The sequence below is a fragment of the Bartonella henselae str. Houston-1 genome, assembly GCF_000046705.1.
GTDB classification, from domain to species: Bacteria; Pseudomonadota; Alphaproteobacteria; order Rhizobiales; family Rhizobiaceae; genus Bartonella; species Bartonella henselae.
Genome location: NC_005956.1, coordinates 346,029 through 402,688, shown reverse-complemented (window position 1 = coordinate 402,688; position 56,660 = coordinate 346,029). Strand labels below are relative to the sequence as shown.

65 protein-coding genes, 1 tRNA gene and 2 pseudogenes (1 of these 68 only partly in view) are annotated in these 56,660 nt (G+C 39.0%); 37 read left to right on the top strand and 31 right to left on the bottom strand.

Translation table 11 applies throughout. The features are described from left to right. The 6 genes in view from AYT27_RS01750 to AYT27_RS01725 are tightly spaced (at most 12 nt apart) and all read left to right on the top strand, a layout consistent with a single transcriptional unit that may run on beyond the window. Positions 1-290 carry the 3' end of a phage portal protein gene (locus AYT27_RS01750; protein WP_011180273.1) on the top strand. 1,267 nt of this gene lie to the left of the window's left edge, so only the last 290 of its 1,557 coding nucleotides appear in the window; its start codon lies off the left edge, out of view; the stop codon is at positions 288-290. Next, on the top strand, positions 280-1,323 hold the full coding sequence (locus AYT27_RS01745) for a S49 family peptidase (protein WP_034454126.1): 1,044 nt from the start codon (positions 280-282) through the stop codon (positions 1,321-1,323). The genes AYT27_RS01750 and AYT27_RS01745 overlap by 11 nt, the downstream gene beginning before the upstream one ends. Beyond that, positions 1,230-1,586, top strand: coding sequence for a hypothetical protein (locus AYT27_RS01740; RefSeq protein ID WP_034447665.1), 357 nt, complete (start codon positions 1,230-1,232; stop codon positions 1,584-1,586). Before AYT27_RS01745 ends, AYT27_RS01740 begins: the two co-directional genes overlap by 94 nt. Further along, positions 1,583-1,951 (top strand): head decoration protein, encoded by a 369-nt coding sequence (locus tag AYT27_RS01735; protein ID WP_011180270.1) that lies wholly within the window; start codon positions 1,583-1,585, stop codon positions 1,949-1,951. Before AYT27_RS01740 ends, AYT27_RS01735 begins: the two co-directional genes overlap by 4 nt. A gap of 12 nt (positions 1,952-1,963) precedes the next feature. After that, complete coding sequence (locus AYT27_RS01730; RefSeq protein WP_011180269.1) at positions 1,964-3,040, top strand: major capsid protein; 1,077 nt, start codon at positions 1,964-1,966, stop codon at positions 3,038-3,040. Position 3,041: 1 nt separating this feature from the next. Then, positions 3,042-3,395 (top strand): head-tail joining protein, encoded by a 354-nt coding sequence (locus tag AYT27_RS01725; RefSeq protein ID WP_011180268.1) that lies wholly within the window; start codon positions 3,042-3,044, stop codon positions 3,393-3,395. Between the two features lie 35 nt (positions 3,396-3,430). Here AYT27_RS01725 and AYT27_RS01720 read toward each other — a convergent pair whose 3' ends face one another. Continuing rightward, positions 3,431-4,504 carry a hypothetical protein gene (locus AYT27_RS01720; protein ID WP_011180267.1) on the bottom strand — a complete coding sequence of 358 codons (1,074 nt, stop codon included), beginning with the start codon at positions 4,502-4,504 and terminating at the stop codon, positions 3,431-3,433. Between the two features lie 384 nt (positions 4,505-4,888). On the opposite strand from AYT27_RS01720, the gene AYT27_RS01710 reads away from it, so the two are divergent. From AYT27_RS01710 to AYT27_RS01700, 3 genes are read left to right on the top strand one after another with little or no spacing between them, the layout of a single operon-like run. Further along, entirely contained in the window at positions 4,889-5,443 is a 555-nt protein-coding gene (locus AYT27_RS01710) for a phage antirepressor Ant (protein WP_011180266.1), read from the top strand. An 18-nt stretch (positions 5,444-5,461) separates the two neighbouring features. Beyond that, on the top strand, positions 5,462-6,220 hold the full coding sequence (locus AYT27_RS01705) for a phage antirepressor Ant (RefSeq protein ID WP_011180265.1): 759 nt from the start codon (positions 5,462-5,464) through the stop codon (positions 6,218-6,220). Then, positions 6,217-6,495 carry a hypothetical protein gene (locus tag AYT27_RS01700; protein ID WP_011180264.1) on the top strand — a complete coding sequence of 93 codons (279 nt, stop codon included), beginning with the start codon at positions 6,217-6,219 and terminating at the stop codon, positions 6,493-6,495. The genes AYT27_RS01705 and AYT27_RS01700 overlap by 4 nt, the downstream gene beginning before the upstream one ends. A 48-nt stretch (positions 6,496-6,543) precedes the next feature. On the opposite strand, the gene AYT27_RS01695 is transcribed toward AYT27_RS01700, so the two are convergent. The 3 genes from AYT27_RS01695 to AYT27_RS01685 are packed head-to-tail and all read right to left on the bottom strand — an operon-like array spanning position 6,544 to position 7,315. After that, complete coding sequence (locus tag AYT27_RS01695) at positions 6,544-6,690, bottom strand: CopG family antitoxin (protein ID WP_075320633.1); 147 nt, start codon at positions 6,688-6,690, stop codon at positions 6,544-6,546. 45 nt (positions 6,691-6,735) lie between these two features. Further along, a complete protein-coding gene (locus AYT27_RS01690) occupies positions 6,736-7,053 on the bottom strand; it encodes a type II toxin-antitoxin system HicB family antitoxin (protein ID WP_004856761.1) in 318 nt (105 codons plus the stop codon). After that, positions 7,043-7,315 carry a toxin HicA gene (locus AYT27_RS01685; protein WP_011180263.1) on the bottom strand — a complete coding sequence of 91 codons (273 nt, stop codon included), beginning with the start codon at positions 7,313-7,315 and terminating at the stop codon, positions 7,043-7,045. The genes AYT27_RS01690 and AYT27_RS01685 overlap by 11 nt, the downstream gene beginning before the upstream one ends. Before the next feature lie 51 nt (positions 7,316-7,366). Here AYT27_RS01685 and AYT27_RS01680 point away from each other — a divergent pair, with 51 nt between their 5' ends. Genes AYT27_RS01680 through AYT27_RS01650 form a run of 7 tightly spaced genes read left to right on the top strand, consistent with a single transcriptional unit; the run spans position 7,367 to position 15,332 of the window. Beyond that, positions 7,367-7,909: a hypothetical protein gene (locus AYT27_RS01680; protein WP_011180262.1), complete on the top strand. Its 543-nt coding sequence runs from the start codon at positions 7,367-7,369 to the stop codon at positions 7,907-7,909. Then, the gene (locus tag AYT27_RS01675; RefSeq protein WP_011180261.1) at positions 7,890-8,579 is read left to right on the top strand and encodes a phage baseplate assembly protein V; all 690 of its coding nucleotides are present in this window, start codon (positions 7,890-7,892) and stop codon (positions 8,577-8,579) included. The genes AYT27_RS01680 and AYT27_RS01675 overlap by 20 nt, the downstream gene beginning before the upstream one ends. Continuing rightward, complete coding sequence (locus AYT27_RS01670; RefSeq protein WP_034447457.1) at positions 8,576-8,917, top strand: GPW/gp25 family protein; 342 nt, start codon at positions 8,576-8,578, stop codon at positions 8,915-8,917. Before AYT27_RS01675 ends, AYT27_RS01670 begins: the two co-directional genes overlap by 4 nt. Continuing rightward, positions 8,914-9,741, top strand: a complete 828-nt coding sequence (locus AYT27_RS01665; RefSeq protein ID WP_011180259.1) for a baseplate J/gp47 family protein — start codon at positions 8,914-8,916, stop codon at positions 9,739-9,741. The genes AYT27_RS01670 and AYT27_RS01665 overlap by 4 nt, the downstream gene beginning before the upstream one ends. Continuing rightward, positions 9,741-10,847: a phage tail protein gene (locus AYT27_RS01660; RefSeq protein ID WP_011180258.1), complete on the top strand. Its 1,107-nt coding sequence runs from the start codon at positions 9,741-9,743 to the stop codon at positions 10,845-10,847. The genes AYT27_RS01665 and AYT27_RS01660 overlap by 1 nt, the downstream gene beginning before the upstream one ends. A gap of 1 nt (position 10,848) precedes the next feature. Next, positions 10,849-13,992, top strand: a complete 3,144-nt coding sequence (locus tag AYT27_RS01655; protein ID WP_011180257.1) for a DUF4815 domain-containing protein — start codon at positions 10,849-10,851, stop codon at positions 13,990-13,992. A gap of 14 nt (positions 13,993-14,006) precedes the next feature. After that, entirely contained in the window at positions 14,007-15,332 is a 1,326-nt protein-coding gene (locus AYT27_RS01650) for a Bgr_08870 family protein (RefSeq protein ID WP_011180256.1), read from the top strand. A 295-nt stretch (positions 15,333-15,627) separates the two neighbouring features. Here the strand turns inward: AYT27_RS01650 and AYT27_RS01640 are convergent, their stop codons facing one another. Further along, entirely contained in the window at positions 15,628-15,807 is a 180-nt protein-coding gene (locus AYT27_RS01640; RefSeq protein ID WP_011180255.1) for a hypothetical protein, read from the bottom strand. Between the two features lie 87 nt (positions 15,808-15,894). Here AYT27_RS01640 and AYT27_RS01635 point away from each other — a divergent pair, with 87 nt between their 5' ends. Then, the gene (locus AYT27_RS01635) at positions 15,895-16,224 is read left to right on the top strand and encodes a HigA family addiction module antitoxin (RefSeq protein WP_011180254.1); all 330 of its coding nucleotides are present in this window, start codon (positions 15,895-15,897) and stop codon (positions 16,222-16,224) included. A 45-nt stretch (positions 16,225-16,269) separates the two neighbouring features. Here the strand turns inward: AYT27_RS01635 and AYT27_RS01630 are convergent, their stop codons facing one another. Then, positions 16,270-16,791 carry a Rha family transcriptional regulator gene (locus AYT27_RS01630; RefSeq protein ID WP_011180253.1) on the bottom strand — a complete coding sequence of 174 codons (522 nt, stop codon included), beginning with the start codon at positions 16,789-16,791 and terminating at the stop codon, positions 16,270-16,272. Between the two features lie 469 nt (positions 16,792-17,260). On the opposite strand from AYT27_RS01630, the gene AYT27_RS01625 reads away from it, so the two are divergent. The 12 genes from AYT27_RS01625 (at position 17,261) to AYT27_RS01560 (ending at position 26,324) form a co-directional block, all read left to right on the top strand. Next, positions 17,261-18,493, top strand: coding sequence for a phage tail sheath subtilisin-like domain-containing protein (locus tag AYT27_RS01625; protein ID WP_011180252.1), 1,233 nt, complete (start codon positions 17,261-17,263; stop codon positions 18,491-18,493). Further along, positions 18,493-18,999: a phage major tail tube protein gene (locus tag AYT27_RS01620; RefSeq protein WP_011180251.1), complete on the top strand. Its 507-nt coding sequence runs from the start codon at positions 18,493-18,495 to the stop codon at positions 18,997-18,999. The genes AYT27_RS01625 and AYT27_RS01620 overlap by 1 nt, the downstream gene beginning before the upstream one ends. 1 nt (position 19,000) lies before the next feature. Beyond that, positions 19,001-19,285, top strand: a complete 285-nt coding sequence (locus AYT27_RS01615) for a phage tail assembly protein (protein WP_011180250.1) — start codon at positions 19,001-19,003, stop codon at positions 19,283-19,285. After that, positions 19,282-19,398 carry a GpE family phage tail protein gene (locus tag AYT27_RS09545; protein WP_075320635.1) on the top strand — a complete coding sequence of 39 codons (117 nt, stop codon included), beginning with the start codon at positions 19,282-19,284 and terminating at the stop codon, positions 19,396-19,398. The genes AYT27_RS01615 and AYT27_RS09545 overlap by 4 nt, the downstream gene beginning before the upstream one ends. Continuing rightward, positions 19,395-21,695: a phage tail tape measure protein gene (locus AYT27_RS01605; protein WP_011180249.1), complete on the top strand. Its 2,301-nt coding sequence runs from the start codon at positions 19,395-19,397 to the stop codon at positions 21,693-21,695. The genes AYT27_RS09545 and AYT27_RS01605 overlap by 4 nt, the downstream gene beginning before the upstream one ends. A gap of 5 nt (positions 21,696-21,700) precedes the next feature. Then, positions 21,701-22,081 carry a phage tail protein gene (locus AYT27_RS01600; protein ID WP_011180248.1) on the top strand — a complete coding sequence of 127 codons (381 nt, stop codon included), beginning with the start codon at positions 21,701-21,703 and terminating at the stop codon, positions 22,079-22,081. Further along, the gene (locus AYT27_RS01595) at positions 22,078-22,302 is read left to right on the top strand and encodes a tail protein X (RefSeq protein WP_011180247.1); all 225 of its coding nucleotides are present in this window, start codon (positions 22,078-22,080) and stop codon (positions 22,300-22,302) included. The genes AYT27_RS01600 and AYT27_RS01595 overlap by 4 nt, the downstream gene beginning before the upstream one ends. Further along, a complete protein-coding gene (locus AYT27_RS01590) occupies positions 22,299-23,606 on the top strand; it encodes a contractile injection system protein, VgrG/Pvc8 family (RefSeq protein ID WP_011180246.1) in 1,308 nt (435 codons plus the stop codon). The genes AYT27_RS01595 and AYT27_RS01590 overlap by 4 nt, the downstream gene beginning before the upstream one ends. Before the next feature lie 311 nt (positions 23,607-23,917). Continuing rightward, entirely contained in the window at positions 23,918-24,466 is a 549-nt protein-coding gene (locus tag AYT27_RS01580; protein WP_011180245.1) for a phage antirepressor Ant, read from the top strand. Between the two features lie 27 nt (positions 24,467-24,493). Further along, positions 24,494-25,066: an antA/AntB antirepressor family protein gene (locus AYT27_RS01575; protein WP_011180244.1), complete on the top strand. Its 573-nt coding sequence runs from the start codon at positions 24,494-24,496 to the stop codon at positions 25,064-25,066. A 251-nt stretch (positions 25,067-25,317) separates the two neighbouring features. Continuing rightward, positions 25,318-26,049: a phage antirepressor Ant gene (locus AYT27_RS01565; protein ID WP_011180243.1), complete on the top strand. Its 732-nt coding sequence runs from the start codon at positions 25,318-25,320 to the stop codon at positions 26,047-26,049. Next, positions 26,046-26,324, top strand: coding sequence for a hypothetical protein (locus tag AYT27_RS01560; RefSeq protein WP_011180242.1), 279 nt, complete (start codon positions 26,046-26,048; stop codon positions 26,322-26,324). Before AYT27_RS01565 ends, AYT27_RS01560 begins: the two co-directional genes overlap by 4 nt. Before the next feature lie 43 nt (positions 26,325-26,367). On the opposite strand, the gene AYT27_RS01555 is transcribed toward AYT27_RS01560, so the two are convergent. Together AYT27_RS01555 and AYT27_RS01550 are read right to left on the bottom strand one after the other, a co-directional pair. Further along, entirely contained in the window at positions 26,368-26,688 is a 321-nt protein-coding gene (locus AYT27_RS01555; RefSeq protein ID WP_011180241.1) for an addiction module antidote protein, read from the bottom strand. Continuing rightward, entirely contained in the window at positions 26,675-26,977 is a 303-nt protein-coding gene (locus AYT27_RS01550; RefSeq protein WP_011180240.1) for a type II toxin-antitoxin system RelE/ParE family toxin, read from the bottom strand. Before AYT27_RS01550 ends, AYT27_RS01555 begins: the two co-directional genes overlap by 14 nt. Positions 26,978-27,136: 159 nt before the next feature. Between AYT27_RS01550 and AYT27_RS01545 the strand changes: the two genes are divergently transcribed. From AYT27_RS01545 to AYT27_RS01530, 4 genes are read left to right on the top strand one after another with little or no spacing between them, the layout of a single operon-like run. Beyond that, a complete protein-coding gene (locus AYT27_RS01545) occupies positions 27,137-27,799 on the top strand; it encodes a lysozyme (RefSeq protein ID WP_011180239.1) in 663 nt (220 codons plus the stop codon). After that, complete coding sequence (locus tag AYT27_RS01540) at positions 27,796-28,023, top strand: hypothetical protein (RefSeq protein ID WP_011180238.1); 228 nt, start codon at positions 27,796-27,798, stop codon at positions 28,021-28,023. Before AYT27_RS01545 ends, AYT27_RS01540 begins: the two co-directional genes overlap by 4 nt. Next, complete coding sequence (locus tag AYT27_RS09115; RefSeq protein WP_034447462.1) at positions 27,956-28,159, top strand: hypothetical protein; 204 nt, start codon at positions 27,956-27,958, stop codon at positions 28,157-28,159. The genes AYT27_RS01540 and AYT27_RS09115 overlap by 68 nt, the downstream gene beginning before the upstream one ends. After that, positions 28,152-28,364, top strand: coding sequence for a hypothetical protein (locus AYT27_RS01530; protein WP_034447463.1), 213 nt, complete (start codon positions 28,152-28,154; stop codon positions 28,362-28,364). Before AYT27_RS09115 ends, AYT27_RS01530 begins: the two co-directional genes overlap by 8 nt. 122 nt (positions 28,365-28,486) lie before the next feature. Here the strand turns inward: AYT27_RS01530 and AYT27_RS01525 are convergent, their stop codons facing one another. The 16 genes and pseudogenes from AYT27_RS01525 to AYT27_RS01430 form a co-directional block, all read right to left on the bottom strand. Further along, on the bottom strand, positions 28,487-28,777 hold the full coding sequence (locus tag AYT27_RS01525) for a type II toxin-antitoxin system YafQ family toxin (RefSeq protein WP_011180236.1): 291 nt from the start codon (positions 28,775-28,777) through the stop codon (positions 28,487-28,489). Between the two features lie 12 nt (positions 28,778-28,789). Next, positions 28,790-29,065 carry a type II toxin-antitoxin system RelB/DinJ family antitoxin gene (locus AYT27_RS01520; RefSeq protein WP_011180235.1) on the bottom strand — a complete coding sequence of 92 codons (276 nt, stop codon included), beginning with the start codon at positions 29,063-29,065 and terminating at the stop codon, positions 28,790-28,792. 119 nt (positions 29,066-29,184) lie between these two features. Then, positions 29,185-29,775 (bottom strand): antA/AntB antirepressor family protein, encoded by a 591-nt coding sequence (locus AYT27_RS01515; protein WP_011180234.1) that lies wholly within the window; start codon positions 29,773-29,775, stop codon positions 29,185-29,187. 27 nt (positions 29,776-29,802) lie between these two features. Beyond that, on the bottom strand, positions 29,803-30,033 hold the full coding sequence (locus AYT27_RS01510; RefSeq protein ID WP_011180233.1) for a hypothetical protein: 231 nt from the start codon (positions 30,031-30,033) through the stop codon (positions 29,803-29,805). 13 nt (positions 30,034-30,046) lie between these two features. Then, a complete protein-coding gene (locus AYT27_RS01505) occupies positions 30,047-31,204 on the bottom strand; it encodes a tyrosine-type recombinase/integrase (protein ID WP_011180232.1) in 1,158 nt (385 codons plus the stop codon). 306 nt (positions 31,205-31,510) lie between these two features. After that, positions 31,511-31,881, bottom strand: a pseudogene (locus tag AYT27_RS01500) (XRE family transcriptional regulator). A gap of 133 nt (positions 31,882-32,014) precedes the next feature. After that, positions 32,015-32,233: a hypothetical protein gene (locus tag AYT27_RS01495; RefSeq protein WP_034447468.1), complete on the bottom strand. Its 219-nt coding sequence runs from the start codon at positions 32,231-32,233 to the stop codon at positions 32,015-32,017. Further along, entirely contained in the window at positions 32,214-32,432 is a 219-nt protein-coding gene (locus AYT27_RS09665) for a hypothetical protein (protein WP_034447470.1), read from the bottom strand. Before AYT27_RS09665 ends, AYT27_RS01495 begins: the two co-directional genes overlap by 20 nt. Continuing rightward, positions 32,365-32,592, bottom strand: a complete 228-nt coding sequence (locus AYT27_RS01485; protein ID WP_034447472.1) for a hypothetical protein — start codon at positions 32,590-32,592, stop codon at positions 32,365-32,367. The genes AYT27_RS09665 and AYT27_RS01485 overlap by 68 nt, the downstream gene beginning before the upstream one ends. After that, positions 32,589-33,253: pseudogene (locus AYT27_RS01480) on the bottom strand (lysozyme). Before AYT27_RS01480 ends, AYT27_RS01485 begins: the two are co-directional and overlap by 4 nt. Before the next feature lie 28 nt (positions 33,254-33,281). Beyond that, entirely contained in the window at positions 33,282-33,725 is a 444-nt protein-coding gene (locus AYT27_RS01470) for a hypothetical protein (RefSeq protein ID WP_038525120.1), read from the bottom strand. Between the two features lie 3,223 nt (positions 33,726-36,948). Then, positions 36,949-37,191, bottom strand: coding sequence for a hypothetical protein (locus AYT27_RS01450; RefSeq protein WP_049784541.1), 243 nt, complete (start codon positions 37,189-37,191; stop codon positions 36,949-36,951). A 569-nt stretch (positions 37,192-37,760) separates the two neighbouring features. Next, a complete protein-coding gene (locus AYT27_RS01445; protein ID WP_011180227.1) occupies positions 37,761-38,315 on the bottom strand; it encodes a biotin transporter BioY in 555 nt (184 codons plus the stop codon). Positions 38,316-38,328: 13 nt separating this feature from the next. Then, entirely contained in the window at positions 38,329-38,967 is a 639-nt protein-coding gene (locus AYT27_RS01440) for an energy-coupling factor transporter transmembrane component T family protein (RefSeq protein ID WP_011180226.1), read from the bottom strand. Continuing rightward, positions 38,964-39,644 carry an energy-coupling factor ABC transporter ATP-binding protein gene (locus AYT27_RS01435; RefSeq protein WP_011180225.1) on the bottom strand — a complete coding sequence of 227 codons (681 nt, stop codon included), beginning with the start codon at positions 39,642-39,644 and terminating at the stop codon, positions 38,964-38,966. Before AYT27_RS01435 ends, AYT27_RS01440 begins: the two co-directional genes overlap by 4 nt. Before the next feature lie 41 nt (positions 39,645-39,685). After that, on the bottom strand, positions 39,686-41,113 hold the full coding sequence (locus AYT27_RS01430; protein ID WP_011180224.1) for an amino acid permease: 1,428 nt from the start codon (positions 41,111-41,113) through the stop codon (positions 39,686-39,688). A gap of 180 nt (positions 41,114-41,293) precedes the next feature. Here AYT27_RS01430 and AYT27_RS01425 point away from each other — a divergent pair, with 180 nt between their 5' ends. Beyond that, the gene (locus AYT27_RS01425) at positions 41,294-41,614 is read left to right on the top strand and encodes a hypothetical protein (protein WP_011180223.1); all 321 of its coding nucleotides are present in this window, start codon (positions 41,294-41,296) and stop codon (positions 41,612-41,614) included. 1,269 nt (positions 41,615-42,883) lie between these two features. Beyond that, positions 42,884-42,959, top strand: a tRNA-Thr gene (locus tag AYT27_RS01420). A gap of 1,142 nt (positions 42,960-44,101) precedes the next feature. On the opposite strand, the gene lldD is transcribed toward AYT27_RS01420, so the two are convergent. Continuing rightward, complete coding sequence (lldD, locus tag AYT27_RS01410) at positions 44,102-45,253, bottom strand: FMN-dependent L-lactate dehydrogenase LldD (RefSeq protein WP_011180221.1); 1,152 nt, start codon at positions 45,251-45,253, stop codon at positions 44,102-44,104. A gap of 835 nt (positions 45,254-46,088) precedes the next feature. Next, the gene (locus AYT27_RS01405; protein ID WP_011180220.1) at positions 46,089-47,177 is read right to left on the bottom strand and encodes a 2'-deoxycytidine 5'-triphosphate deaminase; all 1,089 of its coding nucleotides are present in this window, start codon (positions 47,175-47,177) and stop codon (positions 46,089-46,091) included. A gap of 297 nt (positions 47,178-47,474) precedes the next feature. On the opposite strand from AYT27_RS01405, the gene mutL reads away from it, so the two are divergent. Together mutL and AYT27_RS01395 are read left to right on the top strand one after the other, a co-directional pair. After that, the gene (gene mutL / locus AYT27_RS01400; RefSeq protein ID WP_011180219.1) at positions 47,475-49,313 is read left to right on the top strand and encodes a DNA mismatch repair endonuclease MutL; all 1,839 of its coding nucleotides are present in this window, start codon (positions 47,475-47,477) and stop codon (positions 49,311-49,313) included. 120 nt (positions 49,314-49,433) lie between these two features. Beyond that, positions 49,434-49,670, top strand: a complete 237-nt coding sequence (locus tag AYT27_RS01395) for a DUF2093 domain-containing protein (protein WP_011180218.1) — start codon at positions 49,434-49,436, stop codon at positions 49,668-49,670. A gap of 44 nt (positions 49,671-49,714) precedes the next feature. Here the strand turns inward: AYT27_RS01395 and lpxK are convergent, their stop codons facing one another. The 5 genes from lpxK to AYT27_RS01365 form a co-directional block, all read right to left on the bottom strand. After that, positions 49,715-50,734: a tetraacyldisaccharide 4'-kinase gene (gene lpxK, locus AYT27_RS01390; protein WP_011180217.1), complete on the bottom strand. Its 1,020-nt coding sequence runs from the start codon at positions 50,732-50,734 to the stop codon at positions 49,715-49,717. After that, entirely contained in the window at positions 50,724-52,046 is a 1,323-nt protein-coding gene (waaA, locus tag AYT27_RS01385) for a lipid IV(A) 3-deoxy-D-manno-octulosonic acid transferase (RefSeq protein ID WP_011180216.1), read from the bottom strand. The genes lpxK and waaA overlap by 11 nt, the downstream gene beginning before the upstream one ends. 823 nt (positions 52,047-52,869) lie before the next feature. Further along, a complete protein-coding gene (locus AYT27_RS01375) occupies positions 52,870-53,115 on the bottom strand; it encodes a DUF4170 domain-containing protein (protein WP_011180215.1) in 246 nt (81 codons plus the stop codon). A gap of 45 nt (positions 53,116-53,160) precedes the next feature. Next, on the bottom strand, positions 53,161-53,964 hold the full coding sequence (locus AYT27_RS01370) for a 3'(2'),5'-bisphosphate nucleotidase CysQ (protein ID WP_034447481.1): 804 nt from the start codon (positions 53,962-53,964) through the stop codon (positions 53,161-53,163). Further along, on the bottom strand, positions 53,951-55,282 hold the full coding sequence (locus tag AYT27_RS01365; protein WP_011180213.1) for a TldD/PmbA family protein: 1,332 nt from the start codon (positions 55,280-55,282) through the stop codon (positions 53,951-53,953). Before AYT27_RS01365 ends, AYT27_RS01370 begins: the two co-directional genes overlap by 14 nt. Between the last annotated feature and the right edge of the window lie 1,378 nt (positions 55,283-56,660).

Here is a 56,660-nt window from a genome sequence, read left to right as displayed (position 1 = left end):
CACCCCTTGAAATGATTGATCCAAACAAGGATATTTCGGCAGAAAAAGAAGAAATCCGTGCAGGCTTGAAAACACGACGCATGGCACTGGCCGAGCGCGGCTTTGATATCGACAGCATTCATGCCGAACTTGAGGAAGAACACACAGATGCTCGTGCACGCGGTTTATCTTTTGATACGGATATGGCGGCATCCTCTGGTGACAATCAAATAATTGATACCACAGATTCAGACCCTTCAGAGACTTATGAAAGCAACCAAGGCAGCGAGGCACACAAAAATGGTGAATAATCTCGACATGCCGTTTTTGGCATCACGGCTTTTTGTGGTTCCACACATGCTTGCCTCCACAAAGCTTGATATCATCCTTAATGCTCTTGCACCACGCCTTTTTGCAGGTGAAAAGTTTCCCATTGAAGCTTATTCGCAAGGTAATACAGAAGCTTTCAGACCACCAGAAACTTACGTGGTCCAAAACAATATTGCCATCATACCGGTTCATGGCACACTTGTACGCCGTAGCGCATGGCTTGGAGCTTTATCGGGCTTGACTTCTTATGAAGGTTTAAGGGCTTCTTTTCGTGAAGCCATTGCACAGCCTGATGTGAATGCTGTCTTACTTGATATTGATAGTGGTGGTGGAGAAGCCGGTGGCATCTTTGATTTGGTTGAAGAGTTTCAAACCCTTTCAAAACAATATGCCAAGCCCATTTGGGCGCATGCCAATGAATTTGCTTGTTCGGCAGCTTATGCCATTGCTTGTGCAGCTTCTCAAATATGGATTGCACGCACAGGTGTTGTGGGTTCCATTGGGGTTGTTTGCGCCCATCTTGACCAATCTCTTGCAGATGAGAAACAGGGACTTAAATGGACCTTTGTTTTTGAAGGTGATCACAAAACGCATGGCAATTCTCACGAACCCTTGAGCGATACAGCACAGATAAAAATGCAAGCCGATTGTGCCCTGCTCTACGAGATGTTTGTCGATTGGGTTGCAAAAAACAGACCTCTGAGTGCGGACGCAATTCGTGACACAAAAGCAGAAACTTTTATAGGCATCCAAGCTTTAGAGCTTGGATTAGCAGATGCGCAGGGCACCCTTGCGCAAGCTTTGGAAGCCTTAACGGATTCCATATCACAAACCCCAACAGCAACAAAAGAAGGACAAAACACATGGCACGCACACAATACCGCGCCGAAGAAGATGATGATGAAAAAGTTGTCGACGTCATCAACGAAGACGAAGAGGACGAAAACAAGAGCGACATTGATGAAGACTTCGACGAAGACGAAGATGAGGACGAAGATAAACAGGAAAGCGTAAAAGCTGCTCTTGAAAAGGAAAGAAAACGTGGCGAGGCACTGACAAACCTTGAAAGGCAAGCAAAGCGCTTAGGCGTTTCTTTTGATGCAGCAAAAGCCATTAAAAGCGGCATGAGTGTTGAGAAAGCAAAAAATGTTGTTTTAACCGCCGCTGTCTCGAAAAGCGCATCTTTAAAACTATCAACCACAGCTCCTCATAGGGATGGGACGAGCAAGGAAAAAATTCATGCAAAATGGGAAACAGCTTGGAGGGCAATAAAATGAGTCAAGTTTTTTATGAAGACGTACGCAATGGTGCTTATCTTGGACCCTACGATCCGGATATGTCCAATGAAGAAGTGATATTTGCATCAGGAGCATTCATTGAAGCCGGCACTGTTATGGGAAAAATAATGGCAACAGGAAAATATGTTCCTCTTAATCCATCAGCATCAGATGGCAGTACAAGACCTGTTGGGATTTCTTTTGCCACTGTTGATGCAACAGAGGCAGATCAACGCGCGGTGATTACAGCACGCTTATGCACCGTAAAAGCTTCTGAACTGCTATGGCCAGATGCCATCACAGACGATCAGAAGAAAGATGCCATTCAGTTTTTAGAAGACCATAACAACATTCTATTTCGATAGGAGAATGCGCACATGGATATGAATTTTTTTAAACATGATGCTTTCTCTGCCACCACAATGATGAAAGCGATTGAAAACTATGAGTTTCAACCGGGTCTCATTAGTTCTCTTAATCTTTTTGAGGAAGTGGAAACAAGCACCACAGTGGTTGGTATTGAAAGACGTGACAATACATTGTCCTTGATTCAAACCAGTGAACGTGGCGCCCCCTTGGTTGAAGGTGATAGAGATGGGCGGAATCTCCGCTTTTTCAAAACAACACGTATTGCCAAAAGTGATACGGTGAAATCAGAGGAAATCCAGAACCGACGGGAATTTGGTACAGAAGACCAGTTAGAGACGGCAATGAAATATATTGCCAGAAAACAAAAGAAACTGATTTCTGAAATCGAATTGACATGGGAAAACATGCAACTTGGCGCTGTCCAGGGTGTTGTGCTTGATGCCGATGGCTCTGTTATTGTCGATTGGTACAAGGAATGGGAAATCGCACCACCAAAGCCGATTGATTTTAAACTCAATAATGAAACAACAAATGTTGCGGATCATGTTGATCAAGTCATTATGAAAATGATTGAAGCTTCAAAGGGAGCATTTTCTGATCGTTCACGCATTATTGGGCTTTGTGGAAATGAATTTTTCTCCAAATTGAAAAACCATAAAACAATTCGTGAGACTTATCTCAACACAGCTCTTGCACAAACTTTAAATAGTGCTGGAGGTGTTGCAACACCAAGTGCGATTGGCTCTGGGAGCTTTGGCAGTTTTGACTTTGCGGGCGTCACTTTCATTAATTACCGGAGCATTCACAACTATAATGTGAGTGCGAAGGCTGGAACAAAGCGCGCCATAGGCATTAAGCCTGATGAATGTCAATTCTTGCCTGCCAATGCACCGGGAGTGTTTCAAAAAACCTTTGCACCAGGAGAAAGTTTGGATTTTGCCAACACGGTTGGAAAACCTCTCTACACCATGTTGATCGTTGATAACGACCGTAATGCATGGGTAAAACCGGAGGTCTATAGCTATCCGCTTTATATTTGCACGCGTCCTGAAATGCTCTTTAAAGCGGTCAGTGGAGGAAAATAACATGCGATGGCATGGGTTGCTTCATAAAATGATTCAAGACGTGCGCAACACCTTTGGGCAACCCGTCATCTACACGCGAAAGGATAATCAACAATCGTTTCAAATTACAGCGATTTACACCATTAAACATTCGGAATCGGAGGCTGGTGGCAGAATCCCCACCACAATCGCAAAAAAGGAACTTGATCTTTGTATCAATGATATCGGGGGAATACCACCAAAACCTCAAGATAGCGTTGTTGTGATGGCGCCTGAAAACACTGAAGACGCCTCTCAAGAATACTTCATTGTCTCAGATGTCCAAGCTTCAGAATCCGGTATGTATAAACTTATTTTACGGGAGCAAAAACAATGAGGTATCTTTGTTTGGTGTGTTTAAAATCAATAAGGCTATCCAAGCGTTCGAATTACTGCTGTAAACCTTGGACTTGAAAAAGCAGTGAATTGGTAATTCAGTGGAACACCGGTACGGCGACTGATTTGGCATCCTTTGTATGTTATAGCTACTGATGCAATTCGTGTCCAAGTAGTCCTTTCATTCCTTTCGGGACTTTCAAATACAATAGCTTTATCTGTAACCAAAAGACGTCCCAAAAGTCTGGTCTTTTTACTAATATCAAAGGAAACGCGTTCTTGAACTCCCAACAGTTTTTCATTGCGTGCTAAACGATAATCATACTCACTTGCGTCAAGTTCTTGAAGCATTTTACATCCTTCCTCAAAATTAGAGGGAGGAATGTCTGGTTGCAACATCGCAACTTGTTCTTCAAAAAGCTTTACTTTTTTATTTTCAGAATGGACAGCGACCCCCAAAAGTAAAACAATAATAGTGGCTACTAATAACCATGGTGAAATACTTATTATTGCTACTACGCCCCCAATCAATAGAGCACAAAGGAGAAAAATCTTGATCCCCTTTTCCAATCGTTCGTTTTTAAATGCCGGAGATGTTTTATTAACGACTGAGAAATAAGAAGAAGGATGTGCAGGAGGGAGCGACATTGAAACCTGTTCTGGAACTTTCTCTTCAAAACGTTTTTTGCGTTTATCTTGCCAATAAGCGAAAATGGAAAATGCAAAAAACGCAAAGAAAATTAACCAAAACCATCCCCAAAAGCCTAATCCATCATTTTCATCTGATTTATTGTCTTGAATGGAGGTGATTTGTTTATCAATACTCTCAGCTGGTACCTGAGTCATGCTTTCATCTTGAGAGCTAACATCTATTGACGAAGTTGAGGAAGAAGAAACAATTTCATTATTGTGTGCAACTTGATCTGGTTTGTCTTTGTGTACAGAAGCACCTACTATTGCAGAGCTGATAAATAATAGAACTCCAATACCAAGAGTTTTTAGTCCGTTTTTCCGCCATTTCTTTATACATACTAAAACGAGTCCGACAATCATCATTGGCAATGATAACAAGCACACGATCATCGCAATTATATTAAGTGTATCAAGCATTATTTTCCCCTCCGCTATAAATAAAAAAGTGAAGCGGAAAATCTAAAGCGAGTCGACAAATGAAGTAAAGACGTACTTATATAATTGAGAAAAATGTAATATTACTGCTTGACAATGTGGCGACAATATGAATAATCGAATCAGGGGCCTAACAAACACCTTGAATCCACAAGCGGGTAGATTGCCGACACAATCTTTTCTCCGCGCATTAAAGGCTTTGACTCATTATATGCGTATAGCATATAAATGGCTTGTCGGGTGTAGCTATGCCATAAAATACCCTTAATGGGAAAAGCATAGCGACGGGCTTGTGGCCGTGTTTGTTAGCACCCGGCACTCTTTTCGAGTGTCATTAACAAACATCTAACCCACAAGGAGTTTACAATGACTCTCATTAAAATATCAGAACAAGCAATTGGACAAGAGATTGTTCAAACAGTCAATGCACGCGAATTGCATGCATTTTTAGAGATAAAAGCCCGCTTTAATGACTGGATTAAAAATCGCATTAAAGAATGTAAGTTTTTGGAAAACATAAACTTTATAACGCTTTCTAAAAATTTAGAAAACGGTGGAAAAGTAAAAGAATACCACATTACCTTAGACATGGCTAAACACCTTTCCATGATCGAACGTAATGATAAAGGACATGAAGCTCGTCAATATTTTAATTTTTTGTTTGACAACATGTCAACATTATGTCTATTGTCGAATCAGGTGCTTGAAAAACACCTTAAACACATAGCGGATAGATTGCCGAAACAGTCTTTTCACCGCCAATTAAAAGCTTTGACTCATTATATGCTACAGGCATATAATAATATCGTCGGGTGTGGTTATGCTATACAATACCCTTATGGGAAAGGCATAACGACGGGCTATGTGCCGTGTTTTTCAGCACCCGGCGCTCTTCATAGAGTGTCAATGAAAAACCTTTAAGCACATAGGAGCCAAATCATGGCACAATATTTAATCGACATATATCAAACCAGTATTGGTGGCGACACTGTTCAGACGGTAAATGCACGTGAATTACATACGTTTTTGGAAATAGGAAAAGATTTCTCTACTTGGATTACTGACCGTATCAACAAATATAATTTATTAGAAAATCAAGATTTTGTTTGCTCCCCGATTTTGGGGAGCAAAGGCAGAGGTGGTCACAATCGTAAAGATTATCATCTGACTTTAAGCGTAGCCAAAGAGCTCTCTATGCTTGAAAATAATAAGAAAGGTAGAGAAGCTCGTTTATACTTTATCGAATGTGAAAGACGGTTAAAACAAGTAGCAACACCACAGATAGCCCCTCCACAAGTTGATTACTCCAAACCCGAAGCATTACTTGGTGTCTTGAATCACCTACAAAGTCAAATCGAGCAAAAAGACCATGTTATTGCAGAATTAGCACCAAAAGCAGAGGCTTTGGAAGGGTTAAAACGTTCTGATGGTCTGTTTGGTTTAATTGAAGCGGCGAAGATGTTGGAGGTGCGACCAAAGGACTTAACCGATTACTTGCGCAAACATGACTGGGTCTATCGACGAGCTCCAGGGGCGCCTCTGTTACCTTATCAGGACAAGATCAAGAAAGGCTTTATGGATTGCCCTGCTATCACCATTCAAAGACCGGATGGTACAGAAAAGGTGCTCCCTTCAACGAAAATCACCTCCAGAGGATTGGCATGCTTAAGAGAGCAAATCTTTGGGGGTGTACAATGAAGATAGACACCAACTTCTTATGCGATTTGTGGATGGCATTATCTCAATTTTCTAAACATGAAAATATGAATGATAAAGATTGTACTGCTCTGGTTGATACTATGAGTGTAATAGAAAAAGCTTTGATTTTAAAACTTCAAGATGAGATGCCAAGTATACTTAAAATCTTAACAGTTCTAACAGATTTTGGCGATTCAGAGTTACCGCATAGCATGGATTCTTTGTTGCGCGCTTACGAACCAGATTTGGATAACCCTATTAAAAAGGTTGCTTAAGTTCAAAAAACAGAAATCCCCTCCCCGTTCTCCAAAATGGGGAGGTGGCTAAGAGGCTTCTTTAGGTAAAAATTCGAAATAAATGGGTTTAAAACCAGTTAAATCATAATCCGTGAGATCGGCAGTATCAACAAAGTTCTCTACTTCCTCATCCGTCTTGAAAACGGGTATTTGTTTTAATTGAGAGGTTTCCATAAAAATTAATCTTTTTTTGGTGCGTATAAGCCGCCTTTAAAAGCTTTAAAGTTTAGAAGAAATATATCTATTTAAACTTACACCATTTTCGGCGGCTTGAATTGCGAGTTTTCTATGAAGTTCTGGTGGAATTCTTAATTGAAACTTACCACTATATTTACCATGTGACAAAGGCACGGGAACCTCTTCTCCGTTGTGTTGCATATCCTCAACAACCTCTGAAACGAGATCCATAATGCCTTTTAAAGCTTTCTCTGCTTGAGCGTCTAACCATGAAAGGGATGGGAATTCTGCACATAATCCGACATATTCCTCATCTTCTTGCGACCACAAAACACGATATGTATAATGATTATTGTTCATGTTTCATCCTTTCTATCGCTTGTAAGACTTGCTTAACCTGATAGACTTTTGTCTTATTGCCAGAATCTTTTTGAATATTCACACGAGGATCACCAAGCCACGGTGTTTTAAAAACAAAGTGGCTTGTACGATTGTTCCTTGGTTCTCCAAAGAAATAGACACATACAGCCAACAAATCTGAGAACTTGATGTTTTTTGGTGATGCTTTCATCAAGCTGATTATTTTTGCAACTTTATTACTCATAATCAATAATAGTATCATTATTAATCCTAGTCAATCATTTTATACACTTAATTGAACAGGAGCCCCCCCATGCACCCCCGCGAGACGATAAGAGAAACATTTGTTGCGTTAATAAAGGCAGCAAAAACAGTGGCTGGTGACAATGTTTTCAATATGCGTGACTTCAATTTATTTATTGAAACAATGCCAGCTATTAATATCTCAACGCAAAGTGAAACCATTGAAGATGGACATGATTTTGGCTTAAGGCGGCGTGTTTTAACAGTAGATGTTGAATGCTATGCAACATGTGAAGATGGCGCACGTTTTGTTGACCAATTAGCATGGGAAGTTGAAGAGATTTTCTATGCCAATCCCAATCTTAACAACACCGTTGAGACATGCCGCTTACAAAATATTGCTTTTGCCTTTGGTGATAATGGTTCCCTAGCACTCCATGGTGCAATTTTAACCTTTGACGTGACGCACATAACCAATATCCCCTGCCCTGATGAAGGAAAGGCAACCGTAGGAGTTGTTGAACCCCTTGTCGGTTTTAAACCCGAAACAGGTATGGGAAACAAAGACAAATACCATAAAATTGAAGGTGACCATGTTAGAGCGACGCGATAAAGAGATCACCGATTTAAAGAGACGTGTAGCCAATATGGTTGTGGTAGGGAAAATTAGCCATGTTGACCATAAAAACGCACGCTATCGAGTAAAAACTGGAAATCTTGTCAGTGATTGGATTCCAGATACCCAAGCCCGTGCTGGTAAAACACGCTCTTATGAAGGGCGCGATGTTGGAGAACAAGTGGTTGTTGTTTCATCATCAGGCGATTTATCACAAGGGGTGATTGTTGGCTCTATTCATACCGATGCAAACCAAGCAGCCGATAAAGGCAATCTTCATAAGACACTTTATCCAGATGGAACCACCATTGAGTATGACGATGAACAAAACAGCTATGCCCTTCACCTCACATCAGGAGGAAAGTTTAGTCTCACGATTTCTGATGGCGTATCGATAAAAGGGGATGGTAAAAAGTTAGAACTGCAAGCCGCAGAGGGCATCAAAATTATTTCACAAGGTGACCTGAGTTTAAGTGCAGAAAAAAACATTGCCCTGAAAGCAGGTGGAAGTGTTTCACTCCATTCGGATGATGGCATTGCTCTTCATTCAAGTGAGGGTGTTTCCATCCATTCTAGTGATTTAAAGCATAATGGCACCAATATTGGAAACAGCCATGTTCATGGAGGTGTTTCCCCTGGTGGCTCCATGACAGGAGGTCCAAATTGAACAGTGGAATGGACCGCACAACAGGAAAGCCATTGGTTGGCATAGAGCATTTGCGGCAGTCGATTATTGATATCTTATCAACACGCATTGGCACACGGGTGATGCGACGTGATTATGGTTCACGCATTGCAGAACTCATTGATGCACCGGTTAACAGCAGCTTTTCTATTGCTCTTTATGCCGCCGTTGCTGAAGCTTTAGACAAGTGGGAACCACGTTTTAAGCTCAAAAAGATTGATTTTAAAATGCTTGGAACCGGACAAGTTTCTCTGTCTTTTGAGGGCATGTATTTGCCATCAGGAAAGCCCATCACCATGGAAGGATTATTGATACAATGAGTAGAGCGCTTGCAAAACCGGAAATTATTACAGAACTTTCTTTTGAGGAAATCCGCGCTGCTGTTCTGACCCATTTAAAAGAGCTTTTACCTGAATATACATTTTTGGAAAGTGATCCAGCCGTAAAAGTCATAGAGGCTTTTAGCTATCGAGAACTGCTTTTAAGACAGCGTATTAACGAGGCAGCACGCAATAATATTCTTGATTTTGCCACCGGTGAATCCCTTGATGCTTTGGGAAACTGGCATGGTATTGCCCGCATAGAGGGTGAGAGTGATGAGAGGTATCGTGAACGCGTACAGCTTCATGCCCGTGGGGGAAATGGAAGTGGAACAGAACCCTATTACAAGCTTATCGCCTTAACAGCCGATAGTCGAGTGAAAGATGCCATTATCTATCGTAAAGGCAAAGATCCAACCATCTATGTTGCTATTTTTGGCAACAATGAAGAAGGGACAGCCTCTGAAGATCTCTTACAAACAGTTTCACAAGCTCTTCACAGAAAAAATATCATCATGACCAATGATACCATTATTGTGCATGCTGCTGTCAAAAAAGTGCTGGACTTAGAAGCCGATGTTTGGCTGCTCCCAGAAGCATCTTTGAAAATTCTCACGACAATGGAGGCAAATTTACGCACGGCTTGGAAACAAGAACAAGCCATTGGTCGCGAATTAAGCCTCTCGTGGTGGGTTTCAAAACTGATGATTCCTGGTGTCCAGAAAGTGATTGCCATTGCACCAACAAAGGACAGTGTGGTTTGTGATGAAGAAATCTTATCGATTGGCAAAATCACCTTAAACTTTAAAGGGCGGGCGCGCTAATGGTTGGCTCGCTGCTCCCCTCACATGCAACAGAATTTGAGAAACGCCTTGCCGATGCTTGCGACTTTCATCAAGATGTTGATGGAGCTGTTTTGGGGATTTCACGTGCAAAACTGATCACACGCCCTCCCCGCTTTTTGCCATGGTTGATTGAAGAATATGGACTTGGTGAACTCACGCCTTATGTTCCAAACCTCTATGATCTGATTGACCAAGGGCTTGCATGGCAGCGCTTGCGTGGCTCTGTTGCAGCCATTGAATTGGGACTTAAATGGTTAGAGCTTTCTGCACGCTTTACACCCGCATGGTCAGGGCGTGCATGGTGGAATTCCTTTCAACTTGATTTTGATCAATTGCCTGAACAAAGCAGCCTTGAAGCCATTGAAGCCATTGTCGACCTTTCCAAAAGCTTTCGCTCTGATTTTCGCCGTAGCACCTATGGTTATGATGTGGAAGCCACAGAAGGCGATATGTCACACCTTGATGACAGCATGCTGGATTTTGAAAGTGGCGTGCGCTTAACAGCTCGTGACACACTGTTTTCCTTTGGACGCACAACACAAATCAAACACACGCTCACAAAAGAAGAAGGCAAACTCATTGGCAACTGGATTGATGATGTGGATGAGGAGTTAAGCTGGAACCAAATCGATTACCCTTGGGAGTTGGCAAATTTCCCCTGGTGTTCGGTCAAAAAACACGAACGCGATATACTCATAGCAAAGTGGTTCCAAAACCGTCCCCTTTATTTGGCTTTAAGAGATCTCGATAACACTCTGATTGGCTATCGAAGATGCTATGCTGTACAGCCTGTCGAACAAGCGGTCGAGGGTGTTTACAGCCATTGCGGCAACAGATTTAATCCTTCTCCAACAGGGACAATGTTGTTTCTTGCAGCCCGCACAGATTTTGAGGATGTTGAGAACAAACAAGCTGCCTCTGTTCCCCTCCTCGTTCATGGCTCTCTCGTAGAACAAACACCCCTTGGTAAACTTTGGTTAGGGGCTGATGAACTACGTGGCGGTGTAGAAATTCTCAAAACACCCATCAACATTCCTTTGCGTGCTGATGTTCGCGAACAATTCAAGATTTTATTGAGGTTTTAACATGAAACATGAAAGCGGACTACCCTTTGCAATTGATAGATCGGTAGGCAAAGATGAACAACAAAGCGTGGTGTTTTATGGCAGGCGCTCTTTTCTTCAAGGTGGTGAACTCAATGAAATGCAAACCATCATAAGGGGGCGTCATGACCGTTTGGGGCGCCTTGTGGCACAAGAAGGAGACCGCGTTGAACGAGCAGATGCCTTTGTCAATAAAGACACAAAAACCGTTACCTTAACGGAGGGCAAGATTTATATCGCAGGCGATATCTTTCCCGTCTCAAATGCTGTCTTGGAGAATATTTCCATGATGGGGCGCGTGGAAATCGGTGTAAAGTTGCAAAAGAAATGGGTGACATATGAGGATGATCCAGAACTGTTAGGACAAGTTCCAGGCTCCTTGGCAGAAGGAGAGCCCGGGGCGGCACGCGAGGTCGCAAAACTTGTCTGGGCTCTCAAAGATGATGACCAGAAAGGGACTTTTTTTCCGGTCTATATTTTGCAAGATGGTGTTTTGATTGATCAAAAATCCCCCTCATTACTTGAACCCGCTATGCAAGCCATTGCAACGTATGATCGCGCCCATGGACACTATATCGTGGGGGGATGCCGTGTCACAGCTTTGGGGCAAGAGGGACAAAAGCAAGTGTTCAGTATTCAAGAGGGAGAAGCCAATATCAATGGTTTCAAACGCAAGCGTTTGGCTGCTTTGCGCTATGAAGAACTCGAGGATTTTTCGACAAGTGCCGTTCCTAGTGAAACCCATATTTTTGCACCTCCAAAGGGCAAGACAAGCTTTACCTTTAAAACCTATTACGCTCCCATTGCTGCTGTTCATTCCCTTTTGTTGACGAAAGAAAAAACCGTGACAATAACCCGCGGTGCAGTTGCCTCCGGGCGTGATGGGGTGGCGGACAAAAGCATCACCGCTTTTATCAAAATTGTTCAAGGAACCAGGGAATTTAAAGAAGGCAAGGATTTCAAAAAAACCGGAGACACCATTGATTGGGCGCCCATGGGCGATGAACCACTCCCCGGCAGTAGTTATAAAGTGACCTATCGATACCGCGCGAGCATAAAAGCGGATAAAGTAACAGCGCAGGAAATCACCGTCTCAGGAGGGGCTGAGGGAGGTGATATCATTGTAAGCTACACTTATAAACTCCCCCGCATTGACCGTATTGGTCTCAACACAGGAGGCAATGTTGTCTATATCAAAGGCGTCTCGGCAGACCAACCCATGGCACCCAGTGTCCCGGATGATGTGCTCTCCCTTGCTACCATTACCAACAATTGGCTTAGCACCCCCCAAGTGGCTAATGATGGCACGCGTGTTGCGCCTTATGATGAGATGTGGCGTTATTTTCAACGGGTGCTCTCTCTTGACCGCCTCATGCAATTAGAGCGCATTAAAAGCAATGTTGACTCTAAAGAGCCCGTTGCCAAAAAAGGCATGTTTGCAGACCCTTTTCTCGATGACAGTTACAGAGACGAAGGTTTTGAACAAACAGGAGCTATTGGTCATGGCATTTTACAGCTTGCTATTGATCCAACCTTTTACACCGCTCACCTGACCGCACCCATCACCCTTGACTGGACAAATGAAGTGATCATTGCACAAGAATTGACAACGGCTTGCGAAAAGATCAACCCCTATCAAAATTTTGCGCCTTTGCCCGGGACTGTTACCTTGAACCCCGCAACAGATTTTTGGCATGAACAGCGCACCGATTGGCTTTCAAGTGTCACCAATCAACTCAATATGGGATGGAATCGCGGGAGAACTATCCGTAACACGGAAGTACGTGATGACCTCATCAATGAGACTCGAGAGCAAATCGATTTTTTAAGACAAATTAAATTGAATTTTAAGATTGAAGGTTTTGGTCGTGGAGAAATCTTGGACAGTCTTACCTTTGATGGCGTGAATGTCTTGCCAACAAGCCGCCTTGTTGCCGATAGCAAAGGCACCCTTGAAGGGAGTTTCAAGATTCCTCCAAACATTACGGCTGGTACAAAGAATGTTATAGCACGAGGGAAAGGTGGAACAACAGCAACGGGGCTTTTTACCGGTCAAGGGGTGATTGATGTAAAGGTGATGCGACGTACCACCACAGTGAAAATATGGACACAAGTAGACCCGCAAGCCCAAGTCTTTACTCCCGATGAAACACGACAAATCACAGGGATTGATTTCCATCTTTGTAAAATAGGCAATCAAAACCATGATCTGGTGATTGATTTGGTCACTACCGAAAACGGTTATCCAACCGCTGATATTCAAGCACAAACCTCCTATTCAATGAAGGGTGCAAAGGAAGGGTGGACTGGCGCACGCTATGATGTACCCTTAACCGTCCCTGATGATCGTCTGACCGCCTTTGTCATTAAAACCGATGATGCGGATCATTCCGTATCACTGGCTAAACTTGGGGATTTTGATAAAGACAGCCAAAGATATGTCTCAAGCCACCCCTATGTGACGGGTCCGCGTTTTTCTTCTGTCAATGCGCAGAGCTGGAGCGCCCATCAAGATGAAGCATTAGCCTTTCGGGTGTTGGCTGCACGCTACAGGCAAACAGAAAAGATGGTTGATTTAGGCACCTTTGATCTTGTGGATTGTTCTGATTTGCAAGTGCGTGCAGCTGTCGAATTGCCTTCAAGCGATTGCTCTGTCATCTTTGAAATTGAACGCAACAACGGCACGATTTACCAACTGCTACCCTTTCAATTGCTAAGCCTTAGCGAATATATCAGTGAAAAGGTCAAGCTTCGCGCCATTCTTAAAGGCACAGAGAAGCTTTCACCGGTGTTATTTGCCCCGGTTCAGTTGATTGCAGGAAAGATTCATAAAACAGCAACTTATATCACGCGGGCTTTTGCCTTTGGGGAAAAGGCAAGATTGACCAGCTATATCAAAACCTTCTTGCCGGGCGGTTCCTCTTTCACCCTCGAGATGCAACTGGATGATGGTACCTTTGTCCCTTTAAAACTCGACGAAACAGAACAACTTGCTGAACCACTTTGGACAGAACGCAAATTTATCAGTGGTGACAAAACAGCACGACAAGCACGCCTTAAAATCACGCTTACCGGTGGACCTGCTGCACGCTCCATGGTGCGTGATTTTGGCGCCGGCATATTATGAGGGGAAAATGAGAGATGACAAAAACCAAAAAACTCGACATGGAATTGCCTAAAGAGGGGCGTTTTATCAGTTCTGAATTCCCTATTTTGCGTGAAAACTTGACCAAGATTGATCAGGCAATAGCGCAAGTTGAGAAAAAAATAGACGAAAAGGCACCTTTACAACACACGCATACCATAAGCGAAATCACAGATCTAGAAAGCGCTCTCAATGGTAAAATGGCAGCGGATAAAACCTTCACTTTTGCTGATTTAAGCGATATCGAGGGAGCAAAAGATGCTGCTAACAATTATGTGCTCTACAAATCAAGCAACAATAACTTTACCTTTGGCAGTGCTGTCTCCCTGTTAGGTGCGCACCAACATAAAACCGAAGATATCGTGGGGCTTGATGATTTTAGAGCCAAAATCAATCAAGATCTGACAAGCTATGGGCGCCTAGCAAATCCAAATGAATGGCGGAATTACAATAAATTTACCAGCAAAGTCACGATGAGTGGTGGCTTAGAGCTATTAGGAAATTCTCCGTTTAGCCTCACCCATAATAATGAAGTGGTCACCAACCTAAGCACAAAGGGAAGCTTGCTTAAAGGACCTTTAAAAGTCGATGGTGATCTTGTTTATACCAAGGCGCAAGTGGATGCTTTATTAGATTCTTTAATCAAAAAACGTAAAGAAGAATACGTTGAAATTACCATGCTGCAGAGTGGCAATATTCCCTGGCCTGACGGTGTCTCAGATGATACGGAAATTGAAATTACGGCTTGGGGAGCTGGCGGTAGCGGTGGTCAACGTGGAGGTGGTGGTGGCGGTGAATGTGTTACTCTAAAAATTCAAAAACGCCAATTGCAGAATAATGACGTGATAACGATAGGAAAAGGCGGATATGGGAATGGTGGGAATGGTGGCAATACATTAGTGGGGTCTGTTCTTACAGCTCGCGGGGGCAAGGGAAATAACGGTTATATTGGTGGGAATAGTGGCGGTGGTGTTTCAGGTGGTAGTGGCTCTATGTCCAACAACGAGAGTGGTTTTTCAGGAAAAAGCCATGCATGGCATGGAGGAGGAGGCGGTGGCGGTGGTACCAATAATGGTCGTGGTGGCAATGGGGGGGATAGTAGCTATGGTGGTGCAGGTGGAGGTGGTAGTGGAGGTGATGGTCGTGTACCTAATAATGGAGGGAATGGTGGGAAAAGCCAGTATGGTGGCAATGGAGGAAACGGCGCTGAATTAGGCAAAGGCGGTGGCGGTGGCGGCGGGTATCGAGATGGCGAGGATGGAACAGCAAGTGGTGCTGGACGGGGTGGAGATGGTGCAGTTAAATTAAAGGTTTTTGTATAAGTTTTTAAAGGCTTTATATGATTTTCAAAGCCTTTTTATTGATCTTTCAAAGCCCTTTTAAAGGTTTTTTTTGACTGACAGTGTCAGACTTATGAAAGGGAGCTCTTGTTGTTATGTTTTCTCCATTGATTTGGAGAGCAAAATGGCAATAGAATTTAAACTTCGTATTCACTTTATTAAGGATGGTAAGAGATCTGAGTTTTTAGCAATATTTGATCAGACAGTTATTGGTGTGGTTGTAAAATCCTTGATGTTGACGTGCAAGTTTATTCCCTCCATGAGTTTGTGCTTCTCTTTACGCATGAGTTGGAGAAACAGGATAGTGTTCGGCTTCATAAGCTTCAATTAATAATACAAGAGCCTCCATTTGATCAAATTCGGGAGTCCCCTCTTGAGGTTGATTATCAAACATTGCAGACACAATTTCTAAGGCTTCTTGATAATCTTGTTCAGTGCGAATAGGCTTGATGTTCATTTTTTAAATTTCTTTAAATGATATAATATCAATGGCATATTGTTTAAATTGTAACGGTTTTAAAATTAATTGCAAAGAAGACTATCCATGACCACACGTAATCCTAATCGTTGTCCTTCTCATCCAGGAGAAATTTTAGCTGAATCCTTAGAACATTTAAATGCAAGCAAAACCGAAATTGCTAGGATTCTTCAAATATCACGCCAGCACTTGCACGGTATCCTTAAAGGAGAACGTCCAGTCACAGCCGTAACAGCAGCTCGCATTGGTAAATTGTTAGGAAATGGACCAGCCCTTTGGCTACAGCTTCAAGCCAATTATGATACATGGCATGCCTTGAGGGACATTGATGTCTCTTCTATTCCAACACTAACAGCTAATGAAGTAGATACGCAAATGGAACATAGCCATTCGTAACCTTCTCCCCACCTTTAAAGACGAGGAGATAAAGCATGTTTCACCTTAAGCAGCTTTTACAATAGTTTTTTCTAAAACTTGCTTGGCTTCTTCAACAAGCGTTTTATAATGTTTACTCTCTTCTACTAACGTAAAGGCTTTAACAAGATGCATATGGAGAGGTCCATAAATGTAGACAGCTTTTTCAGTCGCTCCCATTTCATTCCAGTTGCTAGGAAAATCAAACCGTGTATCGCGGTCATTATCAATCAATTGATTTCTTAAATCATAAAAAGCTTTAACGAGAGCTTTTTTAAATGCGCGCACCGTGTCATTATTGCGCATATAAGTCATGAGTAAGGTTGCTTGTGGTTCATTGAGAATAGCAACTTCTCTCTTTTGACCGCCTTTACCGTCTCTTTTACTCACTTGGATTTCAAATCCAAGTGAACCAAACTCTTCAAAATCCTTACGATTATTGCGTACTAACTGTATAACTGTTTTATGCGTATTCCCCACACCCTCGGCAATTTTTAAAGAAGTTGTAACAGCAATACCAGCACTATCGATTGTTACTAAATTGTTCATGATGAACTCCTAATGGTTTTAATGTCTCTATTGACACCCCCAAGGGTGCCGGGCGTTAGAAACACGGCCATTAGTCCGTCGCTATGCCTTCCCCTCGTGAGAAGGTATTGTATAGTATAGCTACACCCGACAAAATCGTTATATGCCAATAATAGCATAAAAGACAATCAGTATTTTAAATGCATGGGAGAGATCTTACGTGACCTATCCGCTAATGGTTTAGTGTTTCTAGCACTTGTGATTCAGGTAACATGAGGGTTTATTAGTGTCAATATACTTTTAAAAAATTATTTCACATATTGTTGTTTTCAAAGGATCGCATTTGAAATGCTACCCTTTACTATTCACTCGCATTTGAAATGCGAGTGAACCAAAATCCTGATGATTTGCTGTTTTAAAGGGTGCGATTTCAAATCCAACCCTCATTTTTCCCCATTCATTTCTAGCCAATATTTCAAAGGAGTATAAAATGGCAACAGGTTTTTTACACGGTGTTGAAGTCGTTGAGGTTGACGACGGCACCCGCCCCCTTCGTGCAGTTCAGTCTGGCGTTATCGGAATTGTTGGCACAGCACCCGATGCCGATGAACAAGCCTTTCCTCTTAACACACCGGTTTTGGTAGCAGGCTCTCTTTCACAAGCCGCAAAACTGGATAGAACAGGAAAACGACGCGGTACATTACCCAATGCCCTTGATCTCATTTTCAAGCAAGTGGGCGCAATTGTCGTTGTCGTACGCGTGCAAGAAGGTGACAACGAAAATACAACACTCACCAATATTCTAGGTGGTGTGAACGCAAATGGCGCTTATGAAGGTGTTCATGCTTTCATTGGAGCACAATCCATTGTAGGACAAACACCACGCATTCTGATTGCTCCAGGATTTACGAATAAGCGTACTACAACTGATTTATCAATAGAAGGACTTGATTATCAAGACGAACCACTTGTGACAGTTGAAAGTTATGGGATAGCAGCAGAATTGATTGGCATTGCCGAGCGTTTGCGCGCCATTGTGGTGCTTGATGCACCCAACACAACAGATGAAGCAGCTCTTAGCACAGCAAAGGATTTTGATTCAAAGCGCGCCATTCTCATTGACCCGTTTGTAAAGGTGAATCGTGATGGCAAAATCATAGAAGAACCAGCAAGTGCAGCGGTTGCTGGTGTCATTGCCAAAACGGATTTTACCCATGGCTTTTGGCATTCCCCTTCCAATAAAGTGATCAATGGCATTGTGGGAACTGCGCGCCCCATTGATTTTTCCATTGGGGACAGATCAAGCCGTGCCAACCTTCTCAATGAACAAAACATCACAACCATTATTCGCGAAAATGGCTATCGTCTCTGGGGAAATCGCACGCTCTCAAGCGATACAAAATTTGCTTTTTTATCCGTGGTGCGCACCGCAGATATGATCAATGATGCTATTTTGCGCGGACACCTATGGGCTGTCGACCGCAATATCAAAAAAACGTACATGCATGATGTCAGTGAAAGCGTTAATGCCTATTTGCGTGATTTGAAAGCACAAGGCGCTATTCTTGGTGGGCGTTGTACACCTGATCTAGAGCTTAATACAGCAAGCGCCATTGAAAGCGGCAGAGTCTATTTCAATGTGGAATTTACCCCGACAACACCCGCAGAACACATCACGTTCCGTTCACAAATCATCAATGATTACCTAGAGGAGATCTTTTAATGACAGTACCTGTTTTACCAAGAGTTTTGAAATATTTTAACATTTTTGTCGATGGCATTCCCTATCAAGCAAAATGTGAAAGTGTCACCCTACCGAATTTGAGTTTGGTCGTTGAAAATTATCGCGGCGGCGGCATGGATAGCTCTATTGAAGTTGATCTTGGTCTTGAAACTCTCACGCTTAGCATGACCATTTCTGATTGCTCTCCAGAATTAATGGCACTGTTGGGACGCACGGATGTCAACATCTCATTGCGCAGTTCAATGCAAGCGCAAGGCACACCCGCAGAAGGTGTTGTCATGACCATGAGAGGACTTTGCAAAGGCTTTGAAATGGCAGAATGGCAACCGGGAGGCAAAGCAACTTCTACAGCAACATTCACATTGCAATATTTCAAATATGTCCAAAAGGACGTTGAAATTGTTGAGATAGACGTCCTCAATCTCATCAGAAAATTCAATGGCGTCAATCAACTCGCAGGCCACAGAGAAAACATAGGATTATAAAATGACTATACAACAAAGTGTTACCCATCAATTGCTTATCCCTATTACCTTTGAAGGAAAAGAGCACACCACAATTACCTTACAGCGCCCCAAAACAAAAGATTTGCAAGCCATTGATAAAAAAGAAGGCGTAGAGCAAACAATCGCTATGATCGCACGCCTTTCTGGATGGCCGCATGAGGCTATCAGTGAACTCGACATCAATGATTTGTCAAGCATTGGAGAGATCTTGGAGTCTTTTATCAAACGGCGGGATACCTCGACTGGGAAACCGCCGCAAAACTGATAGCCGATATTGCCATTGTGTTCCATTGGTCCCTTTCAGAGATGATGGAAATGGAACCACAAGAACTCATATTCTGGCGAAAACAAGCAGCAGAAAGGTATAAGACAAAATGAGTGAAAAAGTTGCTGATGCAAAGGTGAAATTGTCTCTTGAAGACGAACTCACCGCACCTCTTAAACGTGTACAAAAGCAATTTGATACATTGTCAAAAAAATTATCCCATAGTTTGGGTATTCCGCGCTTTTCTGCTGCTGTACAAAACATGACAAAAAGTCTTCATGGTGTTCAAGGTGCTCTTAGCACAGCGGCAAGTCGTGCTTCGGTCTTTACCGGTGTCTTAGGGCTTGCTGGAGGTGGTCTTGTGGCAAGTGTAACTGCCCTCACCATGAAAACCATGCATCTGGGCGATAGTCTTCACCATGCCTCACACCATTTAGGTATGAGTGTTGCATCACTTCAATTATGGGGTGATGCCGCCGATAATTCAGGATATTCTGCCGAACTCTTTCAACAATCCTTGGCAACTTTAAATAGGCGTTCAGCCCAAGCATATGCCGGACAAAAAAGAGGCATGATGGGCTTTGACGCGCTTGGCATTTCTGTCAAAAACGCTTCTGGAAAACTCAAATCAAACTCCGTTTTGTTGGAAGAAATTACCGACAAGATGAGTAAGATGAAAAATCAAGCACAAAGACAGCATATTGCTGCTCTGCTGTTTGGGGGTGATGGTAAAGAGATGGCATCCATGCTCTCACAAGGCATGGCGCCCATCAAAGAGCTGTTTGCAAAAGCGAGAAAAGGAAAATGGCTGATAGGTGCCGATGTTGCACGCTATGCCGCAGATTTGAGTGACAAGCTTGGTGCCTTTAAGAAAAAAATAGGGGGTATCGCGAGCTTTATTGGTGCACGTTTCATGCCCGTGATCAATGATATGGTTGACGGTTTTTCAAAGTTGATTGATGAAAACCGTGACCTTATTCAAACAACCGTTGCGCGCTGGGCGAAAACCTTAAGAAAAGTCTTACAAGATTTGCTTAATCCTACCTCTGATTTAAGAAAGGGCATCAGTGATCTCACAGAGAGGATTAAAGGCTGGTTTCGATGGCTAGAACCTCTGATTGGTGAAATAACTCTTTTCAAGGTGGGGCTTGTAGCTCTTGGTTCCTTCATTTTTGGTCCACTCATTGCCGCATTAGCAGCCGTGGGAGCTGCTTTTGTTAGCCTTGGTATCACAATCATGACGACGCCTATTGGCTGGATCATTGGTGGTATTACAGCTCTTGTTGCTGCCGGATATTTGCTCTACAAAAATTGGGACAAAATCAATGGCTGGCTGCTTACATCACTAGCCATAGTAAGCGCAGTTTTTATCAGGCTTGCTTTTGCTCTTTCAGGACCAGTGCTTGCGGCCTTCACTTCCGTTGGTTCTAAAATTACCGGTCTGGCTGTAAACCTTGGAAAATCCCTGCTCTCAAAAATAGTCGCAGCAGATAAAGCTTTTATTAGATTTTCTGCTACTCTGGGAAGATCACTGCTTTCAGCATTAGCCTCAGCTGCTTCCGCAGTTGCCAGTCTTGCTTTAACTCTTGTAGGTACACTGATTTCGGCAATAACTGCCGTTGGTTCTGCTTTTATATCGCTTGGTGTTGCTATCATGACCACACCTATTGGCTGGATACTTGGCGGTATTGCAGCTCTTGTTGCTGCCGGATATCTGCTCTACAAAAATTGGGACACAGTCATAAGCTTTATAAGCAAGTTATGGGATTCTTTTGCAAGCTTATGTAGTAATGCTTTCAATAACCTCTTTGCGCTCTTTAAAAACTTTTCACCACTCTCTTGGATTTCGAAAAAAATCAATGAACTCATTGAATGGCTGTTCGGTGTCGATTTAATGGCCGCAGGAACCAATCTGATTAACGGACTTTGGGAAGGTATCAAAAGCAAATGGAACGCTCTGTCTGACTGGCTTAGCGGCATGATGCGTAAATTAACCAGTTGGATGCCAAATTGGATGAAAGAAAAGTTAGGGTTTAATGTTTCAATCAACAAAACTTCAACGGAGACCATTAAAACCTTTACCGAAGAAACCAATACACGAGCAAAAAAAATGCTCGATACAGCCGTGGTTACAAATACCCCCCCTGAAAAACGCAAGAGTGGTTTTAATACAGGCATAGTCGAAGCAGGACAAATGCAGGCTACAAATACAAAAGTGGGCGCCTTCAAAGCTCCCAAGCCCATTACGGTTCATAAGCCAGTAGAAATCGATGCCCGCGTGATGATTTCAAATTTAAATATTTCCGTCCCCAATGGTTTAAAGGACGAAATCCGCGCCGCTGTCAATCAAGCCCTTGAACGCTATGCCAAACAGCAACGCTTGGCTATCGCCTCTAGCCTTTCGGATTAAACATCATGATGTTAGCTTTGGGTGGTTTTATTTTTTCCATTGAAACGGCCGCTTATCAAACCCTTGACATGTCTTATGGCATTCCATGGGTGGAGCAAGGGCGATTGGGGCGCAAAGCAGCACTTCAATTGCCTGCCGTTGCAAATGCGGAATTTTCTTTAACCGGTGTGATCTATCCAGATTTTAAAGGCGGTCACGGACAAATCGAGTATTTGCGACAAATGGCACATAATGGTCCTCATATCCTTGTGACGGGTCAGGGGAAAATTTTAGGAAAGTTTGTCATTCTTTCTGTAGAGGAAAAACAAAGCATTTTTCACCAAAATGGGACCCCCAAAAAACAAGAATTTACAATAAAGTTGAGAGAATATGGTGAAGAGCTATGAGTGATCTTTACGTGACAAAAGAAGGCGATATGGTTGATGCCATTTGCTGGAGATACTATGCCAAGGGTCAACAAGCCCTTGCTGTTGAACGCGTTTATGCAGCAAACTTTGGTCTTGCAGACTATGGACCCATCTTAAAAGCAGGCATCACAATCGTTTTGCCAATCCTTCCCTATCCTAAAGCCACACCGGTCATTAGAATTTGGGGCAGTCAATCATGAAACCTTTTTGCACAGTGATGGCAAATGGAGAGGACATCACAAGAACGCTGATGGACTATGTTTTGTCGATTGAAATTACGGATGAAGCAGAAGACAAAAGTGACCGCATCACCATAGAGCTTGATGACCGTGCCCGTGAGTGCGACAATGGCTTTCTTGATATCCCTCTCATCGGAACAATCATTTCTGTCACACTTGGCTATGAAGGCGGTAAAAACCGCGATATGGGAGCCTATCTGATTGATGAAATCTCTGTAAGCAGCCCCCCACAAAGTTTAAGCGTGACAGGACGCGCCGCCTCTATGAACACGTCTTATAGAACACCCAAAAGCCAATCCTATCACCAACAAACCCTTGGCAATATTATTCAAGAGATAGCAGAGCGCAATGGCTATACACCAAAAGTTGATCCTGCTCTTGCAAAAATTGTTGTGCGTCACATTGATCAAACTTCTGAGAGCGATATGGCTTTTGCCACACGCCTTGCAGAAGACTATGATGCGGTAGCAAAACCCGTTGATGGCAAACTTGTTTTAGCTAAACGGGGCGAAGGCAAAGCCATCACTGGTGAAACACTCCCCGTTGTTGTTATCCATGAGAAACTCTGCAGCTCTTGGGATTTTAAATACAGCGCACGGGATGAAGCAGGAGCAGCCAATGGCTTAGCAACAGAGGCAGGAGATGATCAAAAAGCCGCCGCTGATGCACGAGAACCAGAAGAAGTTGAAGAAGGCGAAGATGTTATCCATATGGACGAAAGTGACGCCCCCAATTTGCCTAAAGCAGAAACGGAAGCCAAAACACCTGAAAATCAAGAGCAAGATGAAGAGAAAAAAGGCGGTGTACTTGCAAGCTATCATGATATCCGTACTGGTGAAAAAAAGGAAGTCAAGGTTGGCAAAGCACCGTTTCATGAACTCAAATACACCTACCACAATCAATCAGAAGCTGTTGCAGCCATTGCGGCTTATCGCAATAAATCATCGCGTGGGAAATCTTCTTTCTCATGTGATATCGGAGGTGATCCCTTTGTGCAAGCAGAAGCCAAGCTTGTTCAAGAGCCCCCTTTCCGCCCCTATATTCCAGCAGAATGGCGCATAAAAAGCGTTAAACACAAGCTTGATAAAACAGGTGGTTATACCACAAAAATAGATTGCGAGCTTTTTGATGAAACCCAAGAAGATGCGGCTGGAAACGTTGCAAACACCACACCAGATAAAGATGATACCCTTGATCCAAACGCCCCCCCTAACGCATGTGATGAAGGCGAAGGCGTAATCCATATGGATGAGGAAGATAGATAAATCAAATTAGCAAAAATGTAAAAAATCTCGAAAGCCGCTTGACAATGTAGCGACAATATGAATAATCGAATCAGGTGCCTCAAAAACACCTTGACGATAAGCGGGTGGATTGCCGAAACAGTCTTTTTTCCGCAGATTAAAAGCTTTGACTCATTATATGCGTATAGCATATAAATGGCTTGTCGGGTGTGGTTATGCTATACAATACCCCTTGGGGGAAAGCATAACGACGGACTTATCGCCGTGTTTTTGAGCACCCGGCACTCTTTTATCGAGTGTCAATCAAAAACATTTAACGATAAGGAGTTCTCATGAACACTCTTATTCCGATATCGGAACAAACTGTTGGACAGGAAACTGTTCAAACTGTTAACGCACGTGATTTGCATGTATTTTTGGGAATTACATCAAAGTTTGCAGACTGGATTAAAAATCGCATTAAAGAATGTAATTTTCGAGAAAATATAGACTTTATAGGTTTTTCTAAAAATTTAGAAAAAGGTGGGCGTCCAAGCATAGAATACCACATTACCTTAGACATGGCTAAACACCTTTCTATGATAGAGAGGAATGAGAAAGGACATGAAGCTCGTCAATATTTTAATTTTTTATTTGACAACATGTCAATATTATGTCTATTGTCGAATCAGGTGCCTAAGAAACACCTTAAATGCATAGCGGATGGATTGCCGAAACAGTTTATTTTCCGCACATTAAAGGCTTTGACTCATTATATGCGTGTGGCATATAGTGGTTTTGTCGGGTGTAGTTACGCTATACAATACCCTTATGGGAAAAGCGTGACGACGGACTATGCACCGTGTTTCTTAGCACCCGGCACTCTTTTTGAGTGTCATTAAGAAACGTCTAACTGCATAGGAGTTCACATGAACACTCTTATAGAAATATCAGAACAGGTTATTGATCAAGAAACTGTTCAAACGGTCAATGCGCGTGATTTGCATGCATTTTTGGAAATAAAGTCTGAATTTAGAAATTGGATTAAAAACCGCATTAAAGAATGTAAATTTCAGGAAAATATAAACTTTGTAACTGCGGTAAATTTTTACCGGGGTGGAAAAGTGAAAGAATACCACATTACATTAGACATGGCTAAACACCTTTCTATGATAGAGAGGAATGAGAAAGGACATGAAGCACGTCAATATTTTATCAAATGTGAACGGCTTTTGAAACAAGTAGCAACACCACAAGTTGACTACTCCAAACCTGAAGCATTACTTGGTGTCTTGAATCATTTGCAAAGCCAAATCGAGCAAAAGGATAACACCATTGCCGAATTGACTCCAAAAGCAGAGGCTTTGGAAGGTTTAAAACGTTCGGATGGGCTGTTCGGTCTTATTGAAGCAGCGAAGATGCTTGAAGTACGACCAAAGGATTTAACGGATTATTTTTATAAAAATATTACATTGCAACTTGACAATGTGGCAACAATATGAATAATCGAATCAGGTGCCTAACGAACACCTTAAACCAATAGCGGATAGATTGCCGATACAATCTTTTCTCCGCACATTAAAGACTTTGACTCATTGTATGCTACGTGCATATAATAATGTTGTCGGGTGTGGTTACACTATACAATACCCTAACGGGGAAAGTGTGACGACGGACTATTGGCCGTGTTTGTTAGCACCCGGCACTCTATTTAGAGCGTCATTAACAAACATCTAACCAATAGGAGTTCATGATGAACACTCTTATAGAAATATCAGAACAAGTCATTGATCAAGAGACTGTTCAAACGGTCAATGCGCGTGATTTGCATGCATTTTTAGAGATAAAAGCCCGCTTTAATGACTGGATTAAAAATCGCATTAAAGAATGTAAGTTTCAGGAAAATATAAACTTTATAACGCTTACTAAAAATTTAGTAAACGGTGGAAAGGTAAAAGAATACCACATTACATTAGACATGGCTAAACACCTTTCTATGATAGAGAGGAATGATAAAGGACATGAAGCTCGTCAATATTTTATCAAATGTGAACGGCTTTTGAAACAAGTAGCAACACCACAAGTTGACTACTCCAAACCTGAAGCATTACTTGGTGTCTTGAATCATTTGCAAAGTCAAATCGAGCAGAAAGATCATGTTATTGCTGAATTAGCGCCAAAAGCAGAAGCTTTGGAAGGCTTAAAACGTTCGGATGGGCTGTTCGGTCTTATCGAAGCAGCGAAGATGCTTGAAGTACGTCCAAAAGATTTAACCGATTACTTACGTAAACACGATTGGGTCTATCGACGTGCTCCGAGTGGCCCACTGTTACCTTATCAAGATAAGATAAAGAAAGGTTTTATGGACTGTCCTGCTATCACCATTCAAAGACCGGATGGTACAGAAAAGGTGCTCCCTTCAACAAAAATTACACCAAAAGGATTAGCTTGTTTGAGAGAACAAATCCATGGAGGTGTGCAATGAAGATAGACACCAACTTCTTATGCGATTTGTGGATGGCATTGTTTCAGTTTTCTAATGATGAAAATATCAACGAAAAAGAGTGTACAGCTCTGGTTGACATCATGAGTCTGGTAGAAAAGGTTTTAGTTTTAAAACTCCAAGATGATGTACCGAATATTGTTAAGATTTTAGCAGTTCTAACAGATTTTGGCGATTCAGAGTTACCACATAGCATGGATTCTTTGTTGCGCGCTTATGAACCAGATTTGGATAACCCTATTAAAAAGGTTGCTTAAGTAAATATATACTCCCTCCTCGTTCTCAAAAATGGGGAGGGGATTAAGAGGCTTCTTCTAAAGCTTTTTGCTCCTTACAATTCTTTTGAATAGGTGTTAAACTCATTTGTAAATCTAATGCACTTAACACACTAAGAAAAGTAGAAAGCCGTGGATCACCTTTATCGCTTAAAGAACGATAAAGAGACTCTCTTGATAGTCCAGTATTTTGAGCGATTTTACTCATTCCTTGGTTTTTTGCTATTATACCAAGAGCATGAGCAAGATACTTACTATCTTTGCTTTCAAGAGCATCTTCTAAAAGAATCCTTTGTGTCTCAGGTGTCTTGAAATATTCACTTGTGTCAAATTTAGTAATTTCCATGTTTCATTTCCTTTACTAATTGAAGAGCTTTTTCGATATCCTTTTGTTGTGTAGATTTATCACCAGCATTTAATAACAAAATGATTTGTTTACCTTGTTTTACAAAATAGATTCTATAGCCAGGACCATGATGTATTTTTAATTCTCCAATTCCACGGAAAAATTTTACATTTCCAAGAAATCCCGTTTCTATTCTTGCTATGCGTTTAACAATATGTGCTTGCGCAATCTCATCTTTTAAAGAATCTAACCATTTTATAAAATGCTCTGTTTTGTATATTGTAAACATCTGTAACTTATAAGATACAATTTCTATAATGTCAAATACATTCTTTTGTTCCAATGAAAAAGCTACATAGGTTTTAACAAGCCAACCTTCCGAATGGGAAAGAGGTCAATTTTTAAATCCAGCTCTGCTTTTTGCAGGGCTTTTTTTATGGAGAAGCATATGAGAACAATATCACAAGAAGGACTAGCACTGATTAAACAATGGGAAGGTTTGCGTTTGAATGCCTATAAAGATGCCATTGGGGTATGGACAATCGGTTATGGACATACAAACAATGCCGGAAAACCTTTTGTTTACAAAGGCATGGCAATCACTGAAAAACAAGCTGAAGAACTTCTTTGCCAAGATTTAAGACAATTTGAAAATACCGTTGAACAAGCGGTTCAAGTTTCCTTAACGGATGAACAATTCGCGGCATTGGTCTCCTTTTGCTATAATGTAGGAACAACAGCTTTTTGCAATTCGACCTTGTTAAGGAAACTCAATAGTGGCGATTATGAAGCGATCCCAACCGAATTACAGAAATGGACCAAAGCCGGTGGTAAGCGCTTACAAGGTCTTGTACACCGGCGTGCAGCTGAAGCAGGATTATGGGCGAAAGGTGCTTTTGTTTCCTCGAATTACCAAACCGTAGAAACGCAAGCACCAACAGGGCTTTTCAAAGCCGAAGCCCTTGCACCAGTCATTGGTTCTTTTTCTGGGCTTGGTGGCTTATTAGCCGGCAATGGTCCAGTGCAATGGGCGCTCGCCACTATCATGGTTTTAGCCGCCTGTGCTGGCATTTTCTTTGTTGCTAAACGTTTTCAGGAACACCGTTTATGATCTTATGGATGAAAAGAAATCTACTATTAACAGGCGCGGCTCTAGCCGCTTTTTTTATGGCTTTGGCAAAAGCTTTTACCCTTGGAAAAAAAGCAGAACAGCAAAAGCAAAAAGAAAAAACCCTAAAGGCAGCAACAACACGGCTGGAGGTGGAAAATGAAGTTAATCAGAAAAGTGATACTGATGTGCGTGCTGCTCTCTCTCGTTGGTTGCGGAACAAATAAGTATGTCTCTTGTGTTGGTTGGTTACCAATTTATTTAGAGAGGCAAGATGTTGACGTCATCAGTTCCAATTTAGCAAGAGAGATCTTAAAGCATAACAAGCAGGGCGAACGTGTGTGTGGGTGGAAACATGGCTAGGAAAAAAACACAAGACGATATAGAGCTTACAGAAGGAGAAAAAGAAATCCTTCAAGAAATTATCATGACCTACAAAAGTATAAAAGTGATGTCACGTTATACAAAATGGATTGTACTCATTATACTCTTATTAGCGCTTGATTTTTCACGTCTTATAGATGCTGTAGGAAATATTTTTACACAAAAACCAAATATCCGACTCTAAATACATTCTCAGATGTGCGAAACTGTTTAGCAAATGAATTATCAATTTCGCACGTCTCACAGATACGAGAGATAATGTCGTTGCACATATGAAACAGTGGTTTTCAAAAAATTGAAAAATTATCATAAACGCAGTTCAGAATGTGAACCAAGCCGCAAAAGTTCTAAAGTCTCATCATCAGGCTTTCGATAGATCAAAACTAAATCTGGTTTAATATGGCAATCACGACAGTTTCGCCATTGCCCTGTTAGTGCGTGATCTCTCCACTGCACTTTTAGGAGCTCGTTTTCCGCTAATGCTTTGATCACAAGTAGCAAATCTGTCTCTTCTGTCTCTAATGTATCAGCATATCGCCCTTTACTTTCACGTTTCAGATCACACCGAAAAGATTTAGTATAAACAATTTCCCGCATAGCTAACCAAAGTCACTTTGCAGACTTACATACTTCGGCTTTATCATCACGAATCATGGCTCGCAAACCATCTAATGACGTACGTTCGACACGTCCCATTTCAGCATCCTCGATAGCCTGTAATGTTTCCAGATTGGGTTGAAATAGATCAAGCGGTAATGCTCTATCTCTAGCAATGCGGGTCATAAACATACGTACCGCATCTGATACAGTTAAGCCCGTGGATTTGATTACTGCGCTTGCAACTTCCTGAACTTCATCAGGTATGCGTGCTTGAATTTTACCCATTCGCTTAAACCTCCTATCTGTTTGTACTACAATGTACTACATCTAAAGATTATGTCAAGCGATTTATCCAATAATCCCCTCCCCGCTTTTGAAACGGGGAGATGAAATCGCTTTTAAAACTAAGCAGCTTTCGTAACAGATGTTGCTAAAACCTGCTTAGCTTCTTTAATAAGAGCTTTATATTTTCTATTCTCTTCATCCACTCTAAAAGCATCAATAAGACGAACATGGATAGGACCTAAAAGATATAAAGCTTTTTCACCAGCATTCATACCCTCCCAATGGCTTGGCAAATCAAAGCGTCTATCAACATCATACTCAACAGATTGACTTTTTAACTTTTTCTCACACTCAATAAAGTAACGACGAGCTTGCCTGCCTTTCTCATTGCGTTCAACCATTGAAAGCTCTTTTGCCATGTCTAGAGTAAGATGATATTCGATACTTGGACGACCGCTTTTAGGTTTTACTCTTTTTTGAGTAAAACTCATAAAGTCTTGATTTTCTTGAGGGGCATTAGGTTTCGCTAAAATTTTAGCGAAACTTATAAAGTCCTTATTTTCTAAGAATCCGTAGTCCTCAATGCGATTTTTTATCCAATCTCTAAAATTAGATTTAACTTCCAAAAATGTATGCAACTCACGTGCATTTACTGTCTGAACAGCTTCCTGATCAATTGTTTGTTCCGTAATTTTTATAAGAGTGTTCATAACGAACTCCTATCGATTAGAGGTTTCTTATTGACATTCCAGAGGAATGCCGGGCGCTAAGAAACACGGTCGATAGTCCGTCGCTATGCTTTCCCCATAAGGGTATTGTATGGCATAGCTACACCCGACAAAACCTTTATATGCTACACGCATACAACGAGTCAAAGTCTTTAAGGCGCGGAGAAAAGATTGTTTCGGTAATCTATCCGCTATCGATTCAAGATGTTTCTTAGGCACCTGATTCGACAATAGACACATTGTTATAAGCCTGTCAAGTCGCTCCTGTTATAAATGCAGCCCACTGTTCCATAAGGGTATGTCGTTGTTCTAAAAAATCTGTCCGCATATAAGCTTTTGTCACTGAACTCCCAACTGAATGCGCAAGAACAGTTTCAGCAATCTCAAAGGGTGTTGACGTTGTTTCTGCTATCCAGTCACGAAGACTAGATCTGAAACCATGGGGTCTATAATCAAAACCTTTGTCTTTCATGAATTTAGAAAGTGTTACATCAGATATAGGCTTTCCAGAACTCCCAGCAAATAAAAAACCATTCTTTTCAAAGGGGAGGGATTTCTCAATCATTTTCAAAGCTTCATGACTTAATGGCACGCGAAAATCTGAAACTTTCCCTACAATACCCTTCATATTTTCTTTGGGTATCGTCCATATATCTTTATCAATTTGTTCGAGGCGCAAATAGCGCAATGGATACGACCGTACTCCAGTCAAAATCAAGAGCTTCAGTGCTAAATTTGAAAGAATCTTATCATCCAAGCTTTGATAAAATGCCGGAACCTCTTGCCATGGCATAGCAGGAATATTTGTTGATGTAGCACGGGGTTTTCCTAAAAGGGCGCGTGCTTTCATACAAGCTTGTAAATCAACGTCCAAACCAAGAGCCGCAGCATATTTCAAACAAATGTTAATACGGTTTAACGCTTTTCGTGCTGTGTCTGCTTTTTCATGCCAAAGAGGAGCAAGAACATTGCGAATGATATTGGCTGTTAATTTTTCTATAGAGAGGCTGCCTATGTGTGGAATAACATGCAATTCCAGCGGAGAAAACCAACGCCCATTTTTGCCTTCATTTTTTAATTCGGCTTTTTTACTTTCAAAAGCCGCTGTTGCAATCTCACTGAATATGTTGCTTTGCTGTTTTAAGACGGTTTGTTCTCGAAAGACAATAGGGTCATTGCCTTCTCTGAGAATAGCACTATAATGCTTGGCAAGTTCGCGCGCTTCTTTTAGAGAAAGTTGTGCGACTGGACCGAGCCCCATTTCACGGCGTTTGTTATGGTATGTATAACGAAAGAACCAAGAGCGCGTATTGTCTTTTCGAACATTCAACCACAGCCCTGCCCCATCACAATATTTACCCTGAGAAGCAGACTTGACAAGTAATGCTGATAATCGATGAATCCCCCTCACTTAATTTCCCTTCTCGTCCACCTTTTCACACATTGCTCGTCCACCTTTTTGGGTCCACCTTTTGGACCACCTTAATTTTTTGATTTGAGATTTTTTCTTTAATTCTTAATTTTTTTATTGGAACATAAAAAATTATAGACATCAATATGCTCTTGCACACTTGATACAACTTGATTCTTGTTGCTAAAGCCCTGTCTGCCGCGTCTGGGCACCACTTCTTTTATTGAGCATTTGTTTTTATATATCTTTTTAAAACATGCGGAATGCATAAATAAAAGTGATGGAATAGGATTTTCGAATACAGCTCTATAGAGTACCTTCTTTTTTGCCAACTTTTTCTAATAATTTTTTGAATGCTGCTAAATCCTGTTGTGACAAACATTTCAAATTTCTAAAAAACATGCCAACAATTTCACGACTAAATGAATCAGAAGATTTGATTGTGAAGTTCTTTCGACACAGGCATCAGCTTCTTTTTTTAAGAGAGAGGCCATAGCTTTATCTAAGCTATAAAACTCTATGATCTTTTCTTCCATTCCTACTGGAACGGATTTCTTGCCAATTTCTACAGAAGATAAAAAGGCTACAGATACGCCTGGTTTATCAGCCATATCTAAGAGGCGTTCTGAGTGATCAATGCGAAGCTTGCGTAAAGTTTTGCCAAATGATGTAAGCATCTAGAAAGTCCTGTTAAAAGAAGAAATATCTCTTGTGATTCTAGCAAATATTTTTGAGATTTTCTCAATTATTACGAATCAGAACTTCTTTTGAGGTGTTTTTTTGAGAGCTTTTGTAAAAGATTTTGGGGAGCTAATTTTTTGAAAACAACTGCTTTAAATGTGCAATGACATCATCTATCGCATCTATGAGGCGGGCAAAATCGAGGATAAGCAAAAAAAGAAAAAATGCACTCCACTTCATAAAGCTAGACATTACTTTCACACTTTGGTAGGTAATGATCATTTCTTGAAGCATTACTTTTTCTGCTTCTGTGAGCTCTGTGTGTTTTTCAGCTTTTTTTCTTACCATGTTTCCACCCACACAAGCGTTCTCCCTGCTTATTATGTTTTAAGATCTCTCTTGCTAAGTTTGAACTGATCACGTTCAGATCTTGCTGATTTAAATAAATGGGCAACCAACCAACACAAGAAGAAGCATATTTATGGATCCCGCAACCAGTCAGAGAGAGCAACACGCACATCAACATCAGTTTTTTTGTTAACTTCATTTTCCACCTCAAACCGTGCTGTTATTGTCTTTAAAATATTTTCTGTTTGCTTTTGCTGTTCAGCCTTTTTTCCAAGAGTGAAAGCTTTGGCTAAAACTATAAAAAAAGCGGCTAAAACCGCACCTGTTAGCATCAGATTTTTTTTCATCCATAAGATCATAAACAGTACTCCTGAAAGCGCTTAGCAACAAAGAAAATACCAGCACCCGCTGCTAAAACCATAATAGCAGCGAAAGCGCATTGGATGGGACCATTGCCAGCTAAAAAACCACTAAAACCTGAGAAAGATCCAATGACTGGTGCAAGGGCTTATGCTTTGAAAAGCCCTGTTGCATGCTTTTTTTCTACCGTTTGATAGTTGGAGGAAACAAACGCGCCTTTCGCCCACAACCATGCCTCTACTGCACGACGGTGTACGAGATCTTGTAAACGTTTTCCACCTACTTTGGTCCATTTTTGTAATTCGGCAGGTACCGCTTTATAATCGCCTTGGTTGAGTTTTTTAAGTAATGTAGAATTTTGAAAAGCTAAGATCCCTATATTATAATAAAAGGAAACAAGAGCACCAAATTGCTCATCACTTAAGTCAATATAAACCGTTTTTTCTACAGCTTGTTCATATTGCCGCAAATCTGCTACAAGCATGGTTTCAGCTTTTTTTCTGTAATCATCATGCTTTCAATAACTGTTGGTTTACCAGCTTTCCCCGTATGTCCATAGCCAATAGTCCAAACTCCAGAGACATCTTGATAAGCCTGTAATCGTAAACCTTCCCACTTTTTTAAACAGTATAAACAGTCTTCACTTATTTTCCGTGCCATTGCTTTATTCCATCCTATAAATATACCTTTATAAGTACTGCTCCGTCACCGCCATCGCCGCTTGATGAGGCTGTTGCATCTTTACCAGGGAAATATCTACCGCCACCGCCGTGACCACCATAACTACCTTTGCCAACCCACATACTATTTCCCCCCTCGCCTTCACCCACTCCACTATCGTGGCCACCTCTTCCACCGCCACCGCCAAAATACTGTTTCCACCGCGTCCACCAGTGCCATTAACTGCTCTGCCATTCTTACCATCATTACCGCTTCCGCCAAAACCGCCGCCACCGCCGCCTCCATAAACACTGGTACCACCAATAACCACCACTGCCCCCCAGCTGCCACGACTACTCCAGTTACCAGAGGCATCATGTCCTCCTCTACCTCCATTTCTAATCAAGGCTAACGACGGTATAAACTCTATACGCGTTTTGCCATCACCATTCTTATGGGCTTCTTTATTCATGTAAACTTTGTTGTCATAGCGAAATTATTTATAGGTAAGCGCAACAGCATTGCCATAAATTTTAGCGATACTTCGCATCTTGACATGCCCGTAAACTACAAGCATTGCCAAAAATCTGCGCGTTGTTATATGGTGGCATATTTAAAGACTTGGCATTTCCAGAAACCGTAGCAAAGCTATTACCCCCAAAATCATCTTTATGATTTAAGTTGTCTTATTTTTCTATAAAGCCGCCTAAATCATCGGCCATAATATCATCAAAGTTTTCTAGTGTACTGATACGATACAGCCTGCGCCTATTAAATAGACATTCACCATCGCTGACGAATTCATATTTTTTCTACAGCCAAGATCATATCCTTAAGGAGATAAAGTTTCATACGCGCTACCAATACTAGAATTTTTACAAATTTCGACATTCCGGGTTTGTCCCTCTTGCATTAACAACTGCAAACATTTAGGAGGATAAAAGAAATCGCAAGAGCACAAATCTATCCCATTTGCACGTGCATAGTTTAATAATTGTGTTTGATAAGTCGACGGGGATAATCCGTTAGAGTTATCTTTTTCTTTAGAATACGTGACGCGATAAACAGTACCTTTATATTTCTATAAAATACCTGAAAAATTAACAAAACCACCTAAATATTTTTATTATACGCAGGTTTTTTTCTTATAATGAGGAAATTTCATATTTTTGATTGATTTTTCATTTAAAAGGCATGGCTTAATGAGCAATTAACTAAAAATGGGCATGATAGTAAGAAAATGCTCCCCAACCATTTAGGAGTGTTGCTATATACTTTAACTAGTATGTTAAATGCTTCATATACAAAAAGATCAATAAGAGCAGGTGAATTAATAGAGATTATTTAATTTTTTGGTGAAATCCCCCCCTTTTTTAATGAAAGAATCTGAACAGTTTATTCGACCTCTATTATAAAGCAAAGCCTAAAATTCAGAAAGCTGTTTTAATGATTCTTGAGAATTCCTATTCTTCAGACAAAAAATAATAGGTGCCCTCACTTTTTTATCTCCATAATTGTAAAATTCTTCTAACATTGCTTTATCCATAATTAACCTCCACTTTCATAAAATTTCATATCCTAAGAATTAACTGGTACCAATAGAAAGGACAATTTTGGGCAAACCAATTTCTATAAACTCTTATGCAATTTTCTTAGTAATGTACCGTGAGGAAACTAAAAATATCACATACTACAGCACATCATATACAAAAAGTAGCACAGCATTTATTTTTTTAGATGATATAGAATAAAAAACAGTATGATGATAAAATTTGTGGCACTTAAAAAGAGCAAAACCGTCTGTGCTTTTATGATGTCATTCCAAACTATTCAAGTTTATTCAAAGCGTTTTTAAAAGCCTCCCTTCTCCCATTATAATCGATAAGACTAAACCTATGAACAGTAATAAAGGGAATGAAGTGAAAGGCAAAACGGGTTACGTTCAAATGGTCAATGCCCATGCACTGCATAATAGGTGGTTATAAACATCACAAGATTTTTCCACTTGATTTCAATGATTATATTGCAAAACATAACCTGAGAGAGAATGTGCATCTCATTTTTACAAAACAAGAAGGTGACAAAAAAAGGGTTTACAAAATCAGAAATATAAACAGATCAAACTTGATAATCATCACTTTAAAATTTACGCACGTCCTAAAAGAGGCGATGGTATTATCTCTGTGATTTCTATCAACGGCTGGATCATTAAATCAAACCCTAAATTTGATGATGTAGACTTTCAAGATCAACTCGATAATAATGGTAATCTCATTGCTATCAAATGTGCTATATATCTGTCTGAAAAATATTAAAGACCCTATAGAGATCACTGAATATTTAAACAAATACTACCCACAAAAAAGACACTTGGCAAAAATATCCAGCGCACATATTGTGTCATAAAACAACTATAATGTGCACTCTCTATGCTTTCAGGCTTTCAGACATTTATAAAGAAGGTCAAACTACACAGATCAATGAAGAAAACTGCTACACACAAGATAAAATAGTTTCTTATGACATTCTTGAACAAATCAAAAAATTAATGGACAAAACATAAACAGCAGAAGAAAAGATATTTTCTTTTGTAAAAGTAAAAGGTCTAACAGAAATATCTCATAAACAAATATAAATGGTTTTAGAAGATTTGGAAAAAAGAAAAATATGCAAAGAGAATGAGCACAACTCTCTTTTACCACAGCAAGAATAAATAGAAGTTCCTATACAAAATGCCGAATATATTCATATTCAAAATATCCCATATGCGTAAAACAACAAGAATGAAAAATGGTAGCGTGAGATGGAACAAATAACAGCAGAGTAGTTTCAAACTCACTTAGGAAAAGTTATCGCATCAAATATTTACAACGTACTCAGTAAAACAGCAAAAGGATTTCCTACAAACAAATTATGAAGACTACAAAATAAGCTTATTACAGAGCAAACAGGAAAAATAAATTCTTACTATGAAACCAGAGTTATGTGATGAGGAATTGAGAATGAAAATAATGCCTTGCAAAAGTATAGCTTCATTCATGACGTCAATGTAATAAAGGCCGAATCCACTCAACACCCCACAATACAAATAGCCGCAGTAAACCCTGATGGACCTATTGATAAATACATGTTAATTGAAGTTCAATGCCCAAGATCAGAAATCTACATGGGGATTTTTTTTGAGATCTATAATCAATATAACCTCAGAAAGTAACTTCAATTCTCGGAAATTTTTGTTAATCAGCAAATTTAAATCATCATCACAATTGAAAAAAATGCTCTTTAAAGTTTATTCTACGAGAGATATATTTGAACAGTTTGAAAATTCGCTAGTGAAGCAAATAAACATTAACGATAAGGCAAAGTGTTTGCACCCCTATTCTCTAATGTTAAGTACATGCAATAAAATATGTCTATGATTGGTTAAAAAAAACAATTCTATCACCTTGGAAAAAAGACACTAGATATTTACATTGTAAACACCCTTGATTTCTTTACTTATACGTTTGCAATCTCTAATCTCTTGCCTGATAATGTTGTTCTTCCAACAAAACTTGAACTCACTCAAGCATATTTATTGCTTTTGCTGTAAAAACCAAGCTAAAGAACATTCTATAATCTATTTCCTTCTACCGAAATATGAAAAATAGAGAAGAGTGAGTATAAATATAGCCCTAAATTAGGGTACACGCATCTTACTTTCTGAAAAAAAATGCTACATTTTTCCAAAATACAGTATGATTACCCGGATGAGTAGGTAGGATAAATTTATTTAATAAAGGATTAACCTGTTCACCAAAAAACAAGTCTTTCTTAGAAAAATTATAAGTAATAATAACAGGTATTTCTTCTTGAAGAACTATACGATCAGTTTCTTTTACAAAAGAGGAAAGACATGAAAAAATAGTGCATACCACAAAGAAAAACTTTATATTCATAGCTTTCCTTTACATAAATAATCTTCTTTAATAATCTATGATGAGTTTAATATTAACAACATTTTTTTAATATACACTGGAAATGATATAATTGCAAAAATAATAGAATTCTATATTTAAACACTATTAAATTCTATGAAATTATAGATTAAATTACTCACTCCTATTTTTGAAACAAAAATACGACCAGAGTACTAATTTTTACTTTCTAATTTTAACAAAAAGCTTGTAAAATTTTCTCACAAAAGAATAACATTCTTCATGTTGTATCTTTAAAATGTCACCTGAATTTTTAATAATACTATTATTCCTAATTCAGCTAAAAATAAACTAAACTGCTTATCAATTGCCATTTTTATGCTTTTCATATCTCTGAATTAATAATAGATATGAATTGTACAACACTTCTTTTTGAGGTAATCACTTCAATAAAATACAATAAGCTTCTTTTATCCTTCATATCTTCTCTCCACCACAGCACAAAGAAACAGGATAAAGAACTTTATCCTGTTATCTTTTTTTATCTTCACATGTTACCGCAATACAAAATTTCATTCAAAGTAAAAGAATTATTCTTCCTTTGATGAAATAAGAGGAACAGATTTTTTAACGGTAAGTGCAACAAAGGAGGCAATGAGCACTTTTAAACAACCACCGATCAGAAAACCTGAAGAAGCCACTAAAACCTTCAATAAAGAGATTTTAGTTATATATGCCGTCCATGGTATTCCAAAAGCATAGACCACCCCTATACCACCTAGAGCATTTATCACAATTAATGTTATAAAATTTAACCGCTGCCAAAATAATTCAACCATAAAGCCAATAAAAAATGCAGCAAATGGAAAACCTATTAGATAACCACCAGAAGCTCCTGAAAAGACTCCGATCCCACCACGACCACCAGGCAATAAAGGAAGTCCAATAGCAACAAGAACAAGGAAAAGCAGCGATGCTAAGGCTCCTCTTTTTGCACCAAGTATAGATCCTGCTAACATCGGCCCCATAGATTGCGCTGTAATAGGAACCCCAAGAAGAAAAGGGAGGGAAATAGGAGGAAAAAAACTCAAAACGGCGTAAATAGCGGCAAATAAAGCAATATAGGTTAAATCTTTTGTATTCATTTGATAATCCTTTTTATGAGAGATTTATGTTATCGCTAGCTATTGTATCAACAGTATCAGCATTATAAGAACGTGCCTCCAATGCCTCAGCAACTTCTGAAGCCATTCTTATAGTTCGTATAATTAAAGGTATTGCAAGAGTTGCAATATTTGTATTAAATCCGCGTGCTCGTTGTGCTTCACGTACTTCATTGAACTTTTCACTCAAAAGAGGAATAAATCTGATAGACATAGAGATAACCATACTCAATTGTGATGGATTTATACCAAAGCGACGAAAGGGCTGAAGCCCTACTTCAATCGAAGCTACCATGTCTGAAACTCTTGTTGTGAATGAAACAAGTGATGATAAAGAAAAAAGAATAATAAGGTGTAATATAACCTCAATACCTATAAGCCAATTAACAAAAATAGCTTGAAATACAAATATAAGGGCTAAAAACAACCCCATCGATTTAAACTGCTTTATAACAGTGCCAAAAGGAATCTTGGCAATTTTGTAGAATAAGATTACGAACAATAAAAGTAGTACCAAAATAGGTATAGATGAAACCATTAATATAGTAGTTCCACACACCGTAAGAAATAATAACTTAATACCTGGTTTTAAGTTATGGATAAAGGTATCTCGCGGAATATATAAACCGATCATGACATTCTTCTTATATATTCCTTGATAGCAACCAAAGGTATATCATCAACAACTATCTCCCCCTTATCAAAAACTAATACTCTATCAAAGTTTCTGATAAACTCCAAATCATGTGATACAACAATTGCCGTTTGTGATAATTCTTCTATAACTTGCGTAATGAGACGCTTGTTTCGCAAATCAAGTAATGTTGTTGGCTCATCAAAAATAATATAGTCTGGTTTCATTGCGACTACACCGGAAATCGCAACGAGTTGTTTTTGTCCACCACTTAATAAATGCACTGCGTGATTTCTAAAATTTTGAAGATCATAGCGCTGTAAAATTTCATCTACACGCTCCTTAACTTCCTCTTTACTCAGTTTTAGATTTTTGAGACCAAAAGATAAATCCTCTTCCACTAATGGTAAAACAATTTGATTATCAGGATTTTGGAAAACAAATCCTACTTTATGCTTTATTGCCTTTGCATCGTTCTTGGTATCAAGCCCATCAACACTCACAAAACCATGAGAGGGTAATTGTAGCCCATTGATGAGACGAACAAATGTACTTTTTCCAGAACCATTCGCACCAATAACAGCGATTCGTCTTTCGGTAAGCTGTACGGTAATATTCCTCAACACATACAAATCACCAAAGACTTGTGTCACCTTATCAAACTTTATAATCCCCAAGATTTATTCCAATCAATCCCTTTATATCACCTTTTCTACCGCTATCGCTTAAGTTTATAGCCTAAAAATAAAAACAAACACCATAGAGGAATAATAACAACGGCCAAACTCATATCAGGCATCTGCATAGGTATATATGTTTCAAGAAAAGACATCTTTATTCCTATCATATCAAAAAGCCTAGTCATTAATCCATTTTTTCCAAAGCCACTTACAAACATAATGCAAAATAATAAAGCAAGAAAGCAGAGGCAAAGATAGTTAGCGTAAGGATATAAACCAAATGCATACATAAAGTCTTCTTTTTTGTTCTTATGTGCCTTTCGAAATTTCAAATGAACAATAATAATGATAGCCCAAGTAATAACCGCTGCTGCAGTTGCAAGAGCCATGATCCGCATAAAACTATTATCAGGAACAAGAGCATTAATGACAACGATTATCGCTGTACAGAATGATGAAAAAAGAATAGCAATATAAGGAACACGAGCAGTACTCAGTTTACTGAAAATATATGGTGCATTTTTTTGTATAGCTAAACTATAAAGCATACGACCATTAGAATAAATGCCACTATTGTAAACAGAAATAGCAGCCATAATGACCACAAAATTCAAAATATGACCAGCCGCAGGGATTCCTAAAGTTTCAAAAATTGTAACAAAAGGACTACTGTTTTTTTCAATCATATTCCATGGACTAATTATCATAATAACGCTGATAGAACCAATATAAAAAATTATAATCCTCCACATAACTTGACGAATAGCTACTGGGATTGTTTTTTGTGGATTAGATGTCTCTCCAGCAGCAATACCAATAAGCTCTGTTCCTCCAAAAGAAAACATTACTACAGAAGTCGCCAAAACAACCCCTATTGCTCCATAAGAGAAAAAACCGCCATGACACCAGAGATAATGAATACTCGCTTGATTTCCTCCTACTCCAGTGACAATGAGAAAAATCCCAAAAATAATCATACTAATAACAGCAGCAACTTTGATTAAAGCGCAAGCAAATTCAAATTCTCCATAAAAACGAACATTAAATAAGTTCACTAATGTAATCAACAAAAGAACAATGAAGGATGACTTCCAATGATCAATCAAAATCCAATGATCAAGGTAAAACCCTATCACTGTAAGTTCAGTCATGCTCACAAGAATATAAAGAAACCAATAATTCCAACCTGTTATAAAACCAGCCAATCTCCCCCAATATTTATAGGCAAAGAAACTAAAAGCTCCTGAAGACGGTTCTTCTACTGACATTTCTCCAAGCATTCGCATAATGAAATATATAATAAGTCCCCCGATAAGATAAGCTAAAATGGCTGAAGGACCAGCTAATTGAATTGCTTCTTTTGATCCATAAAAAAGTCCTGTCCCAATAACGCCACCCAAAGCAATCATTTGAATATGGCGATTTTGAAGGTTACGCTTCAATTCATTATTCGCATCATTAAGCACTCTTCTTCACCCCTCCTTGATATTGATTTTAATCTTTATAGGAAAAGCTAATGATAGTTTTAAAATATTTCTTTTAAAAGAAATTATAAAAGAGAATATAAATTTATTTTTCTTATCACAATGCAACTCCTTGTCTTTCTGTGCATTATGGGATTATTCTGTTAAAATTATAGGAGAAATATGCTTCGCCCTTTACTTAAACTAATGGCTTTCATTTTCATTGCACTAACAATCATAGTATTGGCTATTGATAGCGCCCACTCTGTAAGTACATCCCATTGGACAACAACACCTCTCAATACAATGCTTGTGAACTTCCTGCAAACAGATATCTATGGACTTAACCAATCTATACGTAATATCATGCCACCTTTTTTGTCCTCAATTTGTATTACTCTCATTTGTTTACCAGGATGGTCTATTTTAGGAGCTGTATCAATAGGATTTTGCCTCTTGAATTACAAAAAACCAAAGCCTTTTCACAAAATCTCGTACACATAAAGAGAAATATATTTGATATTAAAGACGTTCCTCTAAAATCCATTTTTGCTATACATAACTGACACATCTTAGAGAACTTCACCTCATCGAGATAGCTAAAAAGCCACTTCATTAATGAGTATAAATGAAAAAAATCTATTATTAACACCTTACTGATTACTATAAGCTATTACGACAACAATGCGCTTATTTTTGTTAATGAAGATACTTAACAACTCAAACTTTACCTGCAAGTCCATCTGTATGAAAATCCGTATGGAAAAACCAAGTCTTTTTAAAGGCTACAATTGTCTATAATTTCTGGTTTATCTGCTAAAAACTTCCCTCTGTTTTTCAGTACTGCGCTTTTATAGAAAAAATGCACTAAAAATAACAGCATACTTTTTATGGAAATGATAATAATATGGCGCTTGCAAAAACCATTCCTTACACGGCTGCCAAAATACATTAAACGAAAAAATCTGAACAGTAGACAATCGTAATATTGATAAAAGAACTTTCACACAATTGGAGCTTTTTTATGCATCATATCCTGAAAAACAGCAAGCTTTACTGGAAAAACTTGAAAGTTTCAGGTATCCCTATTCATGAAAAGATGATACAATAAAATTTTTAGAAAAACTTTGTTTTTCTAAATCTGAAAGTCACCTTATTAAAATATTATTTTTTAGATATTTCATCTAAACTTTTCCATTGCTCAATTATTACGCAAAATATTTCGTCAAGAATTTTTTCTTGATCCATCAACTTTATTTCTAGTTCTGTCCGCCGATTTTCATCTGACATAGTTTCTGTTATTCCATCTTAAATAAAAAAATATTTAATTGTATCAAATTATTCATTTTACCCTTATTCTTATAAGAATAGCTTTTCTATAAAACTATATACAGAGCTTATTGTCATATTATAAAAACTGATAGCAGTTTCTTATTCACCAAATAGCGTCTCGAAAAAATTTTCCTTTTTCCAATAAAAAGGCAAATGTCTTTATCTGTACAAGGATATCTTAACACCACTTCTTTCTTAAATGGGCTTTTATAATACCTCTAACATTGAACGCAACCTAAAATGAGGAAGCATATTATCGACAATTTTATAACATTAAGATCAAAAAATATCGCTTTGTAACTAACGTTCAGCAAATCACTCTTTCTACCTTAATAACGGCAGAATCTTATAAATTATCAAACAAAATGCATACTTGCTTTTATAAATTCTTTTGGCTATTACCATCAAAATGACTTTTGTCTGCTTAATCTATAAGCTTATGCCGCATTAGCTCAGTTGGTAGAGCACATCATTCGTAATGATGGGGTCGCTGGTTCGAATCCGGCATGCGGCACCATTTTTTGTTTTTAGTGCATTGAAATATATAGATTTTCTCTTTAATTCTCTGTTTTAAGACTTCCTTTTACTCTACTGTAGTTTGTCAGTGGATTTTGTATATTTTGACACTAGATTTTCTACCAATTCATTTTTTTCAACGGGCCCTTAAAGAGTTTTCAAATGTCCTTTAATAAGTTTTTTCCTTCTTCTAAAGATCGCAATTGATGATAATCAATTCCTTAGAAGAAAACGCATTATTTGAAGGGCAACATGTATAAGATATGGTAAACTTTGTATAGTAACTTGACTGAAGGTTTTTTTGGATCTCTAGCGCATCATTTAAAGACAGCAGAAATTTTCCGTTTCTTTGAGCAATAGGATAAACAATACCCAATTGCTGTGTTACCAAACCAAGGTGTAAAGTTTGTACTTTGATCTCATTTAGAATTTAATATTTTACCTCCAATGTATACATTTACGTAAATTGATTACTTTAGAGTACGATCCAAAATACAATCACCAGAATTTAATTACTCGATGGAAATGAAATAATCTCTAAATTACTTTAAGCTCTAACCTTTAGCTAAAAAACTCACATATTTTCTTCTACGAGATAAAAGAGAAATTCTTGCGTAAAATCGTATTCCATCAAAGACAATATCATCTCCATACAAGCTATTACTCCATAAAATTAACCTAAATATTATAGGAATTATAGAATATGATCCGTTTTTATTATAACTATAGATTGCAATAATATATAATTTATTTTTTTACGCTAATATGGAAAAATAATTAATGTATTATATTTTAGATTTTTTTATAAATAAGAGGAAAAAATATTTACGACATTATTGATAGCTATTTTTTCTATATCAACAGTTGTGGTCTCTTTAATGGCAGCGCTTGTTCCTTTTATACTTAGAATGAGCTTTATCAACAAAGTGAATAAAATATGTACGCAGTGTTGTTTATATTTTTTCTGTGTTCATTATTATTAGACCTTTCCTCTCTACTATTATCGTCGTTATTAGGTGCTTTCTATCATTTTATAGGGGGACTTTTGAGCTTTAATATCAGCTGTCAACATGTCTGTAAAACATAAAAAATATGCCTCTCTATAAGAAAGATTTTCTTTAAACGCAGTTGAGAGTATTTTTTTCATTGCTCAAAAACATCTGGACTTGCTAAACTTTCCCGTGTGATCTCTTTAATCGCGCGTACACCTGTCAATGTCATCGCCACGCGCATTTCATTCGCAAAAAGATCAATGAGGTGCGCAACACCTTTCTCACCTGCTGCTGCAAGCGCATAAACAAAAGCACGACCAATCATAACAGCATCCGCACCTTGTGCTATCATACGTACAACATCAAGGCCAGAACGAACACCAGAATCCACTAAAATAGTCAAATCACTCTTTACAGCCTCTGCAATTGCTGGCAATGCACGTACTGTTGATAAGACACCATCAAGTTGGCGTCCACCATGATTAGAAACAACAATACCATCAGCACCAAATTGTATCGCTTCTCGTGCATCCTCTGGATCAAGGATACCTTTCAGAATCATTTTCCCCTTCCAAAAATCTCGAATCCATTGTAAATCATGCCAACCGATTGATGGATCAAAATTTGCTCCAAGCCAACCAATATAATCGTCCAATGCAATTTTCTTTTGCAAATAGGTAGAAACATTTCCAAGATCATGTGGACGCCCCATAATACCAACATTCCAAGCCCAATGTGGATGAATAAAAGCCTGCAAAATACGGCGCAACCCAGCATAAGATCCAGACATTCCTGAATGCGCATCACGATAACGTGCACCAGGAACCGGCATATCAACTGTAAAAACCAAGGTGCGCACCCCAGATGCCCAAGACCGCTCTAATACATCACGCATGAACCCTCGATCTTTAAGAACATAAAGTTGAAACCAAAATGCACTTCCAACTGCTTTCTGCACTTCTGCAATGGGGCAAACTGAAACAGAGGATAGGGTAAAAGGAATCCCTTTTGCAACAGCTGCACGCGCGGCTTGTACCTCACCGCGACGCGCATACATACCTGTTAAGCCAACCGGTGCAAGTATAATGGGCAAATCAAGCGTTTGATCAAAAAGCTTGGTTGAAAGATCAACTTCACCAACCCCTCTCAAAATCCTTTGACGCAGTGCAAGTGCTTGAAGATCTGCATAATTGCGTCGCATTGTTTCCTCAGCATAAGCTCCGCCATCAATATAGTGAAACAGAAAAGGAGGAAGCCGACGTTTGGCTGCTTTACGGTAATCTAATGTTGAGGAAATAATCATGAATAGCACCATTGTTCTTGAATAAGAAGCAAAACACCCTGAAATTAATAAGAATTAGCCTGTGCGCTTTCCCCTCCTTTTAGACGTCATCCCAAGACACTCCATGTAGTAGATGGAGGGAACTAAGATTGCAATCAAAAAAAACAAATTGATATAAACAACATCTTTATTGCTTTTTTCCAAATTAAGAATCTCATGGTAATAAGCTTTAACTCCTAACCTATAACGCACAACTTATTAATATGTATCCAAGTAATTAATGTGATAGCCTTTTTATAATCAATGCTCTACGAAAAAGATGAATAAGACGTTCATAGAACAAAATCGACTTGCCACAGGCATCAGTTTTTTCCATCAGTACCTAAAAAATATTGTATTTTTTGCTTATGGAAACTTATCAGAATAAGCATTTTTAAATTTACGTAGGCATTTCAAATATGAATACGTATAAACAAAAAAATTTTATCTTTGGTCGAGTGGTGTTCTGGTCATATTATAAATTTGTTATATTACAGAAGGCTTAATTTGTATAAAATTATCAAACTAACCTTTGAATCAAAAATGAGATACAATGAGATGTATAATACTGCAGTCAAAAATTTTTTATTGCAGTGTGACTGACAACTTATATTTTTTCTCTTTAATAACATTTTATACGAAACAAAATATATGATATCTTCATTTAAATTTCAAAATGGAATAAGTGGTGGCAACCGATTTTGCATATCCGTTTGAGAAACAAATAAACTAAGCATTTATTATTTCTGTAAAAATAAGGCTTTTCCTTCAATGAATACTCTTTCTGAACATATTTTATCAAAGTTCGCTTTCAAACTCATCTAAAATGCTTGGATAACTTTAATCCTTGTGCTTGATAATGTGATCCAGAATCTTCTCCATACAGTGCCAACGGCCTCTTGAGCATTTGTTCATACACTAAACGACCAATAATTTGACCATGCTCTAAGATAAACGGAACTTCATGGCTACGCACTTCCAAGACTGCTCTTGCCCCTTTTCCACCTGCTTCCATATGCCCAAATCCTGGGTCAAAAAAACCTGCATAATGCACCCTAAATTCACCAACTAAGGGATCAAAGGGGGTCATTTCGGCTGCATAAAGCGGAGGAACATGCACAGATTCTCGTGAAACTAAAATATAAAACTCGTCAGGATCAAGAATTAATTCCCTTTGACCACGATCAAAGAGAGGTTCCCAAAAATCTAGAATGTTTGCAACGGCATGTTTATCGATATCAATAACACTTGTATGGCGTTTACCACGATAGCCCACAAGCCCATTTTCATCGCCTTTTAAATTAATGGAAAGCCCGATACCGCCTGCACTAATGTTAGGTAAATCATCTGATATCAACGTTTCATCCCTATGCAAAGCATGCAGTTCAATTTCATTTAAATAACTATGTCCCTTGCGAAATCGAAGCTGAAATAAACGCGAACCGGTACGCACCAAAATGGGAAATGTCCGTGGACTAATTTCAAGATAAAGTGGACCATGATAACCAACACAAATTTTATCAAACTCTTGAGCATTATCGGTAATTACACGTGTAAAAATATCTAATCGTCCGGTAGAGCTTTTAGGATTAGCGATTGCTGATAAAATTTCCGGTAAAGCCAAATTTTCTAAAAGAGGAACAATATAAACACAACCTGTTTCCAAAACTGCTCCGTCTCGCAAATCAAATTCGTGCAACTTTAACCGTTCGAGTTTATCTAAAACTCTTACATCAGCCCCCGGCATAAAGGAAGCACGTATACGATAGGCTTTTTCCCCTAAACGAAGATCAAGACTTGCGGGTTGTATTTGGGCTGCATCAAATGGCCAAAGAGCCTTGAGAAAGTTATTATCAATCAAAGCTTGTATATCACTATCTGCCAAAATACCGCTTAAACGCGCCATATGCTTTGCCTTCCATTTTTACTTCATTTCTTTTTTTGTCCCAGATGATTGATGAGTACAAGATTTTTAATTTGTAAGGTTATTCACTTCTCATTTTACCAATCAATTTTCTGCTACAGTTCATCATAGAATGTTAAAAACAATGAGATAGTACTTGATACAAAACCCTTTGAAAGTAAATAAGTGTTATTTTGAGCATAAGACCTTTCACACACTCTCATTCTTGAATGTTGCACAAATAATGCTATCATATGTCAAAACTTCTATAGAATCCTTAGGAATCTTGTTAGATTTATTATGATCATACGCCATCTCAGCGAAAATATTATTAATCAAATTGCCGCCGGTGAAGTTATTGAACGGCCAGCAAATGTTGTCAAAGAACTTGTTGAAAATGCCATTGATGCTGAAGCAACTCGCATTGAAATTGTTACAACAAATGGTGGAAAAAATTTTATAAGGGTGAGTGATAATGGCTGTGGTATTCCTGCCGATCAGTTAACTCTAGCTGTTTCTCGCCATTGTACCTCAAAAATTACCGATGATGTGCACAATATCTGCTTTCTAGGATTTAGAGGAGAAGCTTTACCCTCTATTGGTTCTGTTGCTAAACTTAAATTAACCTCACGAACACAAAATGCTGAAAGTGCTGCTGAAATTATCGTTACAGCAGGAAAAATTGTCGGTCCCAAACCGGCTGCCGCAAATCCTGGAACAATCGTTGAAGTTCGTGATCTCTTTTTTGTCACGCCAGCACGGCTAAAATTTATGAAAACTGACCGCGCTGAAACGAATTCCATTACCGATATGATTAAACGAATTGCTATTGCATTTCCACATATACACTTTTCTCTTTCAGGTTCAGACAGAACTTCTCTGGAACTCCCCGCTACAGCAAATAATACTCAAGGACAATTACAACGTATTACACAAATCATGGGTAAAGAATTTGCTCCCAACAGTATCGTATTGAATGCTGAACGCGAATCAGTTCGTTTGACTGGATTTGCTTGTTTGCCATCTTTCAACCGTAGTAACAGCCTGCATCAATTTGCTTATGTTAATGGGCGTCCAGTACGTGATAAATTTCTCTGGGGAGCAATCCGAGGAGCCTATGCTGACGTCATGACACGAGATCGTTATCCTGTATCCATTCTTTTTATTGATCTGCCACCTGCTGATGTAGACGTTAACGTGCATCCAACCAAAGCCGATGTCCGTTTCCGTGACCCAGGGTTCATTCGTGGTTTAATCGTTGGAGCAATTCGTGAAGCATTGCACCATACTGGTGTTCGCTCTACTTCAACGCGTTCTGAAGCAATGTTAGCTGCATTTCAAACACAAAAACCATTGAAAACTTTTAAAAGTACTTATAAGCCTTCTTCTTACAGCCCACAGCCTTATCATGTTGAATCAGCATCAATGGTAAACAAACCATTGGATATTATCAGCCCTGTTGGTTTAAAAGAAGATGCACCTCCTCTTATGGAAGGCTTAGATATACCAAGCGGTGATGCCTACACTCCAAACACTCCAGCTGCATCAGAAGAATGCTCTTATCCATTAGGAGCTGCTAGAGCACAAATCCATAAAAATTACATTATCGCTCAAACCCAAGATAGCTTGATCATTGTCGATCAGCATGCTGCTCATGAACGATTGGTCTATGAAGCACTCAAGAATGCCCTTTATTCTAAACCACTGCCTTCACAATTATTGCTTATCCCTGAAATTGTAGAACTCTCTGAAGAAGATGCAACATGCCTTCTCACACACAAAGATGCTTTGCAAAAATTTGGCTTAGGAATAGAAGCATTTGGACCTGGTGCAATCGTTGTGCGCGAAACACCCTCTCTACTAGGAGAAATAAACGTAGAAGCACTTATTAAGGATCTCGCAGATGAAGCTGCTGAATATGATACGACAGATAATTTAAAAACAATGCTTGATTATGTTGCAGCAACTATGGCTTGTCATGGCTCAATACGGTCAGGACGCCTTTTACACCCTGAAGAAATGAATGCCCTCTTACGGCAAATAGAAGCAACACCCAATACAGGTACGTGTAATCACGGTCGTCCTACTTATATTGAACTCAAATTGGCTGATATAGAGAGACTTTTTGGTAGAAAATAAGTGTCCTTCACCATTTTGGTAAGAAAGAAATACTTTTTTAATTTACTCTCGACTTTATAAGGCAGCTTATGGCACTGTCTTCGGATTATCTCTCATACAAATAAGAAGGAATTATAAAAAATGTTTTCTAGCAATGAACGCGAAGCAAAAATTCATTATTCTAATAATGGATATAAAATCATAGAATATGGAACTTATACCCTTTGTGCCGTCAGTGGACAAAAAATCTTGATAGATGATTTAAAATATTGGAATCATCACCGTCAAGAAGCATATGCTAGTTGTGAAATTTCCTATCATCGCGAGCTTGAATGTAATCCGTATCTCAATCAATTATTAAAAGCCCAGAAAAAATAACTCATTGAGAGCTCTGAATTCAACTCTTTCTTCAAAAATGCAAATTAAAGGGAATGTTTGCGTTCTCTAAAACGGATCATGACCTCTTGAAGTAGCACACGGCAAAAATTTTTTTGAACAAAATTAACGTTAATATCAAATACAACAAGATTTTTTAAGTCTTCTTGCATCTTACTTGTCTGTATACGTATATAATCTTTAGCCGTTGTAGCTAGCCATAAATTGTGCATTTTAGCCCTTTGGACAAGATTTTTTAAATCTGTATTGGTAAAGAAATAGTGATCTGGATAAAAGTAAGTTTGTACAACATGACCGGATAGTTCTTTAATGGATTTTAAAAACTTATCTGGATTGCCAATACCTGCAAATGCCAAAAATGATTTTCCTGCAACCTTATCAGATGCTAATGATTCGAGATGAGCATGATGCAAAGATTTTCCAGTGCGATTGACAAGAAAAGCAATATAATCACACGCATCTGAATCACCAATCAATAAAACACTGTCCATTAAAGAAAACTGTGTTTTTAAGGGTACACGCAAAGGCCCTGCTGGAAAAACAGCTCCATTACCAAAACCACGCATTGCATCTACGACAAGCAACGCATAATCCATATAAAGACGACGACTTTGAAAGCCGTCATCCATTAAAATAAGATTACATCCTTCTTTTTTGAGTCTTTGTGCCGCCGCATAACGGTCAACTGATATAGCAACAAAAGCATGCCGTGCAAGTAAAAGTGCTTCATCGCCCACATCGTACGCATTGTCATGCTCCTCATTGACAAGATGTATCCCCTTAACCCTTCCACCATAACCACGTGAAACAACACCAGGCACGAAACCAAGCTCTTTTGCCACTTTTGCAAAAGCAATGACAACGGGTGTTTTGCCTGCACCACCACATGTAAAATTACCAATACACAAAACAGGAAGATCAACAATTGGGGGGTGTCTTGCCATACGGCGACGTGAAAAATAAGCATAACCCCACGAAATTGGAGCTAATAAAAAACGCAAAAAGCTTTTATTTTTCCACCAAAAATGAGGCGCGCTAAGATGCATATCTACTCCGATACTGACTTAAACCTGTTTGTATTACAAGAGGTTGCAAAAACGGATCAAGAATTTTTAATGTGCGTTCGAGTGCACCTGCCATACCTGTTGCTATTTCATAGGCTTTATCAACCATTTCTCGCCGTAATAATTCATTTGTTAAAAGCCTATACACCTGAATAGCAAGCTGCTTTTTATCTTGAACCATATATGCTGCATCACGCATTAAAAATTGTTCAAACATCTCTTGAAAATTTGAAACATGAGGCCCTGTCAAAATAGCTGAACCAAGCAAAGCTAACTCCAATGGATTGTGTCCACCCTCTCCACATAACGACTTCCCAAGAAAAGAAACTTTCGATAAGCGAAGAAAAAGCCCCATTTCCCCAATCGTATCTCCTAAAAAAACATCCGTATCCCTCTCTGGAGCAGCAGAATTGCTTCTACGAATAAAATGCAAACCCTTATTGCTGCATTTTTTGATAAGATCTTCCGAACGCTCAGGATGACGGGGCACAATGATTGTCAATAAATCTGGCAAATAATTTTTAAGAATCTTATGAACCTCAAAAGCAATCTCTTCTTCCCCTTCATGGGTTGAAACCGCTGCCCAAACTGGGCGATTGCCAATAGCATCACGATAATGTGCAAGCAATGCTTGATCTTCCACCCAAAAAACATCAGCCTTAAGATTGCCAGAAAGCGCAACAGATTTTACTCCAAGTGCATGGTAATACGCTACATCTCTTTTGTTCTGAGCAATAACCAGGTCAATATGCCTAAAAATATGCCTGGCAAGAACGGGTCGTTTTTGCCAGGCTTTAAAAGAATGTTCAGACATACGAGCATTAACCAAAATCTGTGGAATACGCATTTTGGCAAGTTCTTTAATACGGAGAGGCCAAACTTCTGATTCACAAATTAATGCTAAATCAGGCTTCCAGTGACTGATAAAACGACGCACTGCCAAATCTAAATCCAACGGAGCATATTGATGAATTAACCGTTTCCCAAAATGCTTTTTCACAAGGGAAGAGGATGTTACAGTCCCTGTTGTCAATAATATATTGATTTTTAATGATAAAATATAATTAATAAGCGGAAAAAGAGCAAATGTTTCCCCAACACTTGCTGCGTGCAACCAAATTAATGGGCTTGGAGGGCGTACTTGATAGCTTTTACCTAAACGCTCTTTTTGACGGCACCACTCTTCTTTTCCACGAATAGTACGAACAAACAAATAAAAAGGGACTACAGGACGTAAGCAAAAGCCAATCATCCGATAGATTAAAAGAGCCGCATGTGCCTTTAATTCTACCATTTAAAATCACCTCATTCACTCGTTTTGAAGTCTCTATAAGCTTCTTTTGTTAAAAAATTTATCAACTCTGTTCATTGCACCCAATTTTTTATCTCACAAAACACCCTTCATATTTTTGGAAATAAAAAAATCTCTCCCTTGAGAAGAATTAAAACTCTAAAGGGAAGAAAAATTGCAATTTTTCGCGTATTTTTTCAAGAATTTTCTCCTGTAGAACAGGCCATGTACCAAAGTATAATAAGGCAAAAAGGTAAATTTTTTACACAATAATCCTTTTTCTAATTTCATGCGCTTTTTCATATGAGATATCCACATTCATAGCTACTTTTTCTAAACTTAAGGGCATTTTGAACGCTAAAAATACCTATCTTTCCTTTTATGAACATGATATGTTTTATCTGAACCACGCACAATTTTAAAATCTCACTTTTTTGTAAATTGCATCTTTATTTCTACACAAAAAGAATGAGAAAATACAGCAGCGACCTTTTCATCTTGAAAATGAAAAAAGACTTCATGATATGCTGTTCATGCGAAAAAGTGATAATAATTGGATGATAAACACTTTGTGCCTTGACAATATCATCTAAGCTTTTAGCTGCAAATTGATCACATAAACAAAACACAGACACAGCTAACATCTCCACAATAAAACTTTTATAAACCATATTTATATCGGGAAATGCAACTTTTCTCGCCAAAGTGACTTTTAAAAGCACTGCTTATTTTTCTGAATTACCTTACTCATTCTGATTCAAAGCTAGAAAATTTAATCTTTCTACACGTATATCACTCAAAAGAATAATGATCAAATATTCAAACTTTACTCTGCATCGCCATTTTCTAGATCAAGAAGCCGATGCAAGTCTAGAATGTAATAACGTTGCAATGCGTTGTCTACAGTGCTTTGCGCTTTCGCATGCCATGCCTCTTGCGCTGATTGGTAATCAGGAAAAATACCAACTACATCTAAATCATCAACATTCTTAAATTGATTACTATTGAGATTTTTTAATTCTCCACCAAATACAAGATGCAAATATTGTTTTTTTTCGTTGGTTTCAATCATGTGTGCCTCCATATCATTTAGAGATTTTAGCGCGTTTTTATGTGATTAAACTAACTTTGCTTGACGAACAACATCTATCATATTTTGACAGCAATTATTTTTGCCAGCAACTAAAAATCCATATTGATAAGGTTCAATCCCATACGATAAAAAAGGTGCATCAAGTGGCAGAAAATACCCCCCACATTCCTGCAAAATAAGATCAGCAGCGGCAATATCCCACGCATGACAATTCGGACGAATTAACACAATATCGATCTCACCTTGTGCAACAAGAACAATACGATAGGCAAGAGAAGGAATGTGACGGTAAAAACTAACCTGATTACAAAAATCATCCGGCAATTTTTGAGCTAGCGATTTGTCAAGCGAAACTTTATATTTTCGATTAACCTGAGATGGCAAAAGAGGAAGCTTTATGCCATTTAACGTCGCCCCTTCACCAGTAACAGCTGCATAAACGTTCCCTTGAGCAGGACACTGGACAACACCTATGATGGGGCGCCCATTCTCAATAATGGCAATAGAAACACACCAATAGGTACTGCCAGAAAGAAAACCACGCGTTCCATCAATAGGATCAACCACAAAAGAGCGTTCATAGCTCCGTTGACTCCGATTATCTTTTGTTTCTTCTGAAATCCATCCATAATTCGGACGTGCTACAAGAAGCCTTTCCTTTAAAAAGTGATCAACTGCTAAATCTGCCTCACTGACTGGTGAATTGCCCTCTTTAATCCAAACATCCAATTCACATCCAAAATACTTCATCGCTAAATTTCCTGCCTCTCGACAAACATCAAGTAAAAGATTTAGGTCAGAAGAATGATGTGTGTTATTTTCCTGCAAGAGTCATTCCTTCAATTAACAATGTCGGAGCAGCTGTACCATAACGCCGATCAATATCGCTCGCGGGTGTTAAATGTGCTAACATATGGAGCAAATTAGAACCTAACGTTACTTCACTCACTGGATAAGTGATCTCACCATTTTCAATCCAAAAGCCCGAAGCTCCACGACTATACTGGCCGGTAACAAAATCAACGCCATGCCCAAATAATTCTGTAACATAAAAACCGCTCTGCAAATCTTTTATCATATCGTGAGGTGATACTAAACCCGGCTCAATAGCAAAATTGGTACGCGCAGGCTGAACCGACGACGCCGAACGCACACCGTGACCATTGGTTTTAAGACCTAATTCACGCGCTGAAGATGATGAAAGAAGCCAATTTTGTAAGATACCATTTTCAATAATATGCAATGTTTGCCCCTCTACCCCTTCTCCATCAAAAGGACGAGAAGAATTTCCACGTAATCGCAAAGGTTGATCTGTCACATTCACATAAGGCTTCATCACCGCTTTTCCCAAAAAATTTTGTAAAAGACTTGTTTTGCGAGCTACAGATGCTCCATTCACCATATGCGCGATATGTCCAGCAATTCCACGAGCCGTACGCGGATCAAAAATAACATCAACACCCCCAGTTGCAGCACGAACTGCTCCCAAACGTCGAACTGCGCCTAATCCCGCATTTCTGCCTACAATTTCTGCTGCTTCTAAATCAGAAAAATGTAAAGCAGTTGTATAATCATAATCCCGCTCCATCGCCGTGCCCTCCCCAGCAAGCGCACTGCAAGAACGTGAAAAAAAACTGGAACGATAGGCTCCACAAAAACCATCGCTGGTCACAAGAACAAATCCGCTACAGCCATAAGCTGTCGCAGCTCCTCCAGAATTGCTTACCCCTTTAACGCTAAGAGCTGCTGCTTCCATTTTTAAAGCATCTTCTGTTAAAAAATGACTGTTTGGAACAAAATTATCAAAAAGATCAAGATCTTTAGGATGCGTAGCCAAATACTCTTTATCTGCTAAACCTTCAAATAGACTATCCGGAGAAGCTTTAGCCATCGCAACAGCACGTTCTGCTAGTTCTTGCGGAAAAGTTGCTAAATTGGCAGAAACACTTGCTACTTTCTTACCGACAAAAACCCTTAACGTAAAATTATCGCTCTCTGAAGCTTCTGTCGATTCGACTTTTCCAAAACGAACCGATACACTGGTAGAATGTGCGCGAACAATAACAGCATCAGCAGCATCTGCCCCAGAACGCTTTGCCTCCTCAACCAACGAAGCGGCTTTATCAATCTGGTTCTTGTCAGTCATTATGACTCCTTTAAATATTAATCATTTACATTGATATGTAATTTGGCCAATTTATACAAAGATGTAACTCTTGTATGCTCATCGATAAAAATTATGCACTATTCATGCATTTTTTTCCTTCAATAAATCAAAAAACTTCTCTTTTAGCTGCTTTCCAAAAAGACACAAAATATTGTAAATTTCTTGAGCTTCAACCTTTTTAATTCGCTTCTACCATTCCACCAAATAACTTTATAGTACCATCGAACCAAGAGAAGATCATGCAATAATTCTTAACCTTAACCAAACATTTTCAAGTCCCCCAATAATCACAATCACAAAATGATCTAAACAATTTTTTTAAACTCATTATCTTTTTGAAATACTTATCGCTACAAAATAGTTCGATTGTCAGCAAGAGCATGACAACTCATTGCAAACATTGTATCGCGAAGATGTAATATAATTTTCGATCCAATAATCACTCCCAAAAGGAGATAAAGTAAGCCAGACATCGTTATCGTATGACAAATTTTGTTGTTTGGAGAATTTGACTCCGTTGAAGTAATATACTCATGATTAAAGATCATGCGCGTAAAAGGAAGTGTAGTATAATTAGAAAAACAAATATTTTTATCACTTTATCAAGAATAAAAATCACTTTCGGCCCTTTTTTAGGCTTCATACATTCTACAGTTCCTGCTTTGTTCCCCAATCAAGTTTATGATCCCCATAATGGCTAAGTCGTAACATCTTCCCACATAGCCCAAACTTGCTCTGCACTTGCTGTGTATTAATTTTTTTGCTATGTATTCCTTTAAACATTCAGGTCCTCTTCTTTACAATTTATATTTTAAGTACGTCAAAAAGTAATGTCAAAGTGACCATTTACAGCAATGGCAGGATACTTAAAAACTGCCATAATTTATTTGTTCTACAGTGATTAACATATATTATATCTTCAAATTATCAGATTAAAAACAGAGATGTGCAGGATAACAAAAATTCTTAGATTTAAAATCTTTCTTTCTATTCTAGATCAGTTGTAAAAGAAAGTGCTATCGCGAAGGTTACTAGGCTCTACAAGAACAAACATAGTGTTATAAATGCAAGTACTATTAAGATAAAGCATCGGCAAAATACCAAAAAACTCAGAAACAAAAGTTGTTACTGCAAATACAAAAAGCGTTCTTAATAAACAAAAACAGAAGGTTTTTATTCACCCTCCTCATTTCATAAAAGTTTTATAAAGAAAATCCTGTAATCTTTTTCTCAGTACACCTGCAATCCTTAGCTTATAGATACGACAATAAAGGTATAAGTTCTTTCTTGTATTCTCAAAATCTAGATTGTCTTAATGCTACACGTTTTTTTCTAACATACATAAAAAGTATATTGT

Excerpts from the sequence above, each read along its gene's own strand:
- AYT27_RS01745 (WP_034454126.1), top strand. The coding sequence starts at position 280 with ATGGTGAATAATCTCGACATGCCGTTTTTGGCATCACGGCTTTTTGTG.
- AYT27_RS01735 (WP_011180270.1), top strand. The coding sequence starts at position 1,583 with ATGAGTCAAGTTTTTTATGAAGACGTACGCAATGGTGCTTATCTTGGA.
- AYT27_RS01730 (WP_011180269.1), top strand. The coding sequence starts at position 1,964 with ATGGATATGAATTTTTTTAAACATGATGCTTTCTCTGCCACCACAATG.
- AYT27_RS01725 (WP_011180268.1), top strand. The coding sequence starts at position 3,042 with ATGCGATGGCATGGGTTGCTTCATAAAATGATTCAAGACGTGCGCAAC.
- AYT27_RS01720 (WP_011180267.1), bottom strand. The coding sequence starts at position 4,504 with ATGCTTGATACACTTAATATAATTGCGATGATCGTGTGCTTGTTATCA.
- AYT27_RS01710 (WP_011180266.1), top strand. The coding sequence starts at position 4,889 with ATGACTCTCATTAAAATATCAGAACAAGCAATTGGACAAGAGATTGTT.
- AYT27_RS01705 (WP_011180265.1), top strand. The coding sequence starts at position 5,462 with ATGGCACAATATTTAATCGACATATATCAAACCAGTATTGGTGGCGAC.
- AYT27_RS01700 (WP_011180264.1), top strand. The coding sequence starts at position 6,217 with ATGAAGATAGACACCAACTTCTTATGCGATTTGTGGATGGCATTATCT.
- AYT27_RS01695 (WP_075320633.1), bottom strand. The coding sequence starts at position 6,690 with ATGGAAACCTCTCAATTAAAACAAATACCCGTTTTCAAGACGGATGAG.
- AYT27_RS01690 (WP_004856761.1), bottom strand. The coding sequence starts at position 7,053 with ATGAACAATAATCATTATACATATCGTGTTTTGTGGTCGCAAGAAGAT.
- AYT27_RS01685 (WP_011180263.1), bottom strand. The coding sequence starts at position 7,315 with ATGATACTATTATTGATTATGAGTAATAAAGTTGCAAAAATAATCAGC.
- AYT27_RS01680 (WP_011180262.1), top strand. The coding sequence starts at position 7,367 with ATGCACCCCCGCGAGACGATAAGAGAAACATTTGTTGCGTTAATAAAG.
- AYT27_RS01675 (WP_011180261.1), top strand. The coding sequence starts at position 7,890 with ATGTTAGAGCGACGCGATAAAGAGATCACCGATTTAAAGAGACGTGTA.
- AYT27_RS01665 (WP_011180259.1), top strand. The coding sequence starts at position 8,914 with ATGAGTAGAGCGCTTGCAAAACCGGAAATTATTACAGAACTTTCTTTT.
- AYT27_RS01660 (WP_011180258.1), top strand. The coding sequence starts at position 9,741 with ATGGTTGGCTCGCTGCTCCCCTCACATGCAACAGAATTTGAGAAACGC.
- AYT27_RS01655 (WP_011180257.1), top strand. The coding sequence starts at position 10,849 with ATGAAACATGAAAGCGGACTACCCTTTGCAATTGATAGATCGGTAGGC.
- AYT27_RS01650 (WP_011180256.1), top strand. The coding sequence starts at position 14,007 with ATGACAAAAACCAAAAAACTCGACATGGAATTGCCTAAAGAGGGGCGT.
- AYT27_RS01640 (WP_011180255.1), bottom strand. The coding sequence starts at position 15,807 with ATGAACATCAAGCCTATTCGCACTGAACAAGATTATCAAGAAGCCTTA.
- AYT27_RS01635 (WP_011180254.1), top strand. The coding sequence starts at position 15,895 with ATGACCACACGTAATCCTAATCGTTGTCCTTCTCATCCAGGAGAAATT.
- AYT27_RS01630 (WP_011180253.1), bottom strand. The coding sequence starts at position 16,791 with ATGAACAATTTAGTAACAATCGATAGTGCTGGTATTGCTGTTACAACT.
- AYT27_RS01625 (WP_011180252.1), top strand. The coding sequence starts at position 17,261 with ATGGCAACAGGTTTTTTACACGGTGTTGAAGTCGTTGAGGTTGACGAC.
- AYT27_RS01620 (WP_011180251.1), top strand. The coding sequence starts at position 18,493 with ATGACAGTACCTGTTTTACCAAGAGTTTTGAAATATTTTAACATTTTT.
- AYT27_RS01615 (WP_011180250.1), top strand. The coding sequence starts at position 19,001 with ATGACTATACAACAAAGTGTTACCCATCAATTGCTTATCCCTATTACC.
- AYT27_RS01605 (WP_011180249.1), top strand. The coding sequence starts at position 19,395 with ATGAGTGAAAAAGTTGCTGATGCAAAGGTGAAATTGTCTCTTGAAGAC.
- AYT27_RS01600 (WP_011180248.1), top strand. The coding sequence starts at position 21,701 with ATGATGTTAGCTTTGGGTGGTTTTATTTTTTCCATTGAAACGGCCGCT.
- AYT27_RS01595 (WP_011180247.1), top strand. The coding sequence starts at position 22,078 with ATGAGTGATCTTTACGTGACAAAAGAAGGCGATATGGTTGATGCCATT.
- AYT27_RS01590 (WP_011180246.1), top strand. The coding sequence starts at position 22,299 with ATGAAACCTTTTTGCACAGTGATGGCAAATGGAGAGGACATCACAAGA.
- AYT27_RS01580 (WP_011180245.1), top strand. The coding sequence starts at position 23,918 with ATGAACACTCTTATTCCGATATCGGAACAAACTGTTGGACAGGAAACT.
- AYT27_RS01575 (WP_011180244.1), top strand. The coding sequence starts at position 24,494 with ATGAACACTCTTATAGAAATATCAGAACAGGTTATTGATCAAGAAACT.
- AYT27_RS01565 (WP_011180243.1), top strand. The coding sequence starts at position 25,318 with ATGAACACTCTTATAGAAATATCAGAACAAGTCATTGATCAAGAGACT.
- AYT27_RS01560 (WP_011180242.1), top strand. The coding sequence starts at position 26,046 with ATGAAGATAGACACCAACTTCTTATGCGATTTGTGGATGGCATTGTTT.
- AYT27_RS01555 (WP_011180241.1), bottom strand. The coding sequence starts at position 26,688 with ATGGAAATTACTAAATTTGACACAAGTGAATATTTCAAGACACCTGAG.
- AYT27_RS01550 (WP_011180240.1), bottom strand. The coding sequence starts at position 26,977 with ATGTTTACAATATACAAAACAGAGCATTTTATAAAATGGTTAGATTCT.
- AYT27_RS01545 (WP_011180239.1), top strand. The coding sequence starts at position 27,137 with ATGAGAACAATATCACAAGAAGGACTAGCACTGATTAAACAATGGGAA.
- AYT27_RS01540 (WP_011180238.1), top strand. The coding sequence starts at position 27,796 with ATGATCTTATGGATGAAAAGAAATCTACTATTAACAGGCGCGGCTCTA.
- AYT27_RS09115 (WP_034447462.1), top strand. The coding sequence starts at position 27,956 with ATGAAGTTAATCAGAAAAGTGATACTGATGTGCGTGCTGCTCTCTCTC.
- AYT27_RS01530 (WP_034447463.1), top strand. The coding sequence starts at position 28,152 with ATGGCTAGGAAAAAAACACAAGACGATATAGAGCTTACAGAAGGAGAA.
- AYT27_RS01525 (WP_011180236.1), bottom strand. The coding sequence starts at position 28,777 with ATGCGGGAAATTGTTTATACTAAATCTTTTCGGTGTGATCTGAAACGT.
- AYT27_RS01520 (WP_011180235.1), bottom strand. The coding sequence starts at position 29,065 with ATGGGTAAAATTCAAGCACGCATACCTGATGAAGTTCAGGAAGTTGCA.
- AYT27_RS01515 (WP_011180234.1), bottom strand. The coding sequence starts at position 29,775 with ATGAACACTCTTATAAAAATTACGGAACAAACAATTGATCAGGAAGCT.
- AYT27_RS01510 (WP_011180233.1), bottom strand. The coding sequence starts at position 30,033 with ATGTGTCTATTGTCGAATCAGGTGCCTAAGAAACATCTTGAATCGATA.
- AYT27_RS01495 (WP_034447468.1), bottom strand. The coding sequence starts at position 32,233 with ATGGTAAGAAAAAAAGCTGAAAAACACACAGAGCTCACAGAAGCAGAA.
- AYT27_RS09665 (WP_034447470.1), bottom strand. The coding sequence starts at position 32,432 with ATGAAGTTAACAAAAAAACTGATGTTGATGTGCGTGTTGCTCTCTCTG.
- AYT27_RS01485 (WP_034447472.1), bottom strand. The coding sequence starts at position 32,592 with ATGATCTTATGGATGAAAAAAAATCTGATGCTAACAGGTGCGGTTTTA.
- AYT27_RS01470 (WP_038525120.1), bottom strand. The coding sequence starts at position 33,725 with ATGAATAAAGAAGCCCATAAGAATGGTGATGGCAAAACGCGTATAGAG.
- AYT27_RS01450 (WP_049784541.1), bottom strand. The coding sequence starts at position 37,191 with ATGAATATAAAGTTTTTCTTTGTGGTATGCACTATTTTTTCATGTCTT.
- AYT27_RS01445 (WP_011180227.1), bottom strand. The coding sequence starts at position 38,315 with ATGAATACAAAAGATTTAACCTATATTGCTTTATTTGCCGCTATTTAC.
- AYT27_RS01440 (WP_011180226.1), bottom strand. The coding sequence starts at position 38,967 with ATGATCGGTTTATATATTCCGCGAGATACCTTTATCCATAACTTAAAA.
- AYT27_RS01425 (WP_011180223.1), top strand. The coding sequence starts at position 41,294 with ATGCTTCGCCCTTTACTTAAACTAATGGCTTTCATTTTCATTGCACTA.
- lldD (WP_011180221.1), bottom strand. The coding sequence starts at position 45,253 with ATGATTATTTCCTCAACATTAGATTACCGTAAAGCAGCCAAACGTCGG.
- AYT27_RS01405 (WP_011180220.1), bottom strand. The coding sequence starts at position 47,177 with ATGGCGCGTTTAAGCGGTATTTTGGCAGATAGTGATATACAAGCTTTG.
- mutL (WP_011180219.1), top strand. The coding sequence starts at position 47,475 with ATGATCATACGCCATCTCAGCGAAAATATTATTAATCAAATTGCCGCC.
- AYT27_RS01395 (WP_011180218.1), top strand. The coding sequence starts at position 49,434 with ATGTTTTCTAGCAATGAACGCGAAGCAAAAATTCATTATTCTAATAAT.
- lpxK (WP_011180217.1), bottom strand. The coding sequence starts at position 50,734 with ATGCATCTTAGCGCGCCTCATTTTTGGTGGAAAAATAAAAGCTTTTTG.
- waaA (WP_011180216.1), bottom strand. The coding sequence starts at position 52,046 with ATGGTAGAATTAAAGGCACATGCGGCTCTTTTAATCTATCGGATGATT.
- AYT27_RS01375 (WP_011180215.1), bottom strand. The coding sequence starts at position 53,115 with ATGATTGAAACCAACGAAAAAAAACAATATTTGCATCTTGTATTTGGT.
- AYT27_RS01365 (WP_011180213.1), bottom strand. The coding sequence starts at position 55,282 with ATGACTGACAAGAACCAGATTGATAAAGCCGCTTCGTTGGTTGAGGAG.